This is a genomic window from Pseudomonas sp. PK-RTE-24, assembly GCF_054052265.1.
The window spans coordinates 5,731,668-5,789,338 of sequence record NZ_CM133224.1; the positions used below are offsets into that span (position 1 = coordinate 5,731,668).

General features: G+C 60.8%; 49 protein-coding genes (2 of these 49 cut by a window edge). 26 read left to right on the plus strand and 23 right to left on the minus strand.

Going from position 1 to position 57,671, the window contains the following annotated elements:
* The 7 genes from flgK to ACV8MC_RS25800 all read right to left on the minus strand — a co-directional run.
* Positions 1-1,219, minus strand: the 5' portion of a protein-coding gene (gene flgK, locus ACV8MC_RS25770; RefSeq protein ID WP_071171415.1) for a flagellar hook-associated protein FlgK. It extends 827 nt beyond the left edge of the window; the window shows 1,219 of its 2,046 coding nt (coding positions 1-1,219); the start codon lies at positions 1,217-1,219; the stop codon falls past the left edge of the window.
* Between the two features lie 25 nt (positions 1,220-1,244).
* Positions 1,245-2,561 carry a flagellar assembly peptidoglycan hydrolase FlgJ gene (gene flgJ, locus ACV8MC_RS25775; protein ID WP_122505913.1) on the minus strand — a complete coding sequence of 439 codons (1,317 nt, stop codon included), beginning with the start codon at positions 2,559-2,561 and terminating at the stop codon, positions 1,245-1,247.
* Between the two features lie 11 nt (positions 2,562-2,572).
* Positions 2,573-3,661 carry a flagellar basal body P-ring protein FlgI gene (locus tag ACV8MC_RS25780; protein WP_024012083.1) on the minus strand — a complete coding sequence of 363 codons (1,089 nt, stop codon included), beginning with the start codon at positions 3,659-3,661 and terminating at the stop codon, positions 2,573-2,575.
* A 27-nt stretch (positions 3,662-3,688) separates the two neighbouring features.
* Positions 3,689-4,384, minus strand: a complete 696-nt coding sequence (gene flgH, locus ACV8MC_RS25785; protein WP_016771110.1) for a flagellar basal body L-ring protein FlgH — start codon at positions 4,382-4,384, stop codon at positions 3,689-3,691.
* A gap of 51 nt (positions 4,385-4,435) precedes the next feature.
* A complete protein-coding gene (gene flgG, locus ACV8MC_RS25790) occupies positions 4,436-5,221 on the minus strand; it encodes a flagellar basal-body rod protein FlgG (protein ID WP_016771111.1) in 786 nt (261 codons plus the stop codon).
* Between the two features lie 45 nt (positions 5,222-5,266).
* The gene (locus tag ACV8MC_RS25795; protein ID WP_016771112.1) at positions 5,267-6,007 is read right to left on the minus strand and encodes a flagellar basal body rod protein FlgF; all 741 of its coding nucleotides are present in this window, start codon (positions 6,005-6,007) and stop codon (positions 5,267-5,269) included.
* 344 nt (positions 6,008-6,351) lie between these two features.
* Positions 6,352-7,914: a sigma-54-dependent phenylalanine hydroxylase transcriptional regulator PhhR gene (locus ACV8MC_RS25800; RefSeq protein WP_016771113.1), complete on the minus strand. Its 1,563-nt coding sequence runs from the start codon at positions 7,912-7,914 to the stop codon at positions 6,352-6,354.
* A 393-nt stretch (positions 7,915-8,307) separates the two neighbouring features.
* Here ACV8MC_RS25800 and phhA point away from each other — a divergent pair, with 393 nt between their 5' ends.
* The 6 genes from phhA to ACV8MC_RS25830 all read left to right on the plus strand — a co-directional run bounded on the left by phhA (position 8,308) and on the right by ACV8MC_RS25830 (position 12,713).
* Positions 8,308-9,099, plus strand: coding sequence for a phenylalanine 4-monooxygenase (gene phhA, locus ACV8MC_RS25805; protein ID WP_041478990.1), 792 nt, complete (start codon positions 8,308-8,310; stop codon positions 9,097-9,099).
* A 115-nt stretch (positions 9,100-9,214) separates the two neighbouring features.
* Positions 9,215-9,571: a 4a-hydroxytetrahydrobiopterin dehydratase gene (locus ACV8MC_RS25810; RefSeq protein ID WP_016771115.1), complete on the plus strand. Its 357-nt coding sequence runs from the start codon at positions 9,215-9,217 to the stop codon at positions 9,569-9,571.
* On the plus strand, positions 9,571-10,764 hold the full coding sequence (locus tag ACV8MC_RS25815; protein ID WP_315434973.1) for an amino acid aminotransferase: 1,194 nt from the start codon (positions 9,571-9,573) through the stop codon (positions 10,762-10,764). Before ACV8MC_RS25810 ends, ACV8MC_RS25815 begins: the two co-directional genes overlap by 1 nt.
* 264 nt (positions 10,765-11,028) lie before the next feature.
* Positions 11,029-11,160 (plus strand): hypothetical protein, encoded by a 132-nt coding sequence (locus ACV8MC_RS25820; protein WP_016771117.1) that lies wholly within the window; start codon positions 11,029-11,031, stop codon positions 11,158-11,160.
* A 70-nt stretch (positions 11,161-11,230) separates the two neighbouring features.
* Positions 11,231-11,413 (plus strand): hypothetical protein, encoded by a 183-nt coding sequence (locus ACV8MC_RS25825; RefSeq protein WP_039761215.1) that lies wholly within the window; start codon positions 11,231-11,233, stop codon positions 11,411-11,413.
* 112 nt (positions 11,414-11,525) lie between these two features.
* Positions 11,526-12,713, plus strand: coding sequence for an MFS transporter (locus ACV8MC_RS25830; protein WP_095180869.1), 1,188 nt, complete (start codon positions 11,526-11,528; stop codon positions 12,711-12,713).
* Here the strand turns inward: ACV8MC_RS25830 and arfB are convergent.
* Both arfB and ACV8MC_RS25840 read right to left on the minus strand, forming a co-directional pair.
* The gene (gene arfB / locus ACV8MC_RS25835) at positions 12,710-13,123 is read right to left on the minus strand and encodes an alternative ribosome rescue aminoacyl-tRNA hydrolase ArfB (RefSeq protein WP_016771119.1); all 414 of its coding nucleotides are present in this window, start codon (positions 13,121-13,123) and stop codon (positions 12,710-12,712) included. The two genes, ACV8MC_RS25830 and arfB, sit on opposite strands and share 4 nt — an antisense overlap.
* Positions 13,124-13,346: 223 nt before the next feature.
* A complete protein-coding gene (locus ACV8MC_RS25840; protein WP_252868992.1) occupies positions 13,347-14,759 on the minus strand; it encodes an amino acid permease in 1,413 nt (470 codons plus the stop codon).
* 891 nt (positions 14,760-15,650) lie between these two features.
* On the opposite strand from ACV8MC_RS25840, the gene ACV8MC_RS25845 reads away from it, so the two are divergent.
* Both ACV8MC_RS25845 and ACV8MC_RS25850 read left to right on the plus strand, forming a co-directional pair.
* Positions 15,651-15,788: a hypothetical protein gene (locus ACV8MC_RS25845; protein WP_003222780.1), complete on the plus strand. Its 138-nt coding sequence runs from the start codon at positions 15,651-15,653 to the stop codon at positions 15,786-15,788.
* Between the two features lie 71 nt (positions 15,789-15,859).
* Complete coding sequence (locus ACV8MC_RS25850; RefSeq protein ID WP_252868991.1) at positions 15,860-16,825, plus strand: M29 family metallopeptidase; 966 nt, start codon at positions 15,860-15,862, stop codon at positions 16,823-16,825.
* 196 nt (positions 16,826-17,021) lie between these two features.
* On the opposite strand, the gene rluB is transcribed toward ACV8MC_RS25850, so the two are convergent.
* The 6 genes from rluB to ACV8MC_RS25880 form a co-directional block, all read right to left on the minus strand.
* Positions 17,022-18,242: a 23S rRNA pseudouridine(2605) synthase RluB gene (rluB, locus tag ACV8MC_RS25855; RefSeq protein WP_150742446.1), complete on the minus strand. Its 1,221-nt coding sequence runs from the start codon at positions 18,240-18,242 to the stop codon at positions 17,022-17,024.
* A gap of 142 nt (positions 18,243-18,384) precedes the next feature.
* Positions 18,385-18,576: a DUF1289 domain-containing protein gene (locus tag ACV8MC_RS25860; RefSeq protein ID WP_016771121.1), complete on the minus strand. Its 192-nt coding sequence runs from the start codon at positions 18,574-18,576 to the stop codon at positions 18,385-18,387.
* 143 nt (positions 18,577-18,719) lie between these two features.
* A complete protein-coding gene (gene scpB / locus ACV8MC_RS25865; RefSeq protein WP_056783735.1) occupies positions 18,720-19,685 on the minus strand; it encodes an SMC-Scp complex subunit ScpB in 966 nt (321 codons plus the stop codon).
* 11 nt (positions 19,686-19,696) lie between these two features.
* The gene (locus ACV8MC_RS25870) at positions 19,697-20,395 is read right to left on the minus strand and encodes a segregation and condensation protein A (RefSeq protein ID WP_174245102.1); all 699 of its coding nucleotides are present in this window, start codon (positions 20,393-20,395) and stop codon (positions 19,697-19,699) included.
* Positions 20,396-20,518: 123 nt separating this feature from the next.
* The gene (locus ACV8MC_RS25875; RefSeq protein ID WP_016771124.1) at positions 20,519-21,148 is read right to left on the minus strand and encodes an L-threonylcarbamoyladenylate synthase; all 630 of its coding nucleotides are present in this window, start codon (positions 21,146-21,148) and stop codon (positions 20,519-20,521) included.
* Between the two features lie 13 nt (positions 21,149-21,161).
* Positions 21,162-22,025 carry a PHP domain-containing protein gene (locus ACV8MC_RS25880; RefSeq protein WP_039761090.1) on the minus strand — a complete coding sequence of 288 codons (864 nt, stop codon included), beginning with the start codon at positions 22,023-22,025 and terminating at the stop codon, positions 21,162-21,164.
* A gap of 87 nt (positions 22,026-22,112) precedes the next feature.
* Between ACV8MC_RS25880 and ACV8MC_RS25885 the strand changes: the two genes are divergently transcribed.
* From ACV8MC_RS25885 to ACV8MC_RS25910, 6 genes are all read left to right on the plus strand, one after another.
* Positions 22,113-22,709 carry a septation protein A gene (locus ACV8MC_RS25885; RefSeq protein WP_016771126.1) on the plus strand — a complete coding sequence of 199 codons (597 nt, stop codon included), beginning with the start codon at positions 22,113-22,115 and terminating at the stop codon, positions 22,707-22,709.
* A 1-nt stretch (position 22,710) separates the two neighbouring features.
* Positions 22,711-23,010, plus strand: a complete 300-nt coding sequence (locus tag ACV8MC_RS25890; RefSeq protein ID WP_016987935.1) for a YciI family protein — start codon at positions 22,711-22,713, stop codon at positions 23,008-23,010.
* 108 nt (positions 23,011-23,118) lie between these two features.
* Positions 23,119-23,529 carry a translation initiation factor 2 gene (locus tag ACV8MC_RS25895; protein WP_305382433.1) on the plus strand — a complete coding sequence of 137 codons (411 nt, stop codon included), beginning with the start codon at positions 23,119-23,121 and terminating at the stop codon, positions 23,527-23,529.
* 7 nt (positions 23,530-23,536) lie between these two features.
* On the plus strand, positions 23,537-24,214 hold the full coding sequence (locus tag ACV8MC_RS25900; RefSeq protein ID WP_016771129.1) for a response regulator transcription factor: 678 nt from the start codon (positions 23,537-23,539) through the stop codon (positions 24,212-24,214).
* 259 nt (positions 24,215-24,473) lie between these two features.
* Entirely contained in the window at positions 24,474-24,926 is a 453-nt protein-coding gene (locus ACV8MC_RS25905) for a Spy/CpxP family protein refolding chaperone (RefSeq protein WP_310214903.1), read from the plus strand.
* Between the two features lie 176 nt (positions 24,927-25,102).
* Positions 25,103-26,443, plus strand: coding sequence for a sensor histidine kinase (locus ACV8MC_RS25910; RefSeq protein WP_315434968.1), 1,341 nt, complete (start codon positions 25,103-25,105; stop codon positions 26,441-26,443).
* 213 nt (positions 26,444-26,656) lie between these two features.
* Here the strand turns inward: ACV8MC_RS25910 and ACV8MC_RS25915 are convergent, their stop codons facing one another.
* Positions 26,657-27,223, minus strand: a complete 567-nt coding sequence (locus ACV8MC_RS25915) for a nitroreductase family protein (RefSeq protein WP_056783730.1) — start codon at positions 27,221-27,223, stop codon at positions 26,657-26,659.
* A 121-nt stretch (positions 27,224-27,344) separates the two neighbouring features.
* Here ACV8MC_RS25915 and ACV8MC_RS25920 point away from each other — a divergent pair, with 121 nt between their 5' ends.
* On the plus strand, positions 27,345-28,799 hold the full coding sequence (locus ACV8MC_RS25920) for a TrkH family potassium uptake protein (RefSeq protein WP_024012066.1): 1,455 nt from the start codon (positions 27,345-27,347) through the stop codon (positions 28,797-28,799).
* Here ACV8MC_RS25920 and ACV8MC_RS25925 read toward each other — a convergent pair.
* Positions 28,756-29,817: an AraC family transcriptional regulator gene (locus ACV8MC_RS25925; RefSeq protein ID WP_252868986.1), complete on the minus strand. Its 1,062-nt coding sequence runs from the start codon at positions 29,815-29,817 to the stop codon at positions 28,756-28,758. The two genes, ACV8MC_RS25920 and ACV8MC_RS25925, sit on opposite strands and share 44 nt — an antisense overlap.
* 165 nt (positions 29,818-29,982) lie before the next feature.
* Between ACV8MC_RS25925 and ACV8MC_RS25930 the strand changes: the two genes are divergently transcribed.
* Together ACV8MC_RS25930 and ACV8MC_RS25935 are read left to right on the plus strand one after the other, a co-directional pair.
* Positions 29,983-30,294: a DUF962 domain-containing protein gene (locus tag ACV8MC_RS25930; protein WP_041478979.1), complete on the plus strand. Its 312-nt coding sequence runs from the start codon at positions 29,983-29,985 to the stop codon at positions 30,292-30,294.
* Positions 30,295-30,308: 14 nt separating this feature from the next.
* Positions 30,309-30,899, plus strand: a complete 591-nt coding sequence (locus tag ACV8MC_RS25935) for an HD domain-containing protein (protein WP_056783723.1) — start codon at positions 30,309-30,311, stop codon at positions 30,897-30,899.
* A gap of 110 nt (positions 30,900-31,009) precedes the next feature.
* Here the strand turns inward: ACV8MC_RS25935 and ACV8MC_RS25940 are convergent, their stop codons facing one another.
* The gene (locus tag ACV8MC_RS25940) at positions 31,010-31,825 is read right to left on the minus strand and encodes a UDP-2,3-diacylglucosamine diphosphatase (RefSeq protein ID WP_095180691.1); all 816 of its coding nucleotides are present in this window, start codon (positions 31,823-31,825) and stop codon (positions 31,010-31,012) included.
* 135 nt (positions 31,826-31,960) lie between these two features.
* Between ACV8MC_RS25940 and ACV8MC_RS25945 the strand changes: the two genes are divergently transcribed.
* Both ACV8MC_RS25945 and ACV8MC_RS25950 read left to right on the plus strand, forming a co-directional pair.
* Positions 31,961-32,725 (plus strand): AraC family transcriptional regulator, encoded by a 765-nt coding sequence (locus tag ACV8MC_RS25945; protein WP_256809370.1) that lies wholly within the window; start codon positions 31,961-31,963, stop codon positions 32,723-32,725.
* A 72-nt stretch (positions 32,726-32,797) separates the two neighbouring features.
* Positions 32,798-33,691: a DMT family transporter gene (locus tag ACV8MC_RS25950; protein WP_041478977.1), complete on the plus strand. Its 894-nt coding sequence runs from the start codon at positions 32,798-32,800 to the stop codon at positions 33,689-33,691.
* Here ACV8MC_RS25950 and ACV8MC_RS25955 read toward each other — a convergent pair.
* Positions 33,685-33,972, minus strand: a complete 288-nt coding sequence (locus ACV8MC_RS25955; RefSeq protein WP_076566525.1) for a SelT/SelW/SelH family protein — start codon at positions 33,970-33,972, stop codon at positions 33,685-33,687. The two genes, ACV8MC_RS25950 and ACV8MC_RS25955, sit on opposite strands and share 7 nt — an antisense overlap.
* 71 nt (positions 33,973-34,043) lie before the next feature.
* Here ACV8MC_RS25955 and ACV8MC_RS25960 point away from each other — a divergent pair, with 71 nt between their 5' ends.
* The gene (locus ACV8MC_RS25960; RefSeq protein ID WP_150742435.1) at positions 34,044-36,233 is read left to right on the plus strand and encodes a patatin-like phospholipase family protein; all 2,190 of its coding nucleotides are present in this window, start codon (positions 34,044-34,046) and stop codon (positions 36,231-36,233) included.
* A gap of 128 nt (positions 36,234-36,361) precedes the next feature.
* Here the strand turns inward: ACV8MC_RS25960 and ACV8MC_RS25965 are convergent, their stop codons facing one another.
* The 3 genes from ACV8MC_RS25965 to recQ all read right to left on the minus strand — a co-directional run bounded on the left by ACV8MC_RS25965 (position 36,362) and on the right by recQ (position 41,163).
* On the minus strand, positions 36,362-38,164 hold the full coding sequence (locus tag ACV8MC_RS25965) for a FimV/HubP family polar landmark protein (RefSeq protein ID WP_457264021.1): 1,803 nt from the start codon (positions 38,162-38,164) through the stop codon (positions 36,362-36,364).
* Between the two features lie 127 nt (positions 38,165-38,291).
* Entirely contained in the window at positions 38,292-38,726 is a 435-nt protein-coding gene (locus ACV8MC_RS25970) for a MarR family transcriptional regulator (protein WP_016771142.1), read from the minus strand.
* Between the two features lie 307 nt (positions 38,727-39,033).
* Positions 39,034-41,163 (minus strand): DNA helicase RecQ, encoded by a 2,130-nt coding sequence (recQ, locus tag ACV8MC_RS25975; RefSeq protein ID WP_024012058.1) that lies wholly within the window; start codon positions 41,161-41,163, stop codon positions 39,034-39,036.
* Positions 41,164-41,569: 406 nt separating this feature from the next.
* Here recQ and ACV8MC_RS25980 point away from each other — a divergent pair, with 406 nt between their 5' ends.
* From ACV8MC_RS25980 to ACV8MC_RS25995, 4 genes are all read left to right on the plus strand, one after another.
* The gene (locus tag ACV8MC_RS25980) at positions 41,570-42,157 is read left to right on the plus strand and encodes a UPF0149 family protein (protein WP_101158594.1); all 588 of its coding nucleotides are present in this window, start codon (positions 41,570-41,572) and stop codon (positions 42,155-42,157) included.
* A gap of 10 nt (positions 42,158-42,167) precedes the next feature.
* On the plus strand, positions 42,168-42,563 hold the full coding sequence (locus ACV8MC_RS25985) for a YbaN family protein (RefSeq protein WP_056783699.1): 396 nt from the start codon (positions 42,168-42,170) through the stop codon (positions 42,561-42,563).
* A gap of 149 nt (positions 42,564-42,712) precedes the next feature.
* Positions 42,713-43,324, plus strand: a complete 612-nt coding sequence (locus ACV8MC_RS25990) for a hypothetical protein (protein ID WP_457264024.1) — start codon at positions 42,713-42,715, stop codon at positions 43,322-43,324.
* Positions 43,267-45,732, plus strand: a complete 2,466-nt coding sequence (locus ACV8MC_RS25995) for an Ig-like domain-containing protein (protein ID WP_457264026.1) — start codon at positions 43,267-43,269, stop codon at positions 45,730-45,732. Before ACV8MC_RS25990 ends, ACV8MC_RS25995 begins: the two co-directional genes overlap by 58 nt.
* A gap of 167 nt (positions 45,733-45,899) precedes the next feature.
* Here the strand turns inward: ACV8MC_RS25995 and ACV8MC_RS26000 are convergent, their stop codons facing one another.
* Entirely contained in the window at positions 45,900-53,747 is a 7,848-nt protein-coding gene (locus ACV8MC_RS26000; RefSeq protein WP_457264028.1) for a retention module-containing protein, read from the minus strand.
* Between the two features lie 532 nt (positions 53,748-54,279).
* Between ACV8MC_RS26000 and ACV8MC_RS26005 the strand changes: the two genes are divergently transcribed.
* Positions 54,280-55,638, plus strand: coding sequence for a TolC family outer membrane protein (locus ACV8MC_RS26005; protein ID WP_016771146.1), 1,359 nt, complete (start codon positions 54,280-54,282; stop codon positions 55,636-55,638).
* Between the two features lie 169 nt (positions 55,639-55,807).
* Positions 55,808-57,671 carry the 5' portion of a type I secretion system permease/ATPase gene (locus tag ACV8MC_RS26010; RefSeq protein WP_457264029.1) on the plus strand. It continues 296 nt past the right edge of the window, so only the first 1,864 of its 2,160 coding nucleotides appear in the window; the start codon lies at positions 55,808-55,810; the stop codon falls past the right edge of the window.

Genomic DNA, 57,671 nt, shown 5'->3' on the forward strand with positions numbered 1-57,671 from the left:
CGCCGCCATTCAAGGCCAGGGTGAAACCGTCGATCACTGGCGGCGGATTGGTCGTGGTGCTGAATGCGCCCAGATCGGTGCCGTCGGAACGTTTGACGGTGTAATCGGTAGCGCTGGTGAAGGTCACCTGATAATCGCTGGTGGTCAGCTTGCCGGTGTCCTTGATGGTCACATCGAGGTTGCCCGAACCGGCGCTGTTGCCATCCTTCGCAATGCTGCGCTGACTGATCAGGGCGGCACTGTTGATGTTGTTGAAAATCGCCGCACCGAAGTCACCGTTCTTGTCGATGCCCTGGGCTTGCTGGCTGTTGATCTGATCGGCAATCACCAGGGCCACGCGACCGAGCTCGTTGAGCGATGGGTCGAGGACTTCCTTGCGATAGGTCAGCAGACCGCCGATTTCGCCGCCGCTGATCACCGAAGTGATGTCGATGGTGCTCGAACCGCGATCCATCTGGATCGACATGCGCGACGGGTCGGTCTTGCTCGCGACCATGCTCAGGCTGTTGGTGGTGTTGCCGATGACCAGCGGCTGGCCGCTGCCGACATAAATGTCGAAGCTGGTGCCGCGCTCGACGACCTGGGCACCGGTCAGCTCGGAGAGCTGACGCACGGCTTCGTTACGGCTGTCGAGCAGGTCGTTCGGCGCCCCGCCGCTGGTGGAGATTTCGCCGATCTTCTGATTGAGATTGGCAATCGCCGTGGCGAGCTTGTTCACCTGGGCAGTCATGTCGCCGAGGCTGCCGTTGATCGTGGTGTTCTGATCGTTGAGCTGCTTGGCCAGGGTATTGAAACGGCTGGTCAGCGCCTGTGCACCGGTCAGCACCGACTGACGCGAAGTGTCATCGGTGGCCGACGTCGATACGCCCTGCATCGAGGTGAAGAATTTCTGCAGTACACCGGTCAGGCCAGTGTTGGTGTCCGACAGCATCGCGTCCAGCGGCGTCGCCTGCTTGAGGAAGGCAGCCGATTCGCTGTCCAGCGACGTCGCGGTGTGCAGCTGCGATTCCAGGTACGAGTTGTACACCCGGCGCACGTCGGCCAGGGTCGTGCCCGTACCGATGAAAACGCTGCCGTACTGCTGCGAGGACTTGGTGCCCTGCACGGTTTGCTGACGTGAATAACCGGCGGTGTCGACGTTGGCAATGTTGTTGCCTGTCGTAGCCAGAGAGGACTGGCTGGCCGACAGTCCCGACATCCCGATATTGAGCAAACTCATGGTTCAGACCTTATTACCTGGTGCCTTATAAAGGCGTGGTGGAGACACCCGCCGCAGCGTAGTTTTCAAAACTGTTCATCTGCTTGGCAATTTGCGAAATCTTCGTCGCGTAGTTCGGGTCGGTGGCGTAACCGGCCTTCTGCAACTCGCGTACAAACTGTTCTGGGTTATCGGCCGACTTCAGTACTTCTTGATAGCGATTGTTGCTCTGCAGCAACGTCACCAGATCGTGGAAGCTGTCCTTGTACGAGGCGTAGGAACGGAACTCGGCCGTCTCCTTGACCATCGCGCCATTGCGGAACTCGCTGGTGATCGCGCGGGCCGAATCGCCCTTCCAGTTGCTGCTCGCCTTGATGCCGAACAGGTTGTGGCTGCTGCTGCCATCCTGAGCGCGCATGACCGATTTGCCCCAGCCGGTTTCCAGTGCCGCTTGCGCCACCAGATAACGCGGATCGACGCCGATGCGGTCAGCGGCTTCCTTGGCCATCGGCAACATGGTGTTGACGAATTCGTCGGCGGAACTGAAGGCCTTCTTCGCCGGTGCCAGCGGAATCTGCGCCATGGCGCGGCCGTAAACCTGCATCTGCCCGCCAGCGGCTTTCTGCTCTTCGGCACGGGCCAGCCAGTCGCCGTTGTACAAAGCGCCGGAACCTGTGACGGCGGTAGTCGCAGCACGTTGCGGCAAGGCGTTGGTCGCTGCGGCCGCAGTGGTGGCAGTGGCCACGCTCGGCGCCGACGGCACCAGACCAGCGAGCAAGCGATCGGCCAGTTTCGGCGGCAATGCCAGACGCCGCTGGTTGATCAGCGCCATGTCGTTGCGATGGGAAATATCGGTGTTGTTCGGCGCATGCACCGAGCGCGATGCCCACAACGGACGCTCGCCGTTGACGCGGGACAGCGGACCGGTGGCGACGGTGCCAGCGGCAATCGGCGTCGGCACGGCGGCGGCCTTGGCCAGCGCTTCCTGCTGCTTGGCGGCGGACGCGGCGGCAGCCTCGCCCGGCGCCATCGGCTTGTTCTTCGACATCTGGCGGATCAGCACGTCGGCCAGGCCGATACCACCGCCCTCGCGGGACATCGAAACCGCCAGTTGCTGGTCGTACATTTCCTGATACTGCTTGGCCGCCGGCGTGTTCAGCGGGTTGTCCTGACCAAGCGCTTCGGTGGCCGAGCGCATCGACTTGAGCATTTCGCCGAGGAACAGCGACTCGAATTCCTGCGCAACCTTGCGCATGTTTTCGTCGCTGTTCTTGTCGCCGACCTTGAGCTGGTTCAGACGATTGAGGTCGGAGTAGGAACCCGAATCGCTGCTGCTGACCAGACCGCTTTTGCGCATATCCATGGTGGCCGGCCTCAGATCACGATCAGGTCGGCTTGCAATGCGCCGGCCTGCTTCAAAGCTTCGAGAATCGCCATCAGGTCACCCGGTGCTGCGCCGACCTGGTTCACCGCACGGACGATCTCGTCGAGGGTGGTGCCCGGGCCGAACTTGAACATCGGTTTGGCTTCCTGTTCGGCATTCACCCGCGAGCGCGGCACCACGGCAGTCTGGCCGTTGGACAGCGGGCCAGGCTGGCTGACGATCGGGTCTTCGGTGATGGTCACGGTCAGGCTGCCGTGGGTCACGGCGGCTGGCGACACTTTCACGTTCTGGCCGATGACGATGGTGCCGGTGCGCGAGTTGATGATGACTTTTGCCACCGCCTGCCCCGGATCGATTTCGAGGTTTTCCAGGATCGACAGGTAGTCGACACGCTGGCTCGGATCCAGTGGCGCAGTGACCCGCACCGATCCGCCGTCGATGGCTTGGGCGACGCCAGGGCCGAGCATGTCGTTGACCTTGTCGACGATGCGCTTGGCGGTGGTGAAGTCGGAGCGGTTGAGGTTCAGCGTCAGGCTGTTGCCCTGGTTGAAACCGCTCGGCACCGCACGCTCCACCGACGCGCCGCCAGGGATGCGACCGGCCGACGGAACGTTGACGGTAATCTTCGAACCATCGCGGCCTTCAGCGTCGAAACCGCCAACCACGAGGTTGCCCTGAGCGATCGCATAGACGTTGCCGTCGATACCCTTGAGCGGCGTCAGCAGCAAGGTGCCGCCGCGCAGGCTCTTGGAGTTACCGATCGAGGACACGGTGATGTCGACCTGCTGACCTGGCTTGGCAAACGCTGGCAGATCGGCACTCACCGACACCGCCGCAACGTTCTTCAACTGCACGTTGCCCGATCCCGGCGGCACCTTGATGCCGAACTGCGAGAGCATGTTGTTGAAGGTCTGCAGGGTGAACGGGGTCTGCGTCGTCTGGTCACCGGTGCCGTTAAGCCCGACCACCAGGCCGTAACCGATCAACTGGTTGGAGCGCACGCCGGAAATGCTGGCGATGTCCTTCAGCCGCTCGGCGTGTGCGGTGAACGCCGCAGACATCAACAACGCGGCCACCATAAGGCTTTTCAGATTCAACGTAGCCACCTAGAAAGGGAACAGCGGGCTGAGGAAGAAACGGTCGAACCAGCCTGGCTGACTCGTATCGGCAAACGCGCCGGTACCCGAGTAGGTGATGCGCGCATCGGCGACGCGGGTCGACGACACGGTGTTGTCGGTCGCGATGTCATCGGCGCGGACCATACCGGCGATGCGCACCAGTTCGTCACCGGTGTTGAGCGTCAGCCACTTCTCGCCACGCACGGCGATGATGCCGTTGGGCAGCACGTCGGCCACGGTCACGGTGATCGAACCGGTCAGGCTGTTGCTCTGCCCGGACTTGGCGTCGCCCTTGGTCGAACGGTCGGCGCTGTAGCCAGCGTTCAGGCTCAGGTCACCGCCACCAATCGGGTTGTTGGTGGTCAGGCTGGAGCCGAACAACGAGGTCAGACCAATCGAGTTATCGCTGTTCTTGTCCATCTGCGAGTTGGCGTTCTTGCTCGCCTGGGTGCGCTCGTTCAGGGTGATGGTGATGATGTCACCGACCCGGAACGCCTTGCGGTCGCTGTACAGGTTCTGCTCGAAGCCGGCCTGATAGATCGAGCCGTTATTGGCAGCCGCCGGCAACGGTGTGCGCGGCAACACCGGGGCGTAGTAAGGGTCATTGGGCTTGGGCGTCGGGGCGACGCAGCCCGCGAGCGAGACGACCCCACTCAATGCCAGAACAGATACAAAGCGCTTCATGACCCTACCTCACGGTGTTGCTGGCGACCTCAGGCCGCCCCAAAGACTGGATTACAGATTCTGCGTTACGAACGAGAGCATCTGGTCGGCGGTGGAGATCACCTTGGAGTTCATCTCGTAGGCGCGTTGAGTGGTGATCATGTTGACCATCTCTTCAACGGTGCTGACGTTCGAGGTTTCCAGGGTGTTCTGCAGCGTGGTACCGAAACCGTTCAGGCCCGGGGTGCCGATCTGCGGCGCGCCGGAAGCAGCGGTTTCCAGGAACAGGTTGTTGCCCACGGCTTGCAGACCGGCCGGGTTGATGAAGTCGGCGGTCTGCAGGTTGCCGATCACTTGCGAGGCCGGGTTGCCGGCGATGGTGATCGACACGGTGCCGTCACGGCCGACAGTGAAGGTCTGCGCATCGTTCGGAATGATGATCGCCGGTTCCAGGGCGAAACCGCTGGCGTTGACGATTTGGCCATTGGAGTCGAGGTGGAAAGTACCGTCACGGGTGTAGGACGTGGTGCCGTCCGGCTGCAGGATCTGGAAGAAACCGCGACCGTCGATGGCCATGTCCAGCGGCTGCTCGGTGGTTTGCAGGCTGCCGGCGGTGAAGTTTTTCTGGGTGCCGACAATGCGCACACCGGTACCCACTTGCAGACCCGACGGCAGTTCGCTGTCCTGGGTCGACTGGGCGCCTGGCTGACGCTTGATCTGATAGAGCAAGTCCTGGAACTCGGCACGGTCACGTTTGAAACCCGTGGTCGAAACGTTCGCCAGGTTGTTGGAAATGGTGGTCAGGTTGGTGTCCTGGGCGGACAGACCGGTTTTGGCAACCCATAGAGCCGGAAGCATTCGATTCTCCTCGTGCGCCTGTTTTACGGCGCGACGTTCTGATAATTAGCTGATCTGCAAGACCCGAGCCATGGCCTGGTCGTCGTCTTTGGCGGTGTTCATCATCTTGACGTGCAACTCGAATTGCTTGGCCAGGGCCAGCACCGAAGTCATTTCTTCCACGGCATTGACGTTGCTCGACTCGAGGAAACCCGAGACCAGTTTGACGTTGGCGTCGGCTTGCGCCGGCTGGCCGTCCTTGGTGTAAATCGAACCGTCGAGGCCTTTGTTCATGTTCTTGATGTCCGGGTTGACCAGCTTGATCCGGTCGACTTCGGCCATGACGCGCGGACCTTCGCCCATTGCGCGAATGCTGATGGTGCCGTCTTCGCCGACTTCCACCTGCTGCTCGGGCGGCACGGCGATCGGGCCGCCGTTACCGATCACCGGCATGCCGTTGCCGGCGCGCAGTACGCCGAGGGCGTCGATGTTGAGGCTGCCGGTACGCACGTAGCTTTCGCCGCCGCTGGGGTTTTGCACGGCGATGAAACCGTTGCCGGATACCGCGACGTCGAGTTCACGACCGGTCTGCACCAGCGAGCCCGGCGTGAAGTCGGTGGCAGGACGTTCGCTCATGGCAAACGCGCGCGCCGGAAAGCTGTCGCCGAATACCGGCATCGAACGCGCCTGCTCGAGGTCGCGCTGAAAGCCGTTGGTGGAAATGTTCGCCAGGTTGTTGGCATGCGCCCGCTGCGCCAGTGCGTTCTGGCTGGCGCCGGTCATTGCCACATAAAGGTACTTGTCCACAGTGTTTCCTCTGCATGCCGGACGTTTGCCGCCCACCGCTGTACTGCTCAGCCATAAGCAATTTGCAGACCAACTTTTTATTGGCGGGCGAAGGCCCGGTAAACAGGGGACTTGAGGGGATCGGAGGGGGAATCTGAAATGGGTCGAAGACGAAAAACCGGCGGTGTCATGCCGGTTAGTGGCAATCCTGAGTTCGGCGGGGGATGGAGATCCTGTGGCGAGGGGATTTATCCCCGTTCGGCTGCGCAGCAGTCGCCAAGCCTGCAAATGAGGTCGCTGGGAAGAAAAAGCGGGGCGGCTTCGCCGCCCATCGGGGATAAATCCCCTCGCCACAAAGGCTCTATTTAGCTTTCGGAGGTTTTGCCAACCTCATACTCACGCAACTTGTTGGCAATCGTCGTGTGCGACACACCGAGTCGCTTGCCCAACTGCCGACTGCTTGGATGCTCGGAATACAGCCGTTCCAGCACCGCTTTTTCGAAACGCCCGACGATCTCGTCCAGACTGCCGTCGAGGGAAAAATCGCCAAGCGGCTGACGCACGCCGTAATCCGGCAGGCGAATATGTTCGGCCTTGACCGTGCCGCCGTCGCACAGGGAAACCGCCTGGAACAGCACGTTCTCCAGCTGCCGCACATTGCCCGGCCAGTGGTAATGGCTGAGGCGATCCATCGCCGCCGGAGCCAGTTTCGGCAGCGGACAGCCGATCTGCCGACTGGCCTGGTCGAGAAAGTGTTCAACCAGCGGCGTCAGACCGTCGAGGCACTCGCGCAGCGGCGGGATGTGCAGCGACAGTACGTTCAAGCGGTGATAGAGATCCTGGCGAAACTCACCGCGCGCGCACAATTCGGACAAGTCCACCTGCGTCGCGCAGATCACCCGCACGTCCAGATACACCTCTTCATCACTGCCGACGCGACGGAAGCAACCGTCCTGAAGAAAGCGCAGCAGCTTGACCTGCAAGCGCGGGCTCATCTCGCCGACGCCATCGAGAAACAGCGTGCCGCCAGCGGTCAACTCCAACAGGCCCAGCTTGCCCTCAGCGCGAGCGCCTTCGAAAGCGCCGGGGCCGTAGCCGAACAGTTCGGTCTCGGCCATCGACTCAGGCAGTCCGGCGCAGTTGAGCGCCATCAACGGTGACTGTCCGCGCGGGCTGGCGAGGTGGCAGGCGCGCGCCAGCAATTCCTTGCCAGTGCCGGTTTCGCCTTCTATTAATAGCGGCGCATCCAGCGGCGCCATGCGCCGCGCTTCGCGGACCACAGCGGCCATGACTTTCGAGCTTTGAAAGATGCTGTCGAACCCGCGCAGCTCTTGCTTGCGCACATTGTAGATTCGCTCGCCGACCCGATCGGCGCGGTGCAGCGTCAGCACGGCGCCGGCCATGGCCTCGCTGTCGTCGTGTTCCGATTGCAGCGGCGCGATGTCAGCGAGAAAGATGTCGCCCTTGACCTTGACCCGCATGCCGTTGATTCGCGATTTGTTGGCGCGCACCAATTCCGGCAAATCGAAATCCTCGGCGTAGCGCGACAGCGGAATCCCCGGCACCTCATCGACGCGCACCCCGAGCAACTGCGCCGCCGCGCGGTTGGCCGCAACGATCGAGCCGCCCATGTCGATCGACAGCACCGGAAATTCCAGCGCGCCGAGCAGTGCGTTCAATTCCATGTGCCGGCGTTCGCTGGGCATCAGCCCGACGCGCTTAACCCCGAACACCCCACCGATTGCCTCGAACTTGGGGCGCAACGCCTGGAACTGGATGTTGATCAGGTTCGGGCAGTGCAGGTAGATCGCATTGCCATGCTCACCACCCACCTCGCCGCGTGCGACGTTGATCCCGTACGCCACCAGCAGATTGAGGATGTCACGCAGGATGCCGATGCGATTCTGGCAGTGGACTTTGATGCGCATAGAAAAAGGTCCGACAGGTTTGAAAGATAAACACATGTCCTTGTGGGAGCGAGCCTGCTCGCGAAGGCGCCAGCTCATCCAGTATCGATGTGTCAGACAGACCGCTTTCGCGAGCAGGCTCGCTCCCACAGGGTTCTGTGGCGCGCCCGGGGCAGATGTTTCTGTCGGGGCACGCAGATAGTTGTCAAGATTATGTGACAGCCCCGACCCTTTTCAAACCCGCCAATCACCGTAAATGCGCATTACCCGACAAAGCGTAACGATAACTTTACGAAACAAGCAGAATTTTCCTACGCACACACCGGTCAACATGCTGCACACCCTGTCACTCTCGGGTATTCCTTTAGCCATCGCTGGACATAACAAAAACGAATTTCCTAGCAGGAGAGCAGCATGAAGCAGACGCAATACGTGGCTCGCGAGCCCGATGCGCAAGGTTTTATCGACTACCCCGCCGAAGAACATGCGGTGTGGAACACGCTGATCACTCGCCAGTTGAAGGTGATTGAAGGTCGTGCGTGCCAGGAATATCTGGACGGTATCGAAAAACTCGGTCTGCCCCACGACCGCATCCCGCAACTGGCCGAGATCAACAAAGTCCTCGGCGAGACCACCGGCTGGCAGGTTGCCCGGGTGCCAGCACTGATTCCCTTCCAGACGTTTTTCGAGTTGCTTGCCAGCAAGCAATTCCCCGTCGCCACCTTCATACGTACCCGCGAAGAACTCGACTATCTGCAAGAGCCGGACATCTTTCACGAGATCTTCGGCCACTGCCCGCTACTGACCAACCCCTACTTCGCTGAATTCACCCACACCTATGGCAAGCTCGGCCTGCAGGCGACCAAGGAAGAGCGCGTGTATCTGGCCCGGTTGTACTGGATGACCATCGAATTCGGCCTGGTCGACACCCCGCACGGCAAGCGCATCTACGGCGGCGGGATTCTGTCTTCGCCGAAAGAAACCGTTTACTGCCTGTCGGACGAGCCCGAACATCAGCTCTTCGATCCGCTGGAAGCCATGCGCACGCCGTATCGCATCGACATCCTGCAACCGCTGTACTTCGTCCTGCCCAATCTCAAGCGCCTGTTCGATGTGGCCCATGAAGACATCATGGCCATGGTCCGTCAGGGCATGCAGCTGGGCTTGCACGCGCCGAAATTTCCGCCGAAACCCAAAGCCGCCTGAACCGCGACTTTTGCTGACAATTGCGTCTGTCCGTCGCCGCCACTTTGCTTTAGCGTGACGGCATTGACGGCACACGCGCTTTAATAAAAAACACACTCGTTTTCAGGAATCCACCATGTCGACTTTGAACCAAGCCCACTGCGAAGCCTGCCGCGCCGATGCGCCACAAGTCAGCGACGAGGAACTGCCGATCCTGATCAAGCAGATCCCTGACTGGAACATCGAAGTACGCGACGGCATCATGCAGTTGGAGAAAGTTTTCCTGTTCAAGAACTTCAAACACGCTCTGGCGTTCACCAACGCCGTGGGCGAGATCTCCGAGGCCGAAGGTCACCACCCGGGCCTGCTGACCGAGTGGGGCAAAGTCACCGTGACCTGGTGGAGCCACTCGATCAAAGGCCTGCACCGCAACGACTTCATCATGGCCGCGCGCACTGACGAAGTAGCGAAGACCGCAGAAGGACGCAAGTAATGCACTTCGACGTCATCGGCCGGGTCCCCGGCGACCCGATTCTCGGTTTGATGGAGGCCTATGCTCAGGATGCCAATCCGCGCAAGTTCGACCTTGGCGTTGGCGTCTACAAGGATGCCCAGGGCCTGACGCCGATCCCGGAAGCGGTGAAAATCGCCGAAGCGCGACTGGTCGAAAGCCAGGACACCAAAACCTACATCGGTGGCCACGGCAACCCGCTGTTCGGCAAGGTCATCAATGAGCTGGTGCTCGGTGCCGACTCACAACTGATCACCGAACAACGCGCCGGCGCCACCCAGACCCCGGGCGGCACCGGCGCCCTGCGTCTGGCTGCCGACTTCATCGCCCAATGCCTGCCGGGCAAAGGCGTGTGGTTGAGCAACCCGACCTGGCCGATCCACGAAACCATTTTCGCCGCCGCCAAGGTCAAGGTCAGTCACTACCCTTATGTGGGCAGTGACAATCGCCTCGACGTCGAAGCGATGCTCGCCGTGCTCAAGGAAGTGCCGAAGGGCGACGTGGTGCTGCTGCATGCGTGCTGCCACAACCCGACCGGCTTCGATCTGAGCCATGACGACTGGAAGCGCGTGCTTGAAGTGGTGCGCAGCCGCGATCTGCTGCCGCTGATCGACTTTGCTTATCAGGGTTTTGGCGATGGCCTGGAGCAGGACGCGTGGTCGACCCGGTTGTTCGCGGCACAGCTGCCGGAGCTGTTGATCACCAGTTCCTGCTCGAAGAACTTCGGCCTGTATCGCGACCGTACCGGGGCACTGATCGTCTGCGCGACCAGCGCCGACAAGCTCATCGACATCCGCAGCCAACTGGCCAACATCGCCCGCAATCTGTGGTCGACGCCGCCGGATCACGGCGCGGCGGTGGTCGCGACCATCCTCGCCGATCCAGAGCTGAAAGCGCGCTGGGCCGATGAAGTGGAAGCGATGCGTCTGCGGATCGCCCAGCTGCGCAGCGGTCTGGTCGAAGCGCTGGAACCCCACGGTTTGCGCGAGCGCTTCGCGCACATCGGTGTGCAACGCGGGATGTTCTCCTACACCGGCCTGTCGCCGGAACAGGTGAAAACCCTGCGCGAGCGGCACAGCGTGTACATGGTCAGTTCCGGCCGCGCGAACGTCGCCGGCATCGACGCCACCCGCCTCGCATCGCTCGCGGACGCCATCGCTGACGCCTGCAAATAGCCCCCTATGCTCGTTCCCACGCTCCGCGTGGGAATGCAGCCCGGGACGCTCCGCGTCCCAACAGCGGACGCAGAGCGTCCATTGAGGCGTTCCCACGCAGAGCGTGGGAACGATCAGCAGACCCAGCGCTTGCCTCCCCTGCGGCCATCTGTCGCATTAATTTGAATTAAAAGTCTGATTGTCATTTTTCCTGCTGTATCCTGCGCAGGCTTTGTAAAGCGCGGAGCACCTGATCTATCAACAGACTTAGCGAGGAGCGCACCCATGCACGAGATTCCCAATCTCCCCTTCCCAAGCCTGCACGTACCTGAGCAGACGACCCCGCAACACGCCGGCGCTGAAAAGCCCGAGCCGCAGGAAGCCGCTGACAGCCGCAAAGCCGACAGCGAAGAGTAAGACCCGCCGTACAGACCGTGTGGAAAGCGCTAACATGCGCTTTCCACACTGCCTGAAACCCGAGCCCGCCATGACCGACGAATTCTCCGAAAGCCAAGCTGCCGTGCTGATCGGCGCCACCGAGAAGATGATCGAGATCTGGAATCGCCTCTCGCCCGAGAAGCAAGCTGCCCTGCTCGAACGTTTCGGCAGCGAAGAAAACGCCCTCGCCGCCCTCGTCACCACGCAACTGGTCGCCCCGGCGAAATCGTGAAAGCGCCGCCCGGCAAATAGTTTTACTTTTCCCCGCCCCTGAACGGTTCACGCCGGTATCATAAGCAGCCTATCTAATCTGCTGCTCCCGTGGATCGTTACCCATGTCGTCTATATCCGAGCCCCAGCGTCCGCTGGCGGTTACGCTGCAAGTAGTCTCCATCGTCCTCTTCACCTTTATCGGTTACCTGAACATCGGCATCCCGCTCGCCGTGTTGCCGGGCTATGTCCACAGTGACCTTGGTTTCGGCGCCGTGATCGCCGGGCTGGTGATCAGCGTGCAATACCTCGCCACCCTGCTCAGCCGCCCGTATGCCGGCAAGATCATCGACAACCAGGGCAGCAAACGCGCAGTGATGATTGGCCTCGCTGGTTGCGGCTTGAGCGGTGTGTTCATGCTGATTTCCGCGTGGACGCCGAACCTGCCGCTGCTCAGTCTGATCAGCCTCTTAATTGGCCGTCTGGTGCTGGGCAGCGCGGAAAGCCTGGTCGGTTCCGGTTCGATTGGCTGGGGCATCGGCCGGGTCGGCGCGGCGAATACGGCGAAAGTGATTTCCTGGAACGGCATCGCCAGTTATGGCGCCCTGGCGATCGGCGCGCCGTTCGGTGTGTGGCTGGTAAGCAGGTTGGGGCTGTGGAGCATGGGCGTGAGCATCATCCTCCTCGCTTTGCTCGGTCTGGCGCTGGCATGGCCGAAGACCGCCGCGCCGATCGTCGCCGGTGAACGCCTGCCGTTCATGCATGTGCTGGGCAAAGTCTTCCCCCACGGCTGCGGGCTCGCGCTGGGTTCGATCGGCTTCGGCACCATCGCCACTTTCATCACCCTGTACTACGCGACCCAGCACTGGGACAACGCGGTGCTGTGCCTGAGCCTGTTCGGCGCCAGCTTCATCGGCGCGCGGCTGCTGTTCGGCAACCTGATCAACCGCCTCGGCGGCTTCCGCGTGGCGATTGCCTGCCTGTCGGTGGAAACGTTGGGTTTGTTGTTGCTGTGGATCGCGCCGGATGCGCATTGGGCACTGGCGGGCGCGGCGCTGAGCGGTTTCGGCTTCTCGCTGGTGTTCCCGGCGCTGGGCGTGGAAGCAGTGAATCTGGTGCCGGCCTCGAGCCGTGGCGCGGCGGTCGGTGCCTATTCACTGTTCATTGATTTGTCGCTGGGGATCACCGGGCCGCTGGCCGGGGCGATCGCAGCAGGATTCGGTTTTGCTTCGATCTTCCTGTTCGCAGCCTTCGCTGCGTTGAGCGGACTTGGCTTGAGTGTCTATCTGTATAGGCACACGGCAAAATACCGCGAGGCTTAAAAATCCACTTTGCCGCGCCCGGCCTTGATACTGCCGCGCTTGGTTTTCGACTCCAGCCGACGCTTCTTCGAGCCGAGGGTCGGCTTGGTCGGGCGGCGTTTCTTTTCCACTTTGGTGGCGCTGAGAATCAGCTCGACCAGCCGCTCCAGCGCATCGGCGCGGTTGGCTTCCTGGGTGCGATATTGCTGCGCCTTGATGATCAGCACGCCGTCGCTGGTGATACGGCTGTCACGCAGCGCCAGCAGGCGTTCCTTGTAGAACTCCGGCAATGACGAGTTGGGAATGTCGAAGCGCAAGTGCATGGCGCTGGAGACCTTGTTGACGTTCTGCCCACCGGCGCCCTGCGCGCGGATGGCGGTCAATTCGATCTCGGCATCCGGCAGATGCACATTGTTGGAAATCACCAGCATGGAAAAGCGTCCGTAATCAGAGCGTGCAGGATAACCTGATTCACTCAACCTCTGTGGGAGCGAGCCTGCTCGCGAAGGCGGTGTGTCAGTCGATGCAGATGTTTCTGATGGACCGCTTTCGCGAGCAGGCACGCTCCCACAGGGTTCGGTGTGATGCCAGATTTTTCCATCTCAAAACAACAAACCCGGCACTTGGCCGGGTTTGCTGTTTCTGCTTGAGCGGTTACTTGGCGATCACTGGCAGCGCCTGCTGGGCACTGCGCTTGTTCTTGATCAGGTAGCAGACCCACATGAACACCACCCACACCGGAATCGCGTACACCGAGATCTGAATTCCCGGGATCAGCAGCATCACGCCGAGGATGAACACCACGAACGCCAGGCAGACGAAGTTGCCGTACGGGTACCACAGCGCCTTGAACAGCGGCGTCTGTCTGGTCTGGTTCATGTGCTGGCGGAATTTGAAGTGCGAGTAGCTGATCATCGCCCAGTTGATCACCAGCGTCGCAACCACCAGCGACATCAGCAGTTCCAGCGCGTGCTGCGGGATCAGGTAGTTGAGCAACACGGCAACCAGCGTCACTGCCGCCGAAGCCAGAATCGAACGCACCGGCACGCCGCGCTTGTCGATCTTCGCCAGAGCTTTCGGCGCGTCACCCTGCTCGGCCATCCCCAGCAGCATACGGCTGTTGCAGTAGGTGCCGCTGTTGTACACCGACAGCGCGGCGGTCAGCACGACGAAGTTGAGGATGTGCGCGGCGGTGTTGCTGCCGAGCATCGAGAACACTTGTACGAACGGGCTGCCGCTGTAGGAATCGCCCGAGGCGTTGAGCGTTTCCAGCAGGCTGTCCCAAGGAGTCAGCGACAGCAGGATCACCAGCGCGCCGATGTAGAAAATCAGGATGCGGTAGATCACCTGGTTGATCGCTTTCGGAATCACGGTTTTCGGCTTGTCGGCTTCAGCGGCGGTGAAACCGAGCATTTCCAGACCGCCGAAGGAGAACATGATGATCGCCATGGCCATCACCAGACCGCTCACCCCATTGGGGAAGAAACCGCCGTGGGACCACAGGTTGGAGACCGAGGCTTGCGGGCCGCCATGGCCGCTGACCAGCAGGTAGCTGCCCAGGGCGATCATGCCGACGATGGCCACGACCTTGATGATCGCAAACCAGAATTCGGCCTCACCGAAGACTTTGACGTTGGCCAGGTTGATCGCGTTGATCAGCACGAAGAATGCAGCAGCGGAGACCCAGGTCGGGATGTCCGGCGCCCAGTAATGGATGTACTTGCCGACCGCTGTCAGCTCGGACATGCCCACCAGAATGTACAGAATCCAGCAGTTCCAGCCGGAGAGGAAACCGGCGAAACCGCCCCAGTATTTGTGCGCGAAGTGGCTGAAGGAACCGGCCACCGGCTCTTCGACGATCATTTCGCCGAGCTGGCGCATGATCATGAAGGCGATGAAGCCGCAAATGGCGTAGCCGAGGATCATCGACGGGCCGGCGGATTTCAGTACCCCGGCAGAACCGAGGAACAATCCGGTACCGATCGCGCCACCGAGGGCGATCAGTTGAATATGGCGATTTTTCAGGCCGCGCTTAAGCTCGCCTGATTGCGAGGGTTGTCCACTCATGAAAAGGTCTCACGCAAGGTTTGATGATGTTCAGTAGACGTTGCTGCAAGGTTGCGATTTCAGGCAGCCCCGATCAAACCCCAGCGCAGGCACCAGGAGTTCAGCTCATTTACAACGGTCATGCGTCACCTGTTTGTTTTTATCTGTGACGAAATCGAACCCGGCACGCTTGTGGCGCGGCGGAGTGAACAAGGCGGATAGCCTCGAGATTTTTGCGATTACGCAGAGGGTCACAGTTAAAACGCGGCGCATTGTACACCGCTAACCCCCTGCTGCCAGACCCGCCTGATCAGCGTGTCGGTTGCAGGGATTGCACGTGTCCGCCTCGACAGTGCCGAGCGGCTGCAAAATATGAGTCAGGCCTTTGCAGGCCATCGACGGGGACGAGGAAAAAACCGTCCCACGGGGAGAAGTGGAAATCAGTCGCGGCGTTCATTGCGCCTCCTTCTTGTTATTCGCCTGCACGACAGGCATGGGGCGCATCACACCCTGCTTGAAGGCTGGAAACAAGCGCGCCAGAGCCTTGCGCGGCAGCTGTTCTCCCGGCTTACGGAAGCTTTTCCTTACAACCGATGCGGAGGCGGGAAATCACCGCTCCCGCGGGGTCTTTTCGTCACGTTTTGTTTACAACGCGTAACGAATATTTTCCGAATCAGAAATTTCCGAAGGACGTCTGCATATTGACGGTAGCTAGCTTGCTATCAATTTCGCCTGCCTAGTTTTTTGTTTTCAAATAAGAAAACCGATCCTGAAAAACAGAACAAAAAGTCTATTTAAAAATTAAATGGATAAAATTTTGCATTACGAAAAAGCCTCAACTAGGTTTTTCACGTCTCACCGGCCACCTCGACCGGTCAGTCATAAACCGTGAAATTCTCTAGGAGATCGACCATGCAAGCACTGGAAAAAGACTTGGATACCGAACTGCAACTGGACGAATGGTTTGAAGCGCCAACCCATGAGGCCGCTGTGGAAATGATGCAAGCCGACGCGGTGGTTCCGTTCGGCACGGCGATGTGGCCTCTGTAAGACATCCCGGGCAGGCACGGTCCGGCCGGTCGTGCCTGCCGCTTCATTCCCCGGTCAGTCAGGGAGGATTCATGGACAAGCCCCGCGCCATCTCGCATTTCCTTTACTACCTCGAACATCACCCTGCCCTCGCCGGCCTCGACTCGGCGAAGGTCATGCTGGGCCACACCGCCGATTACGAAGCCCTGACCGGCGCCATTGCCGAACAGGCCGGCGAGCATCCGCGCTTTGAGTTCAGCGCCCGGCGCCTGGACCTGGAAAGCACCGCAGCGCTGTCCGAGGCAATTGCCGACAGCGATCTGTACATTTTCTTCTACGACTCTTCCACCCTGCCCAACCCGCGCCCCGACGGCCCGGAGTTCGTCCGCGCACTGCAAGCGGTGATGGCGGAAAACTGGAAGAAGTCGCTGCTGTTCAAGGATTACGGCGACTATTTCTACGACACCTTCAGCATCACCCCGCAACGCATCGCCGGACTCAACAGTCACTTGATCCAGCGCATGTCCCAGGCGACCACGCTGAGTTTCAAGGATGACCACGGCTCATGGTTCGAAACGCCGATGAGCAGCATCAAGAAGTGGACCGACATCAACGGCGTCGGCAACTTTGACCTCGCCCCCGGCGAAATCGCCACCCATAGCGAAGCCATCAATGGCCACGTGAAGTTCAAGGGCACCTTCCTCAGCACCATCCCCTTCGCGCGCAAGTACGGCGTGCTGGAATCGCCGCTGGAGCTGTGGATCGAGAACTCGACCATCAGCCGCATCGCCACCGACGTGCCGGGGCTGGAGCAGGATTTCAACAAGTACCTGGATGCCAACCCGTCGAACCGGCGGATTGAGGAGTTGGGGATTGGCACCAACGAAGGCGTGAAGGATCTATATGCGCGCAATGCCGGGTTTGAGGAGCGGCATTGTGGGTTGCATCTTGGATTAGGCGGTGGCGCCAAGGGCAGTCATCACCTGGACCTGATCTTTTCTGGCGGGGTGTTGGCGCTGGATGACAAGCCGGTTTTCGATGGCCGATTTGTGTTTTAGGCGACTGACGCCTTCGCGAGCAGGCTCGCTCCCACAGGGATTTATGTTCGACGCAACTCCAATGTGGGAGCGAGCCTGCTCGCGAAGAGGCCCAATCAGACGCTACATGAGTTTCGCCAGACGAAAAAAAACGCCAACCCTAAGGTTGGCGTTTTTGCTTCAACTTGCAGCTTGCAGCTAGTAACTCACAGCTGCCTTATTCCGGCTTTTTGCGACCGAAACCCGGGCGCTGACCGGAACCGGCCGGTGCGCCGCGACGCTTGCCCGAGGGCTTGTCGCCGTCGACCAGTTTGATCCCCGGACGCTTCGGCGCCGGTTTGGCCGGGCGCTTGTTGGTGGTGTCGGCTGGACGATCCGCCACTGGCGTACCGCGACCGGCCGGTGCACGACCTTCGCCACGCTCAGTGCGACCGCTGGCCGGACGCGGTGCGCGCTCGCCGTCACGGGCGACTGGCTTGCGACCTGGACGCTCGCCTTCGATCTGCGGCTCACGGCTCGGGCGCGGCGCGGTCGGTGCGCCGGCGGCTGGACGCAGGGTGCGTACGCGCTCGGTCTTGGCCATCGGCCGCGACGATTTGCGCTGCATGCGTTCGAGCTTGTCCTTGCTCTTCGCGTTCAGCTGCGGCATTGCCACCGGCGTCAGGCCGACTTCGGCGCTGAGCACGTCGACTTCGTACTGGCTCATTTCACGCCAGCGACCCATCGGCAGGTCGGAGTTGAGGAACACCGGACCGAAACGCACGCGCTTCAGACGGCTGACCACCAGACCTTGGGATTCCCACAGACGACGCACTTCACGGTTGCGCCCTTCCATGACCACGCAGTGGTACCAGTGGTTGAAACCTTCACCGCCCGGCGCCTGTTGAATGTCGGTGAAACGCGCCGGACCGTCTTCCAGCACCACGCCGGCCTTCAGGCGTTCGATCATCTCGTCGTCGACTTCACCGCGTACACGCACGGCGTACTCGCGGTCCATCTCGTAGGACGGGTGCATCAGACGGTTGGCCAGCTCACCGTCAGTGGTGAACATCAGCAGACCGGTGGTGTTGATGTCGAGACGGCCGATGTTGATCCAGCGGCCTTCTTTCGGACGCGGCAGCTTGTCGAACACGGTCGGACGGCCTTCCGGGTCGTCACGGGTGCAGATTTCGCCGTCGGGCTTGTTGTACATGATCACGCGGCGCACCGATTCGGCGGCCTCTTCGCGTTTGATCACTTTGCCATCGATGGTGATGGCGTCGTGCATGTCGACGCGCAGGCCGAGGGTGGCGTCTTTGCCATTGACCTTGATCCGGCCCTGGCTGATCCAGGATTCCACGTCACGGCGCGAGCCGACGCCGATACGGGCGAGGACCTTCTGCAGCTTTTCGCCTGCTGGGCCGATTTCCTGGTCGTCTTTCTGATTGATGTCACTCATCTGGGCACCTCCCGGTGTGGTCTGTTCAGGCGGCGCCTGAAGTATTGAAAACTGGGTCCAGGCCGAAGGGATCGGCGAAGGGTCGCGAATCATACGCGGATGTGCGCCGTCGCGCATCAGAGACTAGCTGATCGATTGCCGGTTATTTCTTTTTCCGCCGACCGGCACCACCGAGTTTGATCAGGCGCAGCGCGGCTTCGGCCAGCACCGTGCGTTTGTCGTCCTTGTCGAGCTTCTTCCAGGCCTTGATCTCGCGCTTGCTGCGACCGCAACCCAGGCAGATGTCGTCGGAGAATTTGCAGAGGCTGATGCAGGGGTCTTTGGTTGAGCTCATCGCAATCTCCAGAACGACATTTCACCCTGTGGGAGCGAGCCTGCTCGCGAAGGCCCGTTGTCATTCAGCATTAATGTATCTGACACACCGCCTTCGCGAGCAGGCTCGCTCCCACAGCGTCTTCACTGGTTTCTCGATAGGCGTCAGTCTTCGAACTCGCGCCGTTCGGCTTCGATCGCCTCGGCCAGTGCGCGGGCTTCGGCTTCTTCTTCGCTGAGTTCCGGTTCAGGCTGTTCGAGGGCGGCGACAGCGGCCAGGAGCTTCTCGCGGGCCTCGGCGACACCGAGAATGTCTTCTTCCGGTTCGGCGTCAGGCGCCGCTTCAAGTTCAACTTCAGCTTCAACAACCGGCGCGATGATCTCAGGCTCAGACACCGGCGCTTCGCCATCCACCGCATCACGCAGCAAGTCGTCAAAGTCGGTTTTGATGCCTTCTTCCATGCTGTCCAGCTCCAGCAGCAGGGAATGGAAACTGGTTTCTTCCTTCTCCTCCTCCGGCTCGGCGCTGGCGTCGGCCAGTTCCTGCAGACTCTGCGGCACCGGCGCGTCGTCGAAGTCGAGCACCGGTTCGGCTTCCATCTCGCGCAGTTCGGCCAGCGGCGGCAGGTCTTCGAGGTTTTTCAGGTTGAAGTGGTCGAGAAACGCCTTGGTCGTGGCGAACATAGCCGGTTTGCCCGGCACGTCCCGATAGCCGACGACGCGGATCCACTCACGCTCGAGCAAGGTCTTGACGATGTTGCTGTTGACCGCCACGCCACGCACGTCTTCGATCTCGCCACGGGTGATCGGCTGGCGATAGGCGATCAGCGCGATGGTCTCCAGCAACGCACGGGAATAGCGCTGCGGGCGTTCTTCCCAGAGACGGCCGACCCACGGTGAAAACTTCTCGCGGATCTGCAAGCGATAGCCCGACGAGACTTCCTTGAGTTCAAAGGCGCGGCCCTCGCAGGACTTGCCGAGCAGGGTCAGGGCTTTCTTGAAGACCGCCGGCTCCGGCCGCTCGCCTTCTTCAAACAGTTCATACAGGCGCTCAAGGGATTGCGGCTTTCCCGAGGCCAACAGAAAGGCTTCAAGCAGGGACGCCAGCTCGCGGGGTTCAGTCAGGTTCATACAGGGACTCGTTATTCGGCTCGGGCTCGCACGTGGATCGCAGCGAACGGCTCATTCTGCACCAGCTCGACCAAGGATTCCTTGACCAGTTCAAGGATCGCCATGAAGGTCACCACCACACCCAGGCGGCCTTCTTCAGCGGTGAACAGCTCGACAAACGGCACGAAGCCGCCGCCCTTGAGCCGTTCCAGCACATCGCTCATGCGCTCGCGGGTGGACAGCGCTTCGCGACTGACCTGGTGGCTTTCGAACATGTCGCCACGGCGCAGCACCTCGGCCATGCACATCAGAATCTCTTCCAGCGCGACGTCGGGCAACAGCTTGCGCGCCCGCGCTTCCGGGGCGTCGAGCCTGGGCACGATCACATCGCGACCGACCCGACTCAGCCCATCGATACCTTCAGCGGCAGCCTTGAAGCGCTCGTATTCCTGCAAGCGGCGGATCAGTTCAGCGCGCGGGTCGTCTTCTTCATCTTCAACGGTTTCGGCGCGCGGCAGAAGCATGCGCGATTTGATCTCGGCGAGCATCGCCGCCATCACCAGGTATTCGGCGGCCAGCTCCAGACGCACCGATTGCATCAACTCGACATAGCCCATGTACTGGCGGGTGATTTCCGCCACCGGAATGTCGAGGATATTGATGTTCTGTTTGCGGATCAGGTACAGCAGCAGGTCGAGCGGGCCTTCGAAGGCTTCAAGAAAAACTTCCAGCGCATCCGGCGGGATGTACAGGTCCAGCGGCATTTCCATGACCGCCTGACCATAGACCATCGCGAACGGCAGTTCCTGCTGGGCGCCGGCCTGGGGATCGACCACGGTTTCCACTGCGGACATTCAGGCCTCGACCATGAACGGCGTCGGATCGCCGCAACCAACGCGGACCACTTCCGGGTCATCGCCGGTCAGGTCAATCACCGTTGAGGCCTTGATACCGCCAAAACCGCCGTCGATGATCAGATCGACCTGATGCTCAAGCAACTGGCGCATTTCGTAAGGATCGCTGAGCGGGTCTTCATCGCCGGGCATGATCAGCGTCACGCTCATCAGCGGCTCGCCGAGTTCGGCCAGCAGCGCCAGCGCGATCGGATGGCTCGGCACGCGCAGACCGATGGTGCGTTTCTTCGGATGCAGCAACAGGCGCGGCACTTCGCGGGTGGCGTTGAGAATAAAGGTGTAAGGCCCCGGCAGGTGCGCCTTGAGAATGCGGAAGGTGCCGGTGTCGATCTTGGCGTAATTGCCCAGTTGCGACAGGTCGCTGCAGATCAGCGCGAAGTTGTGCTTTTCATCGAGCTGACGCAGCCGTCGCACACGCTCGATGGCGGTCTTGTCGCCGATCTGGCAACCAATGGCGTAGGACGAGTCCGTGGGATAAATCACCACCCCGCCTTTGCGGATGATCTCGACCGCCTGTTTGATCAGGCGCGCTTGCGGGTTTTCCGGATGTATCTGGAAAAATTGACTCACATTCTCTACCTGTTCAGACGGCGGCAATATCTGTGTCATGTTTGAACCGACACCACAGGGGTGGAAGGTCCTCGGGAACCGGCCGGTACTGGCCGATCTCGGACCAGCCGCCAGGGCCATGGAAGTCACTGCCGGCGCTGACCAGCAGACCGAACTCACGGGCAAGGATCGCCAGGCTGCCCACCTGTTCTGCGGGCTGATGGCCATTGACCACCTCGATAGCATGCCCGCCTGCTTGAATATAGTCGGCAATCAGCTTTCGGCGCTTGCTACGCGTGAAATCGTAGTGCCATGGATGCGCCAGGCTGACCCAGGCACCGGCGGCGCGCAGGGTGCCGACAGTGTCTTCCAGCGTCGGCCAGTGCAGTTTGACGTCGCCGAGTTTGCCGGCGCCGAGCCATTTGCGGAACGCCTCGGCGCGATCCTTTACATAACCTTCTCGCACCATCCAGTCGGCGAAATGCGGCCGGGCCGGCGCGTTGCCGCTGTCGCCCAGTTCCTGCTGGATCTGCCGGGCGCCGTCGAGGGCACCGGGCATCCCCTTGAGTGCGAGCTTGCGGCTTATTTCTTCCGACCGCAGCCAGCGGCCATCGTGCAATTTGGCGATCGCTTCGACCAACGGCGCAGCGTTGACGTCGAAACCGTAGCCCAATACGTGAATGGTCGCCCCGCCCCAGGTGCAGGACAATTCGACGCCATTGACCAGTTGCATGCCCAACTCGGTGGCGGCAGTACGCGCCTCGGCGAGCCCCTCAAGAGTGTCGTGGTCGGTCAACGCCAGGACTCGCACGCCGTTTTCGAACGCTCGCGCAACCAGAACCGCAGGCGCCAAGGCGCCATCGGAGGCCGTGCTGTGGCAGTGCAAATCAACATTCACGGGGAGTTGTAACCTCAAATCAGCTGGCGCTATCGCGCGCCCATATGTTTGTTATTATGCCGCCACATCCAGCTTCTGGCTCTCACTGTGAAACAATTCATCGATTTCATCCCGCTTCTGCTGTTCTTCATCGTTTACAAACTTGATCCACGGGTCGTCGACATTGCCGGCCAGCAAGTGACCGTAGGCGGTATCTACAGCGCCACGGCGATGCTGATCATCAGTTCGCTGGTGGTGTACGGCGCGCTGTTCATCAAGCAGCGCAAGCTGGAAAAGAGCCAATGGCTGACGCTGATCGCCTGCCTGGTATTCGGCAGCCTGACGCTGGCCTTCCACAGCGAAACCTTCCTGAAATGGAAAGCGCCGGTGGTCAACTGGCTGTTCGCTGCGGCGTTCATCGGTAGCCACTTCATCGGCGATCGCCTGCTGATCAAGCGCATCATGGGCCACGCGCTGACCCTGCCAGACCCGGTCTGGACGCGCCTGAACATCGCCTGGATCGGCTTTTTCCTGTTCTGCGGCGCAGCCAACCTGTTCGTCGCCTTCACCTTCCAGAGCATCTGGGTCGACTTCAAGGTGTTCGGCAGCCTGGGCATGACCGTGCTGTTCCTGGTCGCACAGGGCGTTTACCTGTCGCGCCATCTGCATGACACCGATACCACAACGCCAAAAACCGAGGACTGACATGCTCTACGCCATCATTGCCACCGACGTTGCCAACTCGCTGGAAGCTCGCCTGGCCGCACGCCCCGCTCATCTGGAACGCCTGCAAGCGCTCAAGGGCGAAGGCCGCATCGTGCTGGCCGGCCCGCACCCGGCCGTCGACAGCAATGATCCGGGCGCAGCGGGTTTCACCGGCAGCCTGATCGTCGCCGAGTTCGACTCCCTCAGCGCCGCACAGGCCTGGGCCGATGCCGATCCGTACATTGCCGCCGGCGTCTACGCCAATGTGATCGTCAAGCCGTTCAAGCAAGTCCTGCCTTAAGTCCTTCCACGCGATGAACCTTCTCGGTTCATCGCGCTCTCAATCGCTCATTATTCTCGTTTGCCTGCCGACAACCTGCCCAATATCCATTTGGAAACAGGTGTCGCGATGCGCAAGGGTCCGTTGTGTCTGATGTTGCTCACGTTGTCGATCATGGCCCCCGCCCATGGTGAGGAAACCACCGAAAGCGGCAGCTCCACGCCATTGTCATTGAGCGCCGGCAGCCAGATCACCGAGCTGCAACAGCGGCTCAAGACCAGTGAGCAGCAGCGCGAAGAACTGAACAAACAACTGCAAAATGCCGACAACACTCGCGAAAGCGCCCAGCTCGCCCGGCTGCGCCAGGAGAACCAGCGTCTGAAGCTGCAACTCAAGGAAGCCCAGGCCAGCCCGCTGCCGCGTTTGCTGACCGACCAACAGCAGTGGTTCGTCACTGGCGCCGGGGTAGCGCTATTGGCGCTGCTCTGCGGTATCTTTGCCAGTGGTGCAAGCCGAAAACGTCGGCAATGGCTAAATTGAGTGAGTCATGAGCGAGCTGTTACTGATTGATGATGACCAGGAGTTGTGCGAACTCCTGAGTAGCTGGTTGAGCCAGGAAGGCTTCCAGGTGCGCGCCTGCCACGATGGCCAGAGCGCCCGCAAGGCGTTGGCCGAAACCGCCCCGGCGGCGGTGGTGCTCGACGTAATGCTGCCCGACGGCAGCGGTCTGGAACTGCTCAAACAACTGCGCAACGACCACGCGGACTTGCCGGTGCTGATGCTGTCAGCGCGTGGCGAACCGCTGGACCGCATCCTCGGCCTCGAGCTGGGTGCCGACGATTATCTGGCCAAACCCTGCGACCCCCGCGAACTGACCGCGCGCCTGCGTGCCGTGTTGCGCCGCAGCCACCCGGCAGCCGTTTCGACGCAGCTCGAGCTGGGCGACCTGAGTTTCAGCCCGGTGCGCGGCGTGGTCAGCATCGACGAAAAAGAACTGACCCTGACCGTCTCCGAAAGCCGCCTGCTCGAAGCCCTGCTCAAACAGCCGGGCGAGCCGCTGGACAAACAGGAACTGGCGCAACTGGCCCTCGGCCGCAAGCTGACCCTGTACGACCGCAGCCTCGACATGCACGTCAGCAACCTGCGCAAAAAAATCGGCCCCCACCCCGACGGCCGCCCACGCATCGTCGCGCTGCGTAGCCGTGGTTACTACTACAGCCTGTAAAACCATCTTGTTCCGTGTACGAGCTGCCCAAGGCGGCGATCTTCAGGCTGCAGGACGCAGAGCGTCCTCGGCTGCATTCCTACGCAGAGCGTGGGAACGATCAGATCGCAGCCTTCAGCACCTCCTGCACTGGATATGTGTAAGGCCGGGCACGAAACGTCTTTACCGAAGCTTTACGCTGCGCTGACCGCCGTTGACCTTGATCTGCGTAATCTGCACTCATCCGGAACGTACCGGGAACGAGACAAGGAGATACACCATGCGCAAGACTCTTATCGCTCTGATGTTCGCTGCCGCTCTGCCAACCGTGGCCATGGCCATGCCGCAGGATGGCGGTCCGCTGGGTGGTCCGCTGGATGGCCCGCGCCACGGCGGTCAGATGCACGGCGGCATGCACGGCAAAGGTCCGTACAGCCAGCTCGACCTGACCCGCGAACAACGCGAGCAGATTCGCAAGATCATGGGCGAGCAGATGCACGAGCGTAAGCAGGTGGTCGACAAGTACCTGGAAAAACTCTCGCCGGCCGACCAGAAAGCCATGAAGGACGAGATCGCGGCCAACCACAAGAAAGCCGAGTCCGATGTCCGCGCACTGCTTAAGCCCGAGCAACAGAAGCAGTTCGACGAAATCCAGAAGAAACGCGCCGAACGCCGCGCCGAATGGGCCGAGTTCAAGGCCTGGAAAGCGCAGCAGGCACCAAAGGCGCAATAATGGCTTGACCCTGGGCCCGACGACTTACCTCGTCGGGCCTGTTCCATTCAAATCGAATGTGGGAGCGAGCCTGCTCGCGAAGGCGGTGTATCAGCCAGCGATGGATTGACTGACACTACGCCTTCGCGAGCAGGCTCGCTCCCACATTTGAACGGTGTGTTTTTTGAGGATTTTCTGTGCGTTCACTGTTCTGGCGGATTCTTGCGAGCTTCTGGCTGGCCATCGCTCTGGTAGCCGGGCTGTCGATTCTGCTCGGGCACATGCTCAATCAGGACGCATGGATTCTCAGCCGCCATCCCGGCCTCAACACGCTGGCGGCGGAATGGACGCAGACTTACGAAACCCAAGGCGAAGAAGCCGCCCAGGACATCCTCGAACAACGTAAACGCCAGTATCACATCGACGTTCAGGTGCTCAACGAAACCGGCGATCCGGTGGTGCGTGGCACCTTCCCGCGCCGCGCCGCAGCATTCGAGGCGCGGCAGAACAACGACGATCGCCGCCTGCCGTGGCGGCGCCTGACCGACGAAATCACCAGCGAAAAAACCGGTGACACCTACCTGTTCATCTACCGCATCCCGCACCCGGAACTCGACGCCTGGCACCGCGAAAGTCTGCTCTGGCCACTGAGTGCGCTGGGTATTGCGCTGGTGGTGCTGACCCTGTTCAGTTTGCTCGTGACTTTCTCCATCACCCGCCCGCTCAGTCGCTTGCGCGGCGCGGTGCATGATCTGGGGCAGACGACTTATCAGCAGAACAGTCTGGCGAAACTCGCCAACCGCCGCGACGAATTCGGCGTGCTGGCCACCGATTTCAACCGGATGGGCGCGCGCCTGCAAAGCCTGATCGGCAGTCAGCGCCAGTTGCTGCGCGATGTCTCCCATGAACTGCGCTCACCACTGGCGCGCCTGCGCATCGCGTTGGCTTTGGCCGAGCGCGCCAACCCTGAAGAGCGCGAAAAACTGTGGCCACGCCTGACCCGCGAATGCGATCGGCTGGAGGCGTTGATCAGTGAAATTCTGGTGCTGGCGCGAGTCGATGCCGACAATGCCAGCGCTGAAGAAGTCGACCTGAATGCGTTGCTCGCCACACTGCAAAAGGATGCGCAGTTGGGCTCTCCCGAGCAGACCGTACGCCTGCAAGCTGAGTCACAACTGAATCTCAAAGGCTGGCCGACGATGATCGAGCGCGCCGTGGATAATCTGCTGCGCAACGCCCAGCGCTTCAACCCGAGCGATCAGCCAATCGAATTGCAGGCTGCGCGGCAGGGAGAGCGGATTGTCATCAGCGTGCGCGACCACGGGCCGGGGGTGCAGACCGAACATCTGAGTCAGTTGGGCGAGCCGTTCTACCGGGCGCCGGGGCAGACCGCTGCCGGGCATGGCCTGGGGCTGGCGATCGCCAAACGCGCGGCAGAACGGCATGGCGGCACGCTGACGCTGGCCAATCATCCGCAGGGCGGCTTTGTGGCGAGTCTGGAATTGCCGCTGGTACCGGGAGTCGTGGTCCAGCCCTGAAAAAGCCCCTCACCCCAACCCTCTCCCGGAGGGAGAGGGTTGGGGTGAGTTGTCTGCCGTTGTGCATCGACCTTATGGATTCGCAGAAACCAGACGTCCGGTATCCCGACGCTGGATTCAGCGAAGGACGCTCAGGTCGGTGTAATTCCAAAGCATCCCCCAATCAGTCCCCTCTCCCTCTGGGAGAGGGTTAGGGTGAGGGGCTTTTGATCTTCAGACCTTACCTGGCCAGGCGCTGACGAACTCAGCCAGATCAACCTTCTCCGCCACGCGCGGCTCTTTCTGCGGCGTGCCGAGATAGAGGAACGCGATCACCTCCTCGCCTTCCACCAGCCCCAGGCCTTCGGCCACATGCTTGGAGTACGCCAGATCCCCGGTGCGCCACACCGCGCCAATTCCCTGCGCATACGCCGCGAGCAAAATCCCGTGGGCCGCACAGCCGGCCGTGAGCAGTTGCTCGGCCTTCGGATATTTCACGTGTTCCTGCAATTTCGCGATGACCACAACCACCAGCGGCGCGCGCAGTGGGCCGTTGCGCGCCTTGTCGATCATCGCGTCGGTGACTTCGCCGCCCTGCTGGCGGGCCGCCTCGGCCAGCAACTCGCCCATTTGCTCACGCGCCGCGCCTTCGACGGTCAAAAAGCGGTAAGGCTGCAAATGCCCGTGATCCGGGGCACGCAAGGCCGCGCCGAACAGGGCTTCGCGCTGCTCGGCAGTAGGGGCCGGTTCGACCAGGCGGGGAACGGAAACACGGTTGAGCAACGCGTCGAGAGCCTGCATCGGCCACCTCCTTTGAAAAATGTGCAGCTATTCTAGCTGCAACTGCGCAGCGCCTGCCGGTTTACATGCCTTGCCCCGCAGGTAGAATGGCGCCCTTGTTCAATCAGCCCGAGCGGATTTCATGGCGTTGCCGACCTTACGGATCATTGGTTTTATCATCGGCATCTTCCTGATAACCCTGGCTGTGGCCATGGTCGTGCCGATGGCCACGCTGGTGATTTTCGAGCGCACCAGCGATCTGCCGTCGTTCCTCTGGGCGAGCATGATCACCTTTGTCGCCGGCCTCGCTCTGGTGATACCCGGCAGACCGGAACACATTCACCTGCGCCCGCGCGACATGTATCTGCTGACGGTCAGCAGCTGGCTGGTAGTGTGCATTTTCGCCGCGCTGCCGTTTCTGCTGACCCAGCACATCAGCTACACCGACTCGTTCTTCGAAAGCATGTCCGGCATCACCGCCACCGGCTCCACCGTGCTCAACGGCCTGGACAACATGTCACCGGGGATTCTGATGTGGCGGTCGCTGCTGCACTGGATCGGCGGCATCGGCTTTATCGGCATGGCGGTGGCGATTCTGCCGCTGCTGCGCATCGGTGGCATGCGCCTGTTCCAGACCGAATCCTCCGACCGTTCGGAGAAGGTCATGCCGCGTTCGCACATGGTGGCGCGGTTGATTGTGGCGGCCTACGTCGGTATCACCATTCTGGGCAGCCTGGCGTTCTGGTGGGCGGGGATGAGCCCGTTTGATGCGATCAATCATGCGATGTCGGCGATTTCCACCGGTGGTTTTTCGACCTCTGACCAGTCGTTGGCCAAGTGGACACAACCGGCAGTGCACTGGGTGGCAATCGTCATCATGATTCTCGGCAGCCTGCCGTTCACCCTCTACGTGGCGACGCTGCGCGGCAATCGCCGTGCGTTGATCAGGGATCAACAGGTGCAGGGTTTGCTGGCGATGTTGCTGGTGACCTGGCTGGTGCTCGGCACCTGGTACTGGTGGACCACCAAGCTGCATTGGCTGGAAGCGCTGCGGCATGTGGCGCTGAACGTGACCTCGGTGGTCACCACCACCGGTTTTGCCCTCGGTGATTACAGCCTGTGGGGCAACTTCTCGCTGATGCTGTTTTTCTATCTTGGCTTTGTCGGCGGCTGCTCAGGTTCGACGGCGGGCGGGATCAAGATTTTCCGTTTTCAGGTCGCCTACATCCTGCTCAAGGCCAACCTCAATCAGCTGATCCACCCGCGCGCGGTAATCAAGCAGAAGTACAACGGTCACCGCCTCGACGAAGAAATTGTCCGTTCGATCCTGACTTTCTCGTTCTTCTTCGCCATCACCATCTGCGTGATCGCGCTGCTGCTGTCGCTGCTCGGAGTCGACTGGATGACCGCGCTGACCGGCGCCGCCAGCACCGTGTCCGGCGTCGGCCCGGGTCTGGGCGAAACCATCGGCCCGGCCGGCAACTTCGCGACCCTGCCGGATGCGGCGAAATGGATTCTGTCGTTCGGCATGCTGCTCGGCCGACTGGAGATCATTACGGTGTTTGTGCTGTGTATTCCGGCGTTCTGGCGTCATTGACCGCGTCCGGCACCTGCGTCAGGCGCAAGCGGTACTCGCCGGGCGTGGTGTCGAACCAGCGGCGGAACGCGCGGAAGAAGTTGCTCGGGTCGGCAAAGCCCAACAGGTAGGCGATTTCCAGCAAGGTCATGCTCGGTTGCGCCAGATATTGCTCAGCCAGCTCGCGCCGGGTGTCGTCGAGCAACTGCTGAAAACTGGTGCCCTCCTCCTGCAAGCGCCGCTGCAAAGTGCGCTGCGACAGGTGCAGCGTCTGCGCCACGGTGTCGCGCTTGGGCTCGCCCTGGGGCAGCAAACGGCACAGCACCTGGCGTGCCCGGTGCGTCACGCGACTTTCGGAAAACCGCGCCAGATATTCCCCGGCAAAGCGATCATGCAACAGCGCCATGGCTTCGTTGGCGGTCGGCAGCGGCGCCTCCATATCGGCCCGTTCGAAAATCAACGCGTCGTACGGCGCGTTGAACACCAGCGGTGCGTGAAAGGCTTCTTTATAAGGTTGCAGGTTTGTCGGCTGATTGCCCTGAACCAACACTTTGACCGGGTGCAGCGGGCGCCCGGTCAGCCAGCCGCACAGCGCCAGTGCACAGGCCAGTGACGCTTCGGCACTCTGCCGAGTCGGCGGCAGATGATCGCCGTGCACGGTGAGAATCAGCGCGTAACCTTCATCGAGCAAGCGAAAGCTCAAGTCGGCGCTTTCGGCAATGATGCGTTGATAGCGCACCAGACGCTGGAAGCCTTCAGCCAGGGTATTGCTCGACATCAACGCATAGCCGGCGACATGAAACGAGGCCGGGCGCACCACTTTGCCCATGTTCAGGCCGATCGCCGGGTTGCCGGACACCTCGACCGCGCGCTGCCAGAGCCGGGTCATGGAGTCCTGCGGGAAACGCGCATCCGGATCTTCCAGGGCACTGAAATCAAGCCCCAGCTGCCTGAACAGTACCCGGCAATCCAGGCCGTCCATCTCCAGTGCTTTGACAATCCCCATCGCCCAGCTTGCAGAAGTCGTTCGTTCGCTCATGGTTGTTATTCTTTTACATGACGGGCTGCAGATAACCGCCCTATTTGCGAAGGATACTAAAGTGGCGCCGATTGTCACTGGCCCACGCCAATGATCACTCTAGACTCAAATAAGCTCCCCGCCGAACAACTTGTCGCCAGAACAATCACCACAGAGAGCGCGGTCGTGGAAAACATCAAGCAGTTCAACAGCTTCGCCGAGTTCTATCCGTATTACCTGGCCGAACACAGCAACAGCACCTGCCGTCGTTTGCATTTCATCGGCACTTCTCTGGTCATATTCATTCTCGCCCTGAGCATCGCCAAAAGCGCCTGGCTGCTGTTGCTGGCCCTGCCTGTGGCGGGTTACAGCTTTGCCTGGATCGGCCATTTCTTTTTCGAGAAAAACCGCCCGGCGACGTTTCAGCATCCGCTGTACAGCCTGCTCGGCGATTTCGTCATGTACCGCGACATGATTCTCGGTCGCGTGGCGTTCTGAATGAGGGTCTGCCCATGAATGCCCATGCTCGCTTCACCCATATGAAGGATGGCACCGAGGAAGACTGGGCGATCATCGCCGCCGACTTCAGTGCCTATGCCAGACAACTGCCGTCGAGGATCCTCGCGCATCTGAAGCTGCTTGAGGGCGACTTCGGCGGTTTCCCGGTGGATCGCCTGACCCACTCGTTGCAAACTGCGACCCGCGCCTTTCGCGACGGGCGTGACGAGGAATACGTGGTCTGCGCGCTGTTGCACGACATTGGCGACACCCTCGGTTCGTACAACCATCCGGACATCGCCGCAGCGATTCTCAAGCCGTTCGTGAGTGCGGAAAATCTGTGGATGGTGGAGAAGCACGGCATCTTTCAGGGCTATTACTTCTTTCATCACCTGGGCATGGACCGGCACTTGCGCGAGCAATTCAAGGATCATCCGCAGTTCCACGCCACGGCCGAATTCTGCGCCAAATACGACGCGGCGGCGTTTGATCCGGCGTACGACACGCTGCCGCTGAGTTTCTTCGAGCCAATGATGGAAAGGCTGTTTGCGCAGCCGAAGAACTCGATCTACAAAGCCGCGATGCAAGAACACAGCCCGGCCTGAGAACACATGTGGGAGCGAGCCTGCTCGCGAAAGCGCTGTATCAGGCACATAAGCTTTGTCTGACACTACGCCTTCGCGAGCAGGCTCGCTCCCACAGGGTGATCTTTCGCTCAGGCGAGCTCGGCAACTTTGGCAGCTTTCAATTGCGCCTCCCGCGCCTGGGCATCCGCCAGCCGATACAACTCGATCGTGCCGTCCCAATGCTCGATCAACGCGGTGCACGATTCGACCCAGTCGCCACAATTGAGGTAGTCCACCTCCCCCACCTTACGAATCTCGGCATGGTGTATATGCCCGCAAACCACGCCATGCAGTTCGCGCTTCACGCACTCGTGGGCGATGGCTTCTTCAAAGTCGCTGATGAAACTGACGGCGGTCTTGACCTTGTGTTTCAGGTACGCCGACAGCGACCAGTAACCGTAGCCATAGCGGGCGCGCCAGTGATTGAGCCAGCGGTTGAGGGTCAGGGTGAATTCGTAGGCGGAGTCGCCGAGAAACGCCAGCCAGCGGTGATAGCGGGTGATCACGTCGAACTGATCGCCGTGAATCACCAGCAAATGCCGACCGTCCGCCGTAACGTGCACCGCCTCGTCGACCAACTGGATATTGCCCAGAATCAGTTTCGAATAGCGCCGCAGGAATTCGTCATGGTTGCCGGTGACGTAAATCACCTCGGTGCCGCGCTTGCTCATGGTCAGCAATCGGCGGATGACGTTGGTGTGGGCTTGCGGCCAGTACATGCCGCTGCGCAGTTTCCAGCCGTCGATGATGTCGCCGACCAGATAGACCTTGTCGGCGTGGTAGCCCTTGAGAAATTGCGACAAGTGCTCGGCCTGGCAATCCCGGGTGCCCAGGTGCACATCGGAGATCCACAGGGTTCGCACCCGTTGTTTGCGACTGGGTCGGGCGAGCTCGGCGCTGGTCATGGGCAACCCTCTGCGATGTTTTCGCCAGCTTGCGCGCGCCCGGTTAATCGACCGTGACAAGCGTGAGTCAGTCGTGTGACAGCGCATCCGGCGTACGGCGGTGTAGACTGAGGGCCACTTCGGAGACAACCTGCCATGCGACCGATCCTCACCCTGCGTCAGTACACCCACGACTTGATTGTGCACAGCCACGAGCACGCGCAGTTGGTGTTCGGGCTGTCCGGTGCGCTGGATTTCGAGGTCGAGGGCTGTGGCAGCCAAGTGCGTCAGCAGAGTGTTGTGGTGGTTCCGTCCGGCGCTCATCATGCCTGCGACAGTCCCCAAGGCAGCAGCTGCCTGGTGCTCGACATCCCTGAAGGGCAATGGGTGCAGGACTCGCTGGGCGCGCATGCCGAGGCCAGTCGGCGCTTGCTCGATCATCCGGGGCGGCTGTCGCTGGACTCGGGGCAGAGTCAATTGGTCAGCTGGCTGGCGAACAGTCCGGTCAGCGATCCGTTGATCGCGCAGCAAGGCGCAGTGTTGCTGCTGGCCAGTCTCAATCACGCGCAACCTGCCGAACTCCGCGCGCGTCGCTTGCCCTACGCCGCGCTGGATGCGCACATCGAGCAATACGCCGGCTATCCGCTGCAAGTGGCCGACCTGGCGCGCGTGGCCGGGTTGTCCAGTGCGCGCCTGCACGCTCGGTTCATGGCCGAATGCGGACAGACGCCGATGGATTACATCCGCAGTCGACGCCTGCATCTCGCGGTGCAACTGCTGCGCGACACTGCATTACCGATTGGTGAAGTAGCCAGTCGCGTCGGTTACAGCTCGCAAAGTGCGTTCTCGGCCGCAGTCCTACGTGAGTTCGGCTCGTCGCCCGGACATCTCCGGCGCGATTCCTACGACAAAAGACGATAGCCTGCCGACAGACTTGCAGGCCGAGACGCGGTTCAATGGCCCCATGAAGTTGAACCTGAAAAAAGGAATGCAATGACTCCGCGTACCGCCCTGGGCGCTCTGCATATTGGCGCTTTGATGTTTGGCCTGACCGGTGTGTTCGGCAAACTCGCTGCCGCATCCCCTGCTGTGATCGTATTTGGACGTGCGGCTTTCGCCGTGCTCGCACTGGCATTTTTCGCCCGTTTCTTCAGCCAGCATGGTTGGCAGAAACTTCAGGCCGTGGACTGGCGGCGCCTCGCCCTCAGCGGCGTGTTACTGGCTGGGCACTGGGTGAGTTTTTTCGTATCGGTGAAGATCGCCGGGGTGGCCATCGCCACCTTGGGCTTTGCCAGTTTCCCGGCGTTCACGGTAATTCTCGAAGGACTGATCTTCCGCGAACGCATCCGTGCCAATGAAATCGTCCTGGTGGTATTGGTCAGCATCGGTCTGGTGCTGGTGACGCCCGCATTCGATCTGGGCAGTGGCGCGACCGTCGGCTTGCTTTGGGCAGTGTTGTCCGGCCTGCTGTTTTCCCTGCTGTCGCTGACCAACCGCGCCAGTTCCGGGCGCATCCCGGCGGTGCAGGCAGCGTTGTGCCAGAACGTCGTCGTGGCGTTGTGTCTGTTGCCGGTCGCGGCGCCGCAGTTGAGTCAGGTCCGAGCGCTGGACTGGTTGTGGATCGCCCTGCTCGGAGTGTTCTGCACGGGCGTGGCGCACAGCCTGTTCGTCGCCAGTCTGGCGGTGATCAAGGCACGCACGGCGGCAGTGGTGTTCGCCATGGAGCCGGTCTACGGCATCACCCTCGCCTGGCTGCTGTTCAGTGAAACCCCGACCCTGCGGATGCTCATCGGTGGCGCGTTGATCATCGTCGCGATTGTGGTGTCGGCGCGGATGTCAGGCGGCAGCGACAAGACAACCGTCGCCGCCGAGGCCGCCTCTCACTGAGTGCGGTCGTTGTGGCCGAGGTCGCGGTCAGGATCGATCTGATCGCGCACTCGCTGCTTCAATACCTTGGCCTCAGGGAAACCACCGTCGGTCTTGCGCTCCCAGATCTGCACACCCGCACAAGTGATATGAAACACCCCACCGGTGCCCGGCACCAACGACACTTTGCCCAAGTCGTCAGCGAAGGTGCTGAGCAGTTCCTGAGCCAGCCACGCCGCGCGCAGCAGCCACTGGCATTGAGTGCAATAAGTGATGACAACTTCGGCTTTGGCGACGGTCATGATCGCTGAAACTCCTGAGACAGAGGGCGCCGCTATAATAGCCGGCTTTACCGCTTGCCCCGAGACTCACAATGCGCCGTTTGCTGTTCTGCCTGCTGCTTGGTTTCCTTCCCCTGCTGGTTCACGCCAGTGAAGCGCCACGACCGAAAGTCGGCCTGGTGCTGTCCGGCGGCGCTGCGCGCGGGCTGGCGCACATCGGCGTGCTCAAGGCGCTGGAAGAACAAGGCATCAGGATCGACGCGATTGCTGGCACCAGCATGGGCGCGGTAGTCGGCGGCCTGTACGCCTCGGGCTATAAGATCGACGAGCTGGAAAAACTCGCCCTGAGCATCGACTGGCAAGCGGCGCTGTCCGACGCGCCGCCGCGTGAGGACGTGCCATTTCGACGCAAGCAGGACGACCGCGATTTTCTGGTGAAGCAGAAACTCAGCTTCCGCGACGACGGCAGTCTCGGCCTGCCATTGGGGGTGATTCAGGGCCAGAACCTCGCACTGTTGCTGGAAAGCCTGTTGGCGCACACCAGCGACACCCGCGACTTCGACAAACTGCCGATCCCGTTTCGGGCCGTGACCACCGACATCGCCAATGGCGAAAAAGTGGTGTTTCGCAAAGGCCACCTGCCGCAAGTGATCCGCGCGAGCATGTCGATCCCGGCGGTGTTCGCCCCGGTCGAGCTCGATGGGCGCCTGCTGGTGGACGGTGGCATGACCGACAACATCCCGCTGGATGTCGCGCGGGAGATGGGCGTCGACATCGCCATCGTCGTCGATATCGGCACACCTCTGCGCAATCGCAAGCAACTGACCACAGTAGTCGATGTGCTCAATCAGTCGATCACCTTGATGACCCGGCGCAACTCCGAAGAACAACTGGCGACTCTGCATGCCAATGACGTGTTGATCCAGCCTGCGCTGGCCGCGTTCGGCGTGACCGATTTCGGCAAGGCTCAGGAGATGATCGACGCCGGTTACCGCGCCACGCGGATCCTCGATGCGCGGCTGGCGCAACTCAAGCCGACTCAAACCCAGGACGCGGAACTGAACGCCGCCCGTCAGCCGGGCCAGCGCACGCCGATCATCACCGGGATCCGCGTCGAAAATGACTCGAAGGTCGACGATGACGTGATTCGCTATTACATCCGCCAACCGATCGGCGCGCCGCTGGACCTGGGCCGCCTGCATTCGGACATGGGCACGCTGTACGGCCTCGATTACTTCGATCAAGTGCGTTACCGCGTGGTGCACAAAGGCCAGGATCACACCTTGGTCATCAGTGCCAGCGGCAAGCGCAGCGGCACCGATTACTTGCGGGTAGGCCTCAATCTGTCGGACGACATGCGCGGCGACAGTGCTTTCAACCTTGGTGCCAGTTATCGCGTCAACGGCATCAACCGCCTCGGTGCGGAATGGCTGACCCGCGCGCAGATCGGCGACAAGCAGGAGCTGTACAGCGAGTTCTATCAGCCGCTGGACGTCGGCTCGCGTTACTTCGTCGCGCCCTACGGGTCGTTCGAGGCGCAGAACGTTGACTCGGTGCTGGATAACGATCCGATCGCGCAGTATCGCGTCGAGCGTTACGGCTTCGGCCTCAACCTCGGCCGGCAGATCGGCAACAATGGTGAAGTGCGACTCGGCGTCGGCCAGGCCTGGGGCAAGGCTGACGTACGCATCGGCGATCAGGATCTGCCGAGTGAAAGCTTCAACGAAGGCTTCTATACCGTGAAGTATTCCTACGACTCGCTGGACAACGTCTACTTTCCGCACGAGGGCAAGGACGTCAGCCTGACGTTTGCCCAGTTCGAACCGGGCCTGGGTTCAGACAATCGCTATCGCCAGTGGGAATTGAATTTCGACAAGGCCATGAGCCACGGGCCGGATACGCTGATACTCGGCGGGCGCTACGGCCGGACGCTGGACGATGCCAATGTGGTGACATCGAGCTTCCTGCTCGGCGGCGCGCGGCAGTTGTCAGGATTCCGTGAGGATGCGCTGTCCGGGCAGAATGTCAGCCTGATGCGCGCCGTGTACTACCGCCGCCTGACGCCGCGCTCGTACCTGCCGCTGGACTTCCCGCTGTACGCCGGCGCCTCGCTGGAGCGCGGTCGGGCGTGGAACAATGACAATGAGTTCGACAGCGGCTACATCAACGCCGCGAGTGTGTTTATCGGCTTCGACACGCCACTGGGGCCGTTGAACTTCACGTATGGGTTGAATGATGCGGATGAGCAGGCGGTTTATCTGAATCTGGGGCAGACGTTCTGACCTGAGACGGTGTTGGCCGATCTGACGCCTTCGCGAGCAGGCTCGCTCCCACAGGGAGAGCGCATTCCATTGTGGGAGCGAGCCTGCTCGCGAAAGCGGTCTCGGATGAACACGAAATACGTCGGCGCTCAGCGAATCCCCGCCAACAACGTCCTTGCCGTCTGCTTCAACGGCTCATCCCCTTCCCTGAGCAATTCATTGAGCAGCGCGATCGCACTGTCGATGTCGCCATCGTCGATGCAGGTTTGTGCCTGTTCGAGCTTGCCGGCGGACTCGATGTCGGTGGACTCGGGTGGTTGCAGATCCAAAGGTTCCAGCACCAGCGACGGCTCGGGATCGCCGAACTCATTGAGAAAGTCATCGTCGAGGGGTTGGGCGTCGGGTTCGGGGATCCATTCGAGTTCGGCTTCTTCGGCAGATGCAGCCTGTGGCAGGTCAAAATCGACAGGCAGCACTGACAGGCTAGTGCCCAGCTCTGGATCATCGATTGGCGGTGCGGCGGAATCGGTGCGGCTGTCGTTCAGATCCCAATTTGAATCCATCGACAGCTCGCCCAGATTCAATTCGAAATCATCCTCGAGAGCGCCGGGCGACGATGCAAGCGGCGCGGCTGCGGTCGCTGCCGTGGCCACGGGCAGCTCAGTCGCGATTGGCGTTGCTGCAAATGCCGCCGGTGCGGCGCCTGCCAGTTTTGGATGGCGAGCGCGGATTTCAATCAGTTCGCGCTCATCGACGCCAAGCGCACGCAGGCGGTTTTCATGCTGTTCGTAAGCGGCGCTGTCACCCTGGCGCCCAAGAACCTCCAGCAACTGCAAACCGAGATCGGTGCGTTCAGGTTCCTTGTGCAAGGCATCGCGCAGCAGCCCGGCGGCTTCGCTGAGCCGGCCGTAGGCCAGATAGATGCCCACGGCCTCCAGCACATCGCCGGCACCGGGTTCGTCGCGATGATCGGTGGCCGCGTGCGCACCGACAGATTGTTGAAGTTCAGGCTCATCAACGTTGTCTTCGGCGCTCACAGGCAATAGCGGCATCGGCGTGCCATCTGCGGTCGAACCTTGCTGACGGCGACGTATGAGCAACGCAGCCAGCACGCCCAGCAGCAATAGAAGTCCGCCGAGCAGCGGCCAGTTCACGCCATCGTCTGCCGCCTCGACCGGGGCTGAAACAGCGGCCGGAACCGGAGCGACCACGGGCGGTGGCGGTGCTTTCTGCACCTCGGCCAAGCGGGTTTGCAAATCTTCAATCTGCTTCTTGCCGTCGGCTATTTGCACTTGCTGATCTTGCAGCCTGAGGTTCTGTTCGTCGAGGGTCTTTTGCAGTTGCTGGGTGAGCAGCACGCTGGCGGCCAGTTGCTCGGCCTGCGCATCATTGGCAGGCGGCGCCGGCGTTGGCGGCACAGGCGTCGCAGGGCGTTTGCCTTGGGCAGCCTGGGGCGGTGCGGTAACCGGTTCGACGGTTGGAAACTCAGAAGATTGCGGGCGCGGATCCGGCTCGTCGGTGGCGGGCACGATGCCCGGCGAACCCGGCGGATCGATCAACACCGTGTACTCGCGCAGCAGACGGCCGTTGGGTTGATCGAGCTGCACGAGGAAATTCAGGAAAGGTTCGTTGACCGGTTTGCCGGACGTCACCCGGATCATCTGGCGGCTGCCGCGCAGGATCGGAGTGAACTTGAGGTCATTGAGAAAGAACACCCGCTCGACGCCCGCCCGGCCGAACTCATCCGCCGAAGCCAGGCTGGCCGAGAGATCGTTTTGCGTCAACGTACCGACATCGACCAGCGCGATGTCGGCCTTGAACGGCTGATTGAGGGCTGAGTGAACAGTGATTTCGCCCAACCCCAACGCCATCGACCAGGTCGAATAGCTGAATACGCCAGCGAGCAGCAGCCATTTGGCGCCCCCGCGCAGCACGTGCCGACTTGCGAGCATGAGCATCCCTTAAATAAGCAAAACCGGTTTCTATGCGTTCGCACATCCGGTACGAACACGATATTGCCCAGTAGTTCTTATAGTCCGCTCAGCGCGATCTCTCAAAAAATCGCTGTCGGGATGTGCCTCAAGATTTTTCCAGGTTGGCCAGAATGTGCCCGTGCACGCGCATGCACACCTTCAGATCCGCCTCGTCGACACCTTCGAACAGTTCGTGACGCAGTTGCGTGGCAATGGTTTCGATTTGTTCGATCAGGGGCAAGGCAGGTGCACAGAGCACGATTTTTTTCGCCCGGCGGTCTTCCATCACGGACTGGCGTTGCACCAGTCCCTGGTTCTCCAGACTATCGAGCAAGCGTGCCAGGGTCGGGCCTTCGACGCCGACACTCTGGGCCAGTTCGCGTTGGGTCGGCGCCTCTTCAAAACGCGCCAGATGCAGCAGCACCAGCCAGCGCGCCTGCGACAGGCCCAGCCCGGCGAGGCGACGATCCAGTTCGGCACGCCAGCCACGGGACATCTGGGCCAGTTGCATACCAAAGCGATGTTGATCGGTTAACGGCATAAAACACTCACGGTTAGACTGAAAATACGGAAAATCTAATTATTAGTCAGCTAAGCATGGGCGGCAGTTATAGGCAAGAGTGGCTCTGTACTGAATCGTTACAACTGCGCGAAGATCAAAAGCCCCTCACCCTAGCCCTCTCCCAGAGGGAGAGGGAACTGAGCGGGGGATGCTTTGAAAATTCGCCGACCCGACAGCGCTCGCTGAATCCATAATCGACTCGGTTTTGCAGGTCGAGTCTGCCGCCAGACACCGCGGTCGGCTCCCTCTCCCTGTGGGAGAGGGCTGGGGTTAGGGAACGGCCAGATTACATCTCGAATTCAGACTGCAACGCCGCCCGCACACAATAAAGCACGCCTTCAGGAACACGTCCGGCGAACAACTCGGCGACTTCGGCGACGGACGGCAACTCGCCCTCGCCATCGAGAAACGCGTCCTGCACTTCGCCCATCAATTCCTCAGGCAAATCCAGCGCCTGCTCCAGCGACAACTGCTGCTTGCCGATGGCTTCGGCGAGCATGGCGTAGACGTTCTTCTCCGAGCACTGCAACTGCCCGGCGATCTGCAGCGGGGTCATGCCGGCGCGGGCCAGGGTGATCAGCTCGTGACGGACATCGGCGACCACCTTCGGCGCCTCCGCCTCGCCGCCGAGCACTTCGAGGAAGGCTTCGCCATAGCGCTCCAGCTTGCGTGCGCCGACGCCGCTGACCCGGGCCATTTCCGCCAGAGACGTCGGCTGGCTGCGGAGCATTTCCAACAACGTCGAGTCGGGGAAGATGACGTAGGGCGGCACGCCGTGTTCTTCGGCCAATTTGCGCCGCAGTGCGCGCAAGGCTTCCCACTGTTCGCGTTCCTCGCCGCGCACCAGTTGGCTGGCCTGGCTCTTGCTGCCCGTTTTGGCAGTGACTTGCGGTTTCAGGTCACGGCGCAGTTCCAGTTTCACTTCGCCTTTGAGCAGCGGCCGGCAACTGTCATTAAGACGCAGACCGCCATAACCCTCGTGATCGACATCGGCCAACCCACGCGCCACCAACTGGCGGAACAGCGAGCGCCACTCGCTCTCGCTTAATGCCTTGCCAACACCGAACACCGACAAATGCTGATGGCCGAAGCTGCGCACCTTTTCGTTGTCCTTGCCCAGCAACACGTCGACCAGATGACCGACGCCATAGCGCTGGCCGGTGCGGAAAATCGCCGACAAGGCCTGACGAGCAGGTTCGGTGGCGTCCCAGGTCTGCACGCCGTCGACACAGTTGTCGCAGTGCCCGCACGGCTCAGGCATGTCTTCATCGAAATAGGCCAGCAACGCCTGCCGGCGGCAGCGGGTTTCTTCGCACAGCGAGAGCATCGCGTCGAGCTTGTGCTGCTCCAGACGCTTGTGCCGCTCGTCGCCTTCGGAGTTCTGCAGCATCTGCTTGAGCATCACCACGTCTTGCAGACCGTAGGCCATCCACGCATCCGCCGGCAGCCCGTCACGGCCGCCGCGCCCGGTTTCCTGGTAATACGCCTCGAGAGATTTCGGCAGATCGAGGTGCGCGACAAAACGTACGTTGGGCTTGTCGATGCCCATGCCGAACGCCACGGTGGCGACCATGATCAGGCCTTCCTCGTTGAGGAAGCGCTTCTGGTGATAAGCGCGCAGATCGTTGGGCAGACCGGCGTGATACGGCAGCGCCGGGAAGCCCTGCTCGCTGAGGAACGCCGCAACTTCTTCGACCTTCTTGCGCGACAGGCAGTAAACGATGCCGGCATCGCTGCGCCGCTCGGCGAGGAACGCCAGCAACTGTTTGCGCGGCTGCTCCTTGGGCACGATGCGATAGAAGATGTTCGGGCGGTCGAAACTCGACAGAAAGCGCTCGGCGTTCTGCAGGTGCAGGCGATCGACAATTTCTTCGCGGGTGCGCTTGTCGGCGGTCGCGGTGAGGGCAATGCGCGGAACGTTGGGGAACAGCTCGGCCAATTGACCCAGTTGCAGGTATTCGCGACGGAAATCGTGGCCCCATTGCGATACGCAATGCGCTTCGTCGATGGCGAACAGGGCGATTTCCAGGCTTTGCAGGAACGCCAGCATGCGTGGCTGCACCAGACGCTCGGGCGCGAGATAGAGCATTTTCACTTCGCCGCGCTTGATCCGCAGGGCGAGATCACGCTGCTGCTCGGCACTCAGCGTGGAGTTCAGCGCAGCGGCGGCGACGCCCAGTTCTTCAAGGGTGGCGACCTGATCGTCCATCAGCGCGATCAACGGCGAAACGACCACCGCCAGGCCCTCGCGCAACAGTGCCGGCACCTGGAAGCACAACGACTTGCCGCCACCGGTAGGCATCAGCACCAGCGCATCACCGCCGCTGGCCACGCGCTCAATGATCGCACCCTGACGGCCACGGAAACTGTCGTAGCCGAAGATGTCCTTGAGGACGCGTTGAGCCTGTTCGAGCATAAAAACTCCAAAAATCTACCGATACATCCCTGCTCAGGCTGGTTCAGAGCAGCCTCGGCTGCTTAAACAAAACGTAAGAACACATTGCATGACCAGCGCAGCGCCGGCAGGGATCGCAAAACGCGGCAGTATACCCGAGGCCTTCGCCGCACAGGGTGCCGCTGAGAAGACACCTGATAAACCTGCCACACACAAAACCCTGTGGGAGCGAGCCTGCTCGCGAAAGCGACCTGTCAGTCGATGCCAAAGTGCCTGATACACCGCCTTCGCGAGCAGGCTCGCTCCCACAGGGTTATTCATCTTTCCAGTGAGGCCGGTAATTCGGGCAAATCTGCCAAGCGGCTGGCTAGAGCGCGCAAGAAAGCCTAGAATTCCCGCATTGTTTATTCCCCAAGGTAGCCCCGTAATGTCCTTCGCTGAGCAACTGACCCGCCTGCAAGTCTTCCTCGATGCCGACGAGCTGCACGACGAGGCGCTGGATTACGTCGCCGCCCACGGTTACCTGACCGCGCTGTCTATCTGCTCCGAAGACGTTCCGGAGCGCGAGTGGATCGACGCGCTGTTCGCCGAAGAGCCACATTACGCCGACGAAGCCCAGCGTGCCGAAATCGAAGCCACACTGATCGGCCTCAAAGCACACATCGCTCGCCAACTGGCCTCGGATGAAGAATTCGAATTGCCGTGCGAACTGGATCTGGGCGAAGAGCCGGACGATTCCGAACTGCGCGGCTGGTGCATCGGTTTCATGGAAGGCGTGTTCCTGCGTGAAGCGGCCTGGTTCGAAACCGCCGAAGAAGAAGTCAGCGAAATGCTCCTGCCGATCATGGTCGGTTCCGGCCTGTTCGACGAGCAGCCTGAGTTCGAAGACATCGCCAAGGACGCCAACCTGATGGACGACATGATCGTTCAGATCCCGGAAGCCCTGACCGCGCTGTATCTGCTGTGCCAGGCCCCCGACGAAAAACCGGCGATCCTCAAGCCTCGTCATCACTAAGAACCGGCCTATGGACAACCCCATAGGCAACCGCCCCCTGATGTTGCGCTACGTCCTGCTGGCCATCGGCTGGCTCAGCGTCGCATTGGGGGTGATCGGCATCTTCCTGCCGGTCCTGCCCACCACCCCCTTCCTCCTGCTCGCCGCGGCCTGCTTCGCGCGCAGCTCTCCGCGCTTCTATCGCTGGCTGGTCGAACATCCACGGCTGGGGCCATGGATTCGCGACTACCTCGAAGGCAACGGCATCCCGCTCAAAGGCAAGGTCTACGCGATCGGCCTGATGTGGGTGAGCATTCTGTTCTCGTGTTATCTGGTGCCGTTGGTTTGGGCGCGTGGGTTCATGCTGACCAGTGCGGTGTTGGTGACGGTTTATATTGTGCGGCAGAAGACCTTGAAAAAACGCTGATTGCTCCACCGTCGGCGGCACAACCGTTCATCCGATATCAGTCCGCACCTGTCAGAGTTGACAGGTGCGCGCTTTAACGTCGCATGCTTAATTCTTCCGTATCGGCGCTGACAGCCCAGGTAAGCGCCCCGTATGGAAGGCGAAAATTCATGACCAGCTCACAATACCTGATATTCCCTCCTGCGCCGCGTTCCGGTATCGGTGTGCTGGCCCTCTATCCGCCGCAACCACTCCTGTACAAGCTGCAAACTGACCAGAGCTACGGTATCAACATCGCCATGATTGCTCAGAACATTAACGGATTGGGCTTCAGTCTCCCGGCATATCTGTCTCAAGCCCTCGGTGACCGTATCGAAGTCTTCCTCGATAGACCCGATGTCACCACCCCTTCGTCCGTGATTGATTTCGCCCTTACAGAGGACGATTTTGAGGCCGATGGAAAGACCCCTAAAACCGTACTTTTTGACATTACAGCTGAAACCCTCGAGGAGAAATTCCTGCCGTTTACCGACGTCAGGCTGGATTGCTGGATTAAAGTCACGAGACTGAGCGGCAACCCGGGGGAATCGCCACACTCACAACTCTGGTTCAAACATCCCGCTCCGGGCGAAGCGGACATTGACGGCGGCAAGCCTTCCAATCAGGGCTCAAGCTGCCAATCGCATCGGAAAGTATCGTCGATCAGAACGTCATCAAAGAGGGCATGGAAGTCACGGTCAAGCATTACTTCAATCAGCAGATCGGCGATACGGTCGTGCTGACATTTGGTTCGCTGCGGCTGGACTTCGTCGTGACCGACGACTCGGCCGACATCGTTTTCAAGCTGACGCCTGACTTGCTCGGCAAATTGCAACAAACCAGCAATCTGGTGGTGCGCTGGAGCGTTTATGACATTGTCGAGAACTCCAGTGGTTTTTCGGAACCGCTCATTCTGCCGTTCAAGCCCGTAATAACTCTGCTGACCGCGCCGATTTTCGAGCAGTCCGATGCCGACGACGTAATACACCATGACTGGCTTGCAGGCGGCCCGACGAACATTCTCCTGACGGGCAGTTTTGCGATCAACGATGTGATCGCCCTGACACTGGAAGGATTCACCCGAACCAACGTGCCAGTCACTCATACCTATTCTTTAACGGTGACCGTAGACAGCAAGACACTGAACTTTCCCGTGGAAAATTTCCGCATTCAAAATGTGATAGGTGGAAGTTTACGGGCAACTTATATTCTGACCAGAGCAGGTCAGTCCAAACTTTCCAAACCTGCTGACGTCACCGTTGCGGGTAAATCCTTGCCACTGGGAGCACCGGAGGTCACCCCACTGGTGGAAGGTGAGCTGGCAGTCGACACTGCCAAAGCCTTTATAAATGTCGCCAGTTTCTGGCCCTTGAAACAAGGGGCAGAGGTCAAGCTGCATTGGCAGACCACAGACATCAACGGCAAGTTGGTACGGTTTACTTGGGGACAGCTTGTAACGGATCCTTCGAAGCCCATCGTTTTCGAGGCCGAGAACGAGTACATCAAGCCCTACGCCAGCGCGAGACTGGCCGTGCAGGCCACCATCACCAATCCCGGCGAAAGTGAAGTCTTTTCCGATATCGCGCAGTTGAAGATCGGCGATCCCAAGGAGCTTGTCCTCACGCCGCCCTCACTGGTATCGCCTTTCACTAATCCGCTTGATCCCTTGGCAGCGCTGCCGAGCATGCTGGTGGAATATCTCGATGCCAAGACCGAGAAGGTTCGCCTGGTGTGCACACCACTGCCCTTGGGATTTGATCGCTTCCCGCTGGTAGATCTGGATTCGGCCAAACAAGCCCGCTTTCCGTTCGACAGGCGCCTCATTGTGGCGCTTCACGGTGAAACCGTGCGATTCAAATTCAACCTGAATCAGGACGGCAAGAAAATCGGATCTTCTCCGGAAACTGAGATTTCTTTCAAACTGATCGCTGATCAGGATCCCAGGTTTCCGAGACCGCGAATCATTGGCATTGATAACGCAATCCTGGACGTAAAAAAACTGACCAGCGCAGACAAATTGGCGGTCAACCTCTGGCACGGACAACGGCCGGGCCAGAGCATGACGCTGGTGCTGATCGGCATCGACAGCAAAGACATCCCTGTTCGCCACGTCATCATGAACGCGGAGGCGAGCGTCACCAGCGCCGGGCTGATACGGGAACTGTCAACGCCGACGCTGGAAGTGTTGAAAAATCTCAAAAGCGGCAGTACGGCGACATTGATATTTTCCGTGCGCCTGGGGTTGCGCGGCAATCCAGTGGAATTTCCCCACCAGACCTATCAGATCGAATCTCTGGTTGAGTTGCAGCCGGTCATCACACTGATTAAGGACTCGCAGAACAGGGAGATTCCGCATAGCGACCTGACGGTTGATCCGAATGTCACGGTCGAGGGAACTGCGAGCGTAGAACAGCAGGTTGAAGTTCTGGTGAATGGCAAGTCGATAGAGACATTGACCACAGACAAGGACGGGAAATTTTCAACGCTATTGAAGGGGCTCGTTGTCGATGTACTGACAGTCGTGCAGATTCGAGCACTCTATGGCGACGGTCTTCTCTCTCCTTTACGCTCGTTTACGCTGCGCAAAGCGCTGCAAGTCAACAACAGCGCCATGGCCCTGTCAGGACTGAGAGTTTATGCATGGCGCCACACTCACAGTGCAGATTTTCCAAACAATACCCAAATCCGCGCCGCCGTCCCGTCTACAGGCGTCCACCCGATCACCTACAGAAGCAGTAATCCGAACGTGGCTTATGTCGACGGCAACGGGAAAGTCACGGGCATACGTAACGGCAATACGTACATTACCGTACAGGACCGATTCAGCTCATTTTCCTATTACGTCAGTGTGACGAATGTTTATCAGTTGGCTATCGGCGGCTACGGCATGACACACCAAGAGGCGCTCAACTGGCGATACAGCATTCCGGGCGCAGAACCGATGAGCAGAGCACTGCACGCCATGCAAGTTGTATATGGTCCCGATCCTTATTGGCCAATAGCCGCTGGAGGGATCTACAGGATGTGTGATGAAAGCGGTTGTCCTGGCAACCTGCGAGCGATATATGGACATGCCAACGGCGGAATTTATTGCCATTCGGACCTGAACGCCCGATGGGCTCCATGGTGTATCTATCCCATTTACGGATAAACCGGCCTCTTCGCGAGCAGGCTCGCTCCCACAGTTTCACCGCTCTCCCCTGTGGGAGCGAGCCTGCTCGCGAAGGCTGACTTAAAGACAACACGTCTCTACAGACAGACAAAACCCACCGTCCCGAATCAACCGGGGCGGCGGGTTTTGTCATTTCAGACCTCAGCTCAAACCGTATCCACCTTCAACGAATGATCATTGAGCATGCCGCTGATGATCGTCGCTGTGTCGTGACCGCTGGCAATCATGCCGCCTGCGCCCGGTGTCACGCCGTAGTGGCTAGCGAGGTTGACGCCGGCCAGGTCGATGGTCTGGCTCGGCGCGGCGCCGGCCATGGCGCTGACGTCGATGCTGGTCATCACCGAGGCGCCGCTGCCGCTGACGGTGAAGTGCAGATAGTCGTCCAGCGACGCGGTACTGGCGTTTTCGCCTTGCAGCAGTTGCGACAGATCGAGCCTGTCGGTACCGGGGGTGAAGTCGGTGATCAGGTCGTGGCCGCTGTTGCCCTTGAGCCACTGGAAGGTGTCCGCCCCTGCCCCGCCCGTCAGCGTATTGTTGCCCATGCCACCGATCAGCAAGTCATCGCCAGCGCCGCCATTGAGGAAGTCGTTGCCGAGGCCACCGTTGATCACGTTGTTGTTGCCGTCGCCGGTGAGGCTGTCGTTGAAGTTCGAGCCGAGCAGGTTTTCGATGCCGGTCAACGTGTCAGTACCGGCGCCGAGGGTGTTCTGCGCACCCAGCAGGCCGAGGTCGACGGTGACGGCGGCTGTGGCGTGGGCGTAGCTGGCGGTGTCGCTGCCAGTGCCGCCGTCGAGCAGATCGTTGCCCGCGCCGCTATAGAGCAAGTCGTTGCCAGCGTCGCCGTGCATTTCGTTATTGCCGGAGCCTGCCGTGAGTACGTCGTTGCCGTCGCCGGCATTGATCACGTTGTTGCCGCTGCCCGCCACCAACACATCGTCGCCAGCAGTGCCGGTCAGGGTGTGGCCGTCCTGATAGCTGATGCTGACGTTGGCCGTGTCGCTGCCGCCGTGGTTGTCGTTGGCGGCGTAAGTGCCGTGGTAGTCCGGCGTGATGTCGTGGGCCGCGGCGTAGTTGAGGGTCATGGTCAGTTGGTAGTTTTCCGCCGCGTTCGGGTTGCCGCCACCATTACCAATGTTGGTGATGTGAATCTGGTAGACGCCGTCCGCCGAGGCGCTGAGGGTCTGGCCGTCCGCCAGCGCCATCCAGGCACCGCCATTGAGCGAATACTCCATGCTGATCTTACCGGCACCCAGATTGTGATCCAGATTGAGGGTTTCGCCCTGACGCAGATTGACGGTAATGCGGTCTTCATCGTTGGCATTGCTGTTGCTCACCATGCCCAGATAACCGCTGACCACCAGCACGGCGGTCATGGTCGCGGCATTGGCGCTGAAGGCGCTGCGCACATTGGCCAGATTCTGGTTGGCTGCGTTATTGGTCTGCCCAGTGAAGCCGATCAGGCCGCTGCCGGTGAAGTCCGCCGCTTTCGACACCCAACCGGTATTGAAACTGGTGGGTGTGGCGTTGAGGGTGTCGCCGTTCGGATCGGTGTCATTGGCCAGCAACAGCTCGCCCGGCACCACGATGTTGCCTGACAGCACGTTGGTGATGACGTGGTCGTCCATCGCTACCGGTGGCGCGTTGGGGATCACTTTCACCGTCAGGGTGGAGCTGGCCAGATCGCCGTCGTTGTCGCTGACGGTGAAGCCGATGTTTTCGGTGATCACCACTGCGGTGGTTTTCTGCGAGGTGTAGCTGTATTCGCCGGTATCAAGATTGACCACCAGCGTGCCGCTGTTGTTGGTGGCAATGCTGACGCTGTTGTTGGCGGTATTGAAGGTGCCGTGATTGGCGCCGCCGCTCGCGGTCAACGAACCCTGGCCACTGAGGGCTTTCGGATCGTAGGTGTAGGTGGTGCCGTCGACCACGATCGACTTGATGAAACCGCCATCGGCGCCGAACGAACCGCCCTCGCCCAGCAGCGAACCGGTGACCGGCGCGCCCTGCACGGTGCCGGACAATACCGAGTTGAGCTGATTGAGATCGGTGACCACCACCGCATTGGTATTGGTGTGGTTGATGCCATCGTAGGCCAGCGGATCGAGGTTGGCGTTGCTCACGCCACTGCCCAGACCAATGGCGTAGTTCTTGATGTTGTTGGCGTCGAGGAAGTTTTTCAGCGCGGCTTCGTCAGCCGTGCCGATGTCGCCCTCGTTGGGCTTGCCGTCAGAGAAGAAGTAGCCGACGTTCTGTGCCCCGGTGAGTTTGCCGGAGGTGTTGAACGCGGTCTGCATCACTGCTACGGCAGCATCGTAGTTGGTGCCGCCGCCAGCGTTGAGACCGGCGAGGAGTGTCTTGGCGGTGGCGACATCCACCCACACGGTGGTGCGGTCGGCGGCATTGCTGCTGAACGTCACCAGCTGCACTTTCACATCGCCCAGATCATCGTACTTGTCGAGCAAGGCACCAATGGCCTGCTTGGCCAGTGCCAGCCGCGACAGGCCCGGCACGCCGGAGGCATCAGCCATACTGCCGGAGATGTCGAGGACGATGAGAATGTTCGAATCGATCTCCACTGCGGTTACCGAGCGATCCGAGGCAACGGCTTTCGGTATGTCGTCGACGATGTTGACCACGAGGGTGCTGGTGGTGCTGTTGCCCAGTGCATCGGTGGCTTTGTAGGTGAACGTTTCGCTGAGGGTGTTCGGCCCGTCGTTGGCGTTCGGCGCGGTTTTCGGCGCCGAGGTCAGCGTGTAGGTGTAGGTGCCGTCAGCGTTGAGCAGCAGTTGCCCGTAGCTACCGGTGGCGTTGCCGACCAGGGTGTAAGTGATCGCGCCGCTGCCGCCACTGACCGAACCGACCAGCGTGCCGCTGGCGGTTTCACCGGTATTGCCCGGTTCGCTGCCGGTGACTGTGCCGGGGGCGAGATCCTGGCCATCCTTGTTCAGGTCGAGGGCTTTTTCATAGACCGTCACATCCTGATCGACCGAGGCGACCAGTTTGCTGTCGGCGACGTTGATGGTCAGCGTCGTGGTGCTTTCATCGCCATCGCTGTCACGGATGGTGTAGGTGAACGTGTCGGTCGCGCCCGGCGGGCTCACCGAGTTCGGGTTGCTGTGGTAAACCGCATTGCCCGCCGCGTCGAGGGTCAGGTAGCCGTAGTTGCCGTTGATGTTGCTGTTGAGCCCGCCGCTGGCTGATGTCGCGGTGTTGCTGCCGGCGCGCACGCCGACCACCGTTGCGGCACCATCGGCGCCGCTGAGGTCATTGCCGAGCACACTGACATTGACCGTGCCGCCCTCCGCTACCGAGCCGGTATCGGCGTTGGCAGTCGGCAAATCGTCGACGATATTGACGTTGATCTGACCGCTGGCGGTACTGCCATCGGTATCAGTGGCGACCACGTCGAAGCTCTCGCTGAGGCTGTTGGCACCGTTGGCGTTCGGATGAGCTTCGTTGTCGACCAGGGTGTAGCTGTAACTGACCACGCCGGTGGCCGGATCGTAACCGGTGATGGTGAAGGTGCTGCCCAGTGGCGAGACCACCGATTGCGGCAAACCGGCGGCGACGCCATTGCTGATTACGGCGATGCCGCCGACCGTGAGGGTTTGCAGGCCATCGAGGGCGGTCACGGTGAAGCTGCCGCTCTGGGTCAGCGCCGAGGTGTCGGGGTTGCTGCCGTCGCTGAGGTTTTTCTCGTAAACAGTGATTTCGCCGCCCTTCACGTTGAGGCCGTCGAGGCACACCGGATCGTCATTGTTGTGGATGTTCAGCACCAGGTTGGCGGTGCTGGTGTCGCCGTCGGCATCGGTGATGGTGTAGGCGAAGGTTTCCGTGCCGTTGCCGCCGCCCTGGAGGTTTTTGAAGTCGGCGTCATTGGCGTCCAGCGTGTAGGTGTAAGTGCCGTTGGCGTTGAGCACCAGCGTGCCGTAAGTGCCAGTGAAAGTACCGGCGGTCACCGAACCGCTGGCGACGCGGTCGGCGCCTTGCACATCGTTGTCGAGGACGTTGCCGGTCAGGGTCACCTGGGCTTCGGTCGCGTTGTCGGCATTGCTGTCATTCAGCGCCTTCGGCACGTCATCGACGATGCTCACAACGATCGTGCTGGTGACGACATTGCCCAGCGAATCGGTGGCCTGATAGGTGAAGGTTTCGCTCAGGCTGTTGGCGCCGTCGTCAGCATGCGGCGTGGTGGTCGCTGGCGAAGTCAGGGTGTAGGTATAAGTGCCATTGGCATTGAGGACGATCTGCCCGTAATTACCGGTGGCGCTGCCGACCAGTGCATAGCTGATCGCGCCGACCGCACCAGTGACCGAGCCGACCAGGGTGCCGGAAGCGGTTTCGCCAGTGCTGTTCGGATCGCTGCCGACCACGCTGCCCGCTGCCAGATCCTGGCCATCCTGGTTCAGGTCGAGGGCTTTTTCGTAGACGGTGACATCGGTGTCGCTGACCGCTTTCAGGCAGCTGTTGTAGACATCGATGGTGATGGTCGTGGTGCTTTCGTCACCGTCGGCATCGCGCACGGTGTAGGTGAACACATCCACCGCGCCCGGGCCGTTCACCGCGTTCGGATTGCTGTGATAAACAGCGTTGCCGTTGGCATCAAGCGTGAGGTAGCCGTAGGTGCCGTTGATCTGCGAATTGAGCCCGCCGATGGCCGACGTCGAAGTGTCGGCACCGACACGCACGCCGACCACTGCGCCGGTAACCGCCGGGCCATCCGCGCCGCCGACATCGTTGTTGAGTACGTTACCGCTGACGGTACCGCCCTCCGCCACCGAAGCCGCATCCGCATGCGCGGTCGGCAAATCATCGACGATGTTGACGTTGATCTGGCCGCTGGCGGTACTGCCATCGGTGTCCGTCGCGACGACGTCGAAGTTCTCGGTGAGGCTGTTGGCGCCGTTGGCGGTTGGATGGGCTTCGTTGTCGGCCAGGGTGTAGCTGTAACTGACTACGCCGGTCGCCGGGTCATAACCGGTGATGGTCAAGATGCTGCCCAGGGGTGTGATCACCGATTGCGGGAAACCTGCGGCCACGCCGTTGGTGATCACCGCGATGCCGCCAACCGTGAGGGTCTGCAGACCATCGAGAGCGCTGACGGTAAAAGTGCCGTTCTGGGTCAGCGCTGGGGTGTTGGGGCTGGTGCCGTCGCTGAGATTTTTTTCGTAGACGGTGAGTTCGCCACCGTTGACGTCGAGGCCGTTGAGCAGCACCGGATCGTCATTGTTGTGGATATTCAGTACGAGATTGGCAGTGCTGGTATCGCCGTCGGCATCGGTGATCATGTAGGTGAACGTTTCGGTGCCGTTACCGCCACCGGTCAAGGCTTTGAAATCGGCATCGCTGGTATTCAGGGTGTAGGTGTAAGTGCCGTCGGCGTTCAGAACCAATGTACCGAAAGTACCAGTGAAAGTGCCCGGCGTGACTGGACCGGTGGGTACGCGGTCGGCACCTTGCACGTCGTTGGTCAGGACGTTGCCGGTCAGGGTCAGTTGGCTTTCCGAGGCGGTACCGTTGCTGTCGTCGTTGGCTTTCGGCAGGTCGTCGACGATGTTTACGTCGAGGGTGCCGGTGGCCGTCGTGCCGTTGTCATCGACCACCGTGACTGCGAACTGCTCAGGCAGATTATTCGCGCCGTTGGCGTTCGGATGCGCTTCGTTGTCGGCCAGGGTGTAGCTGTAACTGACTACGCCGGTTGCAGCGTTGAAACCGGTGATGGTCAGCGTGCTGCCCAGTGGCGTGGTGATCGATTGCGGGAAGCCTGCGGCGACGCCGTTGGTCACCACGGCAATTCCACCGACAGTCAGCGTGGTGACGCCGTCCAGTGCAGTGATGGTGAAGGTGCCGTTCTGCGTCAGCGCGCCAGTGTCCGGGGCGCTGCCGTCGCCGAGATTTTTCTCGTAAACCGTCAACTCGCCACCGGCGACGTTCAGGCCATCGATGATTACTGGATCGTCGTTGTTGTGGATCTGCAGAACCAGATTGGCAGTGCTGGAATCGCCGTCGGCATCAGTGATGGTGTAGGCGAAGGTCTCTGTGCCGTTACCGCCGCCGGTCAAGGCTTTGAAATCGGCATCGCTGGTGTTCAGGGTGTAGGTGTAAGTGCCGTCGGCGTTTAGAACCAAGGTGCCGTAAGTACCAGTAAATGTACCGGCCGTGACTGGACCGGTGGGTACGCGGTCGGCGCCTTGTATGTCGTTGGTGAGGACATTGCCAGTCAGCGTCAGTTGGCTTTCTGACGCCGTACCGTTGGAGTCGTCGTTGGCGTTCGGCAAGTCGTCGACGATGTTCACATCGAGAGTGCCGGTGGCGGTAGTGCCGTTGTCATCAACGACCGTGACCGCGAACTGCTCAGGCAGATTATTCGCGCCGTTGGCGTTCGGATGCGCTTCGTTGTCGGCCAGGGTGTAGCTGTAACTGACTACGCCGGTTGCAGCGTTGAAACCGGTGATGGTCAGCGTGCTGCCCAGTGGTGTGGTGATCGATTGCGGGAAGCCTGCGGCGACGCCATTGGTGACCACGGCGATGCCGCCGACGGTCAGCGTGGTGACGCCGTCCAGTGCAGTGATGGTGAACGTGCCGTTTTGCGTCAGTGCGCCAGCGTCAGGGGCGCTGCCGTCGCTGAGGTTTTTTTCGTAGATCGTCAGCTCGCCACCGGCGACGTTCAGGCCATCAATGATGACTGGATCGTCGTTGTTGTGGATCTGCAGAACCAGATTGGCGCTGCTGCTATCGCCGTCGGCATCGGTGATGGTGTAGGCGAAGGTCTCTGTGCCGTTACCGCCGCCGGTCAAGGCTTTGAAATCGGCATCGCTGGTATTGAGCGTGTAGGTGTAGGTGCCGTCGGCGTTCAGAACCAAGGTGCCGTAAGTACCGGTGAACGTGCCGGGCGTAACCGGGCCTGTCGGTACGCGGTCGGCACCTTGCACGTCGTTGGTAAGCACGTTGCCGGTAAGGGTCAGCAAGGTTTCCGAGGCAATGCCGTTGGCGTCGTCAAACGCTTTGGGTACGTCGTCGGTGATATTCACGTCCAGCGTGCCAGTGGCGCTGTCGCCATTGCTGTCGGTGGCGATCACGGTGAACTGTTCGCTGAGATTGTTCACGCCATCGCCGGCCGCGTGGGTTTCGTTGCCGTTGAGGGTGTAGCTGTAGCTGACCGTGCCGGTCGCCGCGTTGTAACCGGTGATGGTCAGGGTGTTGCCCAGTTGCGTGGTGATCGACTGGGGAAAGCCGATCGGCACGCCGCCAACAATCACGTTGATGCCGCCGATGCTCAGGCTGTTCAAACCATCCGCTGCCGAGACCGTGAAGCTGCCACTTTGCGTCAGCGCGCCTGGATTGGCCGCTGTACCGTCAGGCAGATTGGCTTCATTGAGGTTCAGCTCGCCGCCCGCCGCGTCGAGGCCGTTGAGGATGATTGGATTGTTCACCGGTGGCGGTGGCACCACGACCGGCGCTGGCGTGTCGTCGCCATTATCGATGTCCGCGTCGCGACGATACTCGGGAAATTCGGGAATGCCATTGAAGCCGGCAGTGGGGAAACCGATGATCGGATCGACCCGGCCACCGACTTCGGTCAGTAGAACGAAACTGTGCCCGCCGCCCAGTTCACCGGTATTGCCGGTGGGCGCGTTGGGGCCGGCCGCAGTGGCTTCGGCAGTTTTGCTTGGGTCTTCACCGGCGGCAATGGCTTTCTGGATCTGCTCGACATCGGTCAGTTGCGCCTGGCTTGGGGTCTGCGCTTCGTCGACGTTCACCGGCACAGCCTGGTCGGCCAGCAATTGCCCGGTCATGGTGATGCTGCTGCCCCGGCCGAGGGTCAATTCCTCGCCGTTTTGCAGTTTCACTGCCACCGCGCCTTCCGCGCCGGTGATCAGTTGATCGCCAGCGTACAAACGATCGCCTTCGAACAACGGACGCTTGATGCCGTCGCTCGCCTGAGCGAACACCTGACCAATGACTTTTGTGACCGTACCGATGAGCGCTGCCATGTGAAATCCTCCGCTGCCGACCACCGTCGGCACAGGTTCGCGAAGCAGCCCATGGCTCAATCGGGTTGCCGGGGGCGACGCTCGCACCCTCGACAGTTCGTTTCGCAGGCCCGGTTTGAGGTGAATTGTCAGCGCTATCAAGCACTTGCCAACCCTGTTCAATCCGCCGACCCACTAGCGCTACGTAACGGTGGTGAATCACCCGAGTGACAAAAATCTGTCGCTCATTCGCCGTTACGCGTCCCTCCCCTTCAGCAGTACTTCGCAGTGTCTCGCAAAGTGAATGGAACTTTCCTCAAGCCTTTTCGAGCTCCCTAAAGCGCATAAAACAAAGGCTTTCGAGCTGAACAATGTGCTGCTTTTGAAAAACCGCATAAGTTTTTTTTGGAATAAACCTTATGAAAATTTTTTCTTAGCTACGCTCTAGGATGTTCTTAGCTCTGTTGTTACAAGAGTGAAACGCTTATACCCAAAATTTACGTCAAATATTTGGCGACGGTAACACAACATTGAGATCCAGGGAGATGCACCCATGCGCGTTTTAACCCCCCTCTGCAGCGCGGTTTTGCTGGCCATGGCTTGCACTTCCCAAGCCCAGGCGATGAACCTCACCGAGGCGATTCAAAGCACCATCGCCACTCACCCGGAACTGGCTTCGCGCGTGGACGCCCGCCTGTCAGCGGATGAACAGGTGAAAGTGGCCAAGGGCGGGTTTTATCCGTCGGTCGATCTGAACGCCGCCTACGGGCGCGGCTACAGCGACAACACCAACACCCGCGCTTTCGGTAACCACAACACCGAAATCCTCAATTACACCCAGTCGGAGCTGCGCTTGCGGCAGATGATCTTTGACGGTTTCAACACCGCCAACGAGGTCGAGCGCACCAAGGGCGTGTCCAACTCGCGCGCCTACTACGCGCAAGGCACCGCGCAGGATCTGGCCCTGCGCACCATCGAGGTCTACCTCGAAGTGCTCAAGCGTCGGGAACTGGTGACGCTGGCGAAGAACAATTTGCAGGCGCACTTGCGCGTCAACGACCAGATCGGCCTGCGCACCGAGCGCGGCATCGGCAGCACTGCAGACTCGGATCAATCGGTTGCCCGTCGTGCACTGGCGCAGAACAACCTCGACACCGCCGAAGTCGATCTGGCCGACGCCGAATCGAATTTCTACAGCGTGGTCGGACGCATGCCCGATGAACTGGAAACCCCGGCCTCGACTCGCGGTGAGATGCCACCGGACCTGCGTGAAGCGCAGCAAAGCATGGTCGACAACAACCCGTACCTGAAATCGGCCCAGGCTGACGTGCAGTCCGCCGAGAGCCAGTACGAAGTGGCCAAGTCGCCGTTCTACCCGCGCTTCGACGCGGAAGCGGCAGTGGGCGCGAACAACAACGTGCAGGGCGACGAAGGCCACGACAACGAATGGCGTGTCGGTGTGGTGATGAACTACAACCTGTTCCGTGGCGGCAGCGACAAGGCACGTCTGGCCGCGAATGCCCACGACATCAATCAGGCGATGGACATCCGCAACAACGCCCTGCGTCAGCTCAACGAGAACATTCGCCTGGCCTGGAACGCCATGGAGAACGCCAAGAAGCAGACGCCGACGGCCCGCGAATACGCCGAAACCACCAAACGCGTGCGCGCCGCTTATCAGGACCAGTTCGGCCTCGGCCAACGCACCCTGCTCGACCTGCTCGACAGCGAAAACGAGCTGTACAACGCCAACCGTCGCTACACCGAAATCCGCTACACCGAGGAATACTCGATGTATCGCGTGCTGGCGAACATGGGCCAGTTGCTGAGCAAGCAACGCGTGGTGCTGCCGGCTGATGCGATTGCCACGACCGAAGTGAAAAACCAGGCGCGCCTGCCCGAGTTGAAATAGCCCCTCCGGGACGCGCCGACGGCTGCGATCTCTGATCGTTCCCACGCTCTGCGTGGGAATGCAGCCCGTGACGCTCCGCGTCACTGGACGCAGAGCGTCCCTAGAGGCATTCCCACGCAGAGCGTGGGAACGATCCGATAACCGAGCCCGTTCAACAGAGGCAATCACTATGACCAGCATGGAACCCGGCGCCACCGGGGTCGATCCGCGCCTGAGCTTCGACGACCCGTTACTCGACGGCCTGCTGATCCTCTGCAAACTGCATGGCGCCACGGTCAGTCGTGCCAGCCTGAGCGCCGGGCTGCCCCTGAACAAACAACGCCTGAGCCTCGATCTGCTGCCCCGTGCAGCAGCGCGGGCCGGATTACAGGCGCGCTTGTTGCGCCGTGACCTGAAAGACATTTCACCGCTGAACCTGCCGATCCTGCTGCTGCTCAACGACGGCCGCACCGCTGTGCTGCGGCGGTTTGGCGAGGATGGCAAAGCCCTGCTGCTGCCCAGCGAAGCCGACGGCGGCGAGCAATGGGTGAGTCGCGAAGAGCTTGGCGAACACTACAGCGGCCAGGCCTTGTTCGCCCGCCCGCGCCACGAACTCGAAGACCTGCGCGCGCCGCTGGTGCCACGGGTAAATGCGTGGTTTCGCGACACTCTTAAACTGTCGAAATGGCTGTACAGCGATGCGATTCTCGCCAGTTTTCTGATCAATTTGCTCGGCCTGATGGTGCCGCTGTTCGTCATGCAGACCTACGATCGCGTGGTGCCCAATCAGGCGACCTCGACGCTGTGGGTGCTGTCGATCGGTTTGCTGATCGGCACCGGTTTTGAACTGGTGCTGCGCGTGGTCCGTGCGCACCTGCTCGACACCGCCGGCAAGAAAACCGACGTGATCCTCTCGGCGACGTTGTTCGAGCGCATCACCGGGATGTCGATGAAAGCGCGGCCGGCGACCATCGGCGGCTTTGCCCAGAGCATTCACGATTTCCAGGGCCTGCGTGAATTTCTCACTGCCGTGACCCTGACCAGCCTGATCGACTTGCCCTTTGTGGTGTTGATGCTGGTGGTGATCGGCCTGCTCGGCGGCTGGCTGGTGGTGATTCCACTGTTGGCGTTTCCGATCACGATCATTTTCGCCATGGTGATTCAGGTGCGCCTGCGTGACACCGTGCAAAAAAGCCTGAGCCTCGGCGCGGAGCGTCAGGCGGTGCTGATCGAAACCCTCGGAGGCCTGGAAACCCTCAAGGCCTGCGGCGCCGAAAGCGAGCGTCAGCACAAATGGGAAAGCACCCACGGCGCCCTCACCCGCCTCGACAGTCATGCGCGCAACCTGTCGGCGCTGGCCACCAACGGCACGCTGTTCATCCAGCAGTTTTCCGGGATGGCGACGATTGTTGCCGGGGTCTACAGCATCATTGCCGGCAACCTCAGCGTCGGCGCGCTGGTTGCCACTTACATGCTCGGCAGCCGCGTGCTCGCCCCGCTCGGCCAGATCGCCGGGCTGATCACCCGCTACCAGCAAGCGCAACTGACGATGAAAAGCACCGACGCGCTGATGGCCCTGCCGCAGGAGCGCGACGGCAAACAACGACCACTGGAACGTACGCAGCTGCAAGGTGCCCTCGACGTCAGCGGCGTGACATTCCAGTACAACGGCCAGAATGCGCCGGCGCTGAGCGAAGTCAGCTTCAGCCTGAAAGCCGGCGAGCGGGTCGGCATCATCGGCCGCAGCGGTTCGGGCAAAAGCACGTTGGCGCGGCTGGTCATGGGCTTTTATGAAGCGGAGCAAGGCCAACTGCTGCTCGACGGCCTCGACCTGCGCCAACTGGACGTGGCTGACCTGCGCCAGCAGATAGGTTATGTCGCCCACGACCTGCCGCTGCTGGCTGGCAGCCTGCGCGACAACCTGACCCTGGGCGCGCGCTACATCAGCGATTCACGCATGCTCGAAGTCGCCGAACTGACTGGCGTCACCGAACTGGCCCGGCAACACCCGCAAGGCTTCGACCGACCGGTGGGCGAACGCGGGCAACTGCTAT

Bases quoted from the DNA above. Each gene is read 5' to 3' on its own strand.
- ACV8MC_RS25895 (WP_305382433.1), top strand. From the start codon at position 23,119: ATGCGCAAGGGTCCGTTGTGTCTGATGTTGCTCACGTTGTCGATCATG.
- rluB (WP_150742446.1), bottom strand. From the start codon at position 18,242: ATGAGTGACATCAATCAGAAAGACGACCAGGAAATCGGCCCAGCAGGC.
- flgH (WP_016771110.1), bottom strand. From the start codon at position 4,384: ATGAAGCGCTTTGTATCTGTTCTGGCATTGAGTGGGGTCGTCTCGCTC.
- ACV8MC_RS25815 (WP_315434973.1), top strand. From the start codon at position 9,571: ATGCACTTCGACGTCATCGGCCGGGTCCCCGGCGACCCGATTCTCGGT.
- scpB (WP_056783735.1), bottom strand. From the start codon at position 19,685: ATGAACCTGACTGAACCCCGCGAGCTGGCGTCCCTGCTTGAAGCCTTT.
- ACV8MC_RS25935 (WP_056783723.1), top strand. From the start codon at position 30,309: ATGAATGCCCATGCTCGCTTCACCCATATGAAGGATGGCACCGAGGAA.
- ACV8MC_RS25860 (WP_016771121.1), bottom strand. From the start codon at position 18,576: ATGAGCTCAACCAAAGACCCCTGCATCAGCCTCTGCAAATTCTCCGAC.
- ACV8MC_RS25780 (WP_024012083.1), bottom strand. From the start codon at position 3,661: ATGGTGGCCGCGTTGTTGATGTCTGCGGCGTTCACCGCACACGCCGAG.
- ACV8MC_RS26000 (WP_457264028.1), bottom strand. From the start codon at position 53,747: ATGGCAGCGCTCATCGGTACGGTCACAAAAGTCATTGGTCAGGTGTTC.
- ACV8MC_RS25920 (WP_024012066.1), top strand. From the start codon at position 27,345: ATGGCGTTGCCGACCTTACGGATCATTGGTTTTATCATCGGCATCTTC.
- ACV8MC_RS25990 (WP_457264024.1), top strand. From the start codon at position 42,713: ATGACCAGCTCACAATACCTGATATTCCCTCCTGCGCCGCGTTCCGGT.
- ACV8MC_RS25905 (WP_310214903.1), top strand. From the start codon at position 24,474: ATGCGCAAGACTCTTATCGCTCTGATGTTCGCTGCCGCTCTGCCAACC.
- ACV8MC_RS25840 (WP_252868992.1), bottom strand. From the start codon at position 14,759: ATGAGTGGACAACCCTCGCAATCAGGCGAGCTTAAGCGCGGCCTGAAA.
- ACV8MC_RS25825 (WP_039761215.1), top strand. From the start codon at position 11,231: ATGACCGACGAATTCTCCGAAAGCCAAGCTGCCGTGCTGATCGGCGCC.
- ACV8MC_RS25945 (WP_256809370.1), top strand. From the start codon at position 31,961: ATGCGACCGATCCTCACCCTGCGTCAGTACACCCACGACTTGATTGTG.
- arfB (WP_016771119.1), bottom strand. From the start codon at position 13,123: ATGCTGGTGATTTCCAACAATGTGCATCTGCCGGATGCCGAGATCGAA.
- flgJ (WP_122505913.1), bottom strand. From the start codon at position 2,561: ATGGATATGCGCAAAAGCGGTCTGGTCAGCAGCAGCGATTCGGGTTCC.
- ACV8MC_RS25800 (WP_016771113.1), bottom strand. From the start codon at position 7,914: ATGCGCATCAAAGTCCACTGCCAGAATCGCATCGGCATCCTGCGTGAC.
- ACV8MC_RS25810 (WP_016771115.1), top strand. From the start codon at position 9,215: ATGTCGACTTTGAACCAAGCCCACTGCGAAGCCTGCCGCGCCGATGCG.
- ACV8MC_RS25960 (WP_150742435.1), top strand. From the start codon at position 34,044: ATGCGCCGTTTGCTGTTCTGCCTGCTGCTTGGTTTCCTTCCCCTGCTG.
- ACV8MC_RS25925 (WP_252868986.1), bottom strand. From the start codon at position 29,817: ATGAGCGAACGAACGACTTCTGCAAGCTGGGCGATGGGGATTGTCAAA.
- ACV8MC_RS25940 (WP_095180691.1), bottom strand. From the start codon at position 31,825: ATGACCAGCGCCGAGCTCGCCCGACCCAGTCGCAAACAACGGGTGCGA.
- ACV8MC_RS25980 (WP_101158594.1), top strand. From the start codon at position 41,570: ATGTCCTTCGCTGAGCAACTGACCCGCCTGCAAGTCTTCCTCGATGCC.
- ACV8MC_RS25985 (WP_056783699.1), top strand. From the start codon at position 42,168: ATGGACAACCCCATAGGCAACCGCCCCCTGATGTTGCGCTACGTCCTG.
- recQ (WP_024012058.1), bottom strand. From the start codon at position 41,163: ATGCTCGAACAGGCTCAACGCGTCCTCAAGGACATCTTCGGCTACGAC.
- ACV8MC_RS25950 (WP_041478977.1), top strand. From the start codon at position 32,798: ATGACTCCGCGTACCGCCCTGGGCGCTCTGCATATTGGCGCTTTGATG.
- ACV8MC_RS25955 (WP_076566525.1), bottom strand. From the start codon at position 33,972: ATGACCGTCGCCAAAGCCGAAGTTGTCATCACTTATTGCACTCAATGC.
- ACV8MC_RS25970 (WP_016771142.1), bottom strand. From the start codon at position 38,726: ATGCCGTTAACCGATCAACATCGCTTTGGTATGCAACTGGCCCAGATG.
- ACV8MC_RS25965 (WP_457264021.1), bottom strand. From the start codon at position 38,164: ATGCTCGCAAGTCGGCACGTGCTGCGCGGGGGCGCCAAATGGCTGCTG.
- ACV8MC_RS26005 (WP_016771146.1), top strand. From the start codon at position 54,280: ATGCGCGTTTTAACCCCCCTCTGCAGCGCGGTTTTGCTGGCCATGGCT.
- phhA (WP_041478990.1), top strand. From the start codon at position 8,308: ATGAAGCAGACGCAATACGTGGCTCGCGAGCCCGATGCGCAAGGTTTT.
- ACV8MC_RS25845 (WP_003222780.1), top strand. From the start codon at position 15,651: ATGCAAGCACTGGAAAAAGACTTGGATACCGAACTGCAACTGGACGAA.
- ACV8MC_RS25890 (WP_016987935.1), top strand. From the start codon at position 22,711: ATGCTCTACGCCATCATTGCCACCGACGTTGCCAACTCGCTGGAAGCT.
- ACV8MC_RS25995 (WP_457264026.1), top strand. From the start codon at position 43,267: ATGGAAGTCACGGTCAAGCATTACTTCAATCAGCAGATCGGCGATACG.
- ACV8MC_RS25915 (WP_056783730.1), bottom strand. From the start codon at position 27,223: ATGCAGGCTCTCGACGCGTTGCTCAACCGTGTTTCCGTTCCCCGCCTG.
- flgG (WP_016771111.1), bottom strand. From the start codon at position 5,221: ATGCTTCCGGCTCTATGGGTTGCCAAAACCGGTCTGTCCGCCCAGGAC.
- ACV8MC_RS25820 (WP_016771117.1), top strand. From the start codon at position 11,029: ATGCACGAGATTCCCAATCTCCCCTTCCCAAGCCTGCACGTACCTGAG.
- ACV8MC_RS25850 (WP_252868991.1), top strand. From the start codon at position 15,860: ATGGACAAGCCCCGCGCCATCTCGCATTTCCTTTACTACCTCGAACAT.
- ACV8MC_RS25900 (WP_016771129.1), top strand. From the start codon at position 23,537: ATGAGCGAGCTGTTACTGATTGATGATGACCAGGAGTTGTGCGAACTC.